This window comes from Dyella silvatica (assembly GCF_026283955.1).
GTDB classification, from domain to species: domain Bacteria; phylum Pseudomonadota; class Gammaproteobacteria; order Xanthomonadales; family Rhodanobacteraceae; genus Dyella_C; species Dyella_C silvatica.
The window spans coordinates 1-43,599 of sequence record NZ_JAPDPE010000029.1; the positions used below are offsets into that span (position 1 = coordinate 1).

Annotated in this window: 39 protein-coding genes, 1 tRNA gene and 1 pseudogene; 18 read left to right on the top strand and 23 right to left on the bottom strand. The window is 59.8% G+C overall.

Annotation, left to right across the window (positions count from 1 at the left end):
* From OUZ52_RS07820 to OUZ52_RS07830, 3 genes are all read left to right on the top strand, one after another.
* On the top strand, nucleotides 1-811 hold an 811-nt coding region (locus OUZ52_RS07820; RefSeq protein ID WP_266157826.1), incomplete at its 5' end, for a CDP-glycerol glycerophosphotransferase family protein.
* A gap of 124 nt (nucleotides 812-935) precedes the next feature.
* Complete coding sequence (locus OUZ52_RS07825; protein ID WP_266157827.1) at nucleotides 936-2,663, top strand: ArnT family glycosyltransferase; 1,728 nt, start codon at nucleotides 936-938, stop codon at nucleotides 2,661-2,663.
* Nucleotides 2,660-2,977 (top strand): tetratricopeptide repeat protein, encoded by a 318-nt coding sequence (locus tag OUZ52_RS07830; protein ID WP_266157828.1) that lies wholly within the window; start codon nucleotides 2,660-2,662, stop codon nucleotides 2,975-2,977. Before OUZ52_RS07825 ends, OUZ52_RS07830 begins: the two co-directional genes overlap by 4 nt.
* Nucleotides 2,978-3,022: 45 nt before the next feature.
* Here OUZ52_RS07830 and OUZ52_RS07835 read toward each other — a convergent pair whose 3' ends face one another.
* Entirely contained in the window at nucleotides 3,023-3,904 is an 882-nt protein-coding gene (locus OUZ52_RS07835) for an LpxL/LpxP family acyltransferase (RefSeq protein WP_266157829.1), read from the bottom strand.
* A 75-nt stretch (nucleotides 3,905-3,979) separates the two neighbouring features.
* On the opposite strand from OUZ52_RS07835, the gene dtd reads away from it, so the two are divergent.
* Nucleotides 3,980-4,420, top strand: coding sequence for a D-aminoacyl-tRNA deacylase (gene dtd / locus OUZ52_RS07840; protein ID WP_266157830.1), 441 nt, complete (start codon nucleotides 3,980-3,982; stop codon nucleotides 4,418-4,420).
* Nucleotides 4,421-4,583: 163 nt separating this feature from the next.
* Nucleotides 4,584-6,455, top strand: coding sequence for an RNA polymerase sigma factor RpoD (gene rpoD / locus OUZ52_RS07845; protein ID WP_266157831.1), 1,872 nt, complete (start codon nucleotides 4,584-4,586; stop codon nucleotides 6,453-6,455).
* Between the two features lie 85 nt (nucleotides 6,456-6,540).
* On the opposite strand, the gene OUZ52_RS07850 is transcribed toward rpoD, so the two are convergent.
* On the bottom strand, nucleotides 6,541-6,912 hold the full coding sequence (locus OUZ52_RS07850; RefSeq protein WP_266157832.1) for a SnoaL-like domain-containing protein: 372 nt from the start codon (nucleotides 6,910-6,912) through the stop codon (nucleotides 6,541-6,543).
* A gap of 149 nt (nucleotides 6,913-7,061) precedes the next feature.
* Between OUZ52_RS07850 and OUZ52_RS07855 the strand changes: the two genes are divergently transcribed.
* Nucleotides 7,062-7,137 (top strand) — tRNA-Ile (locus OUZ52_RS07855).
* Between the two features lie 463 nt (nucleotides 7,138-7,600).
* Nucleotides 7,601-8,698 (top strand): DUF4236 domain-containing protein, encoded by a 1,098-nt coding sequence (locus OUZ52_RS07860; RefSeq protein WP_266157833.1) that lies wholly within the window; start codon nucleotides 7,601-7,603, stop codon nucleotides 8,696-8,698.
* 207 nt (nucleotides 8,699-8,905) lie between these two features.
* Here the strand turns inward: OUZ52_RS07860 and OUZ52_RS22990 are convergent, their stop codons facing one another.
* The 3 genes from OUZ52_RS22990 to OUZ52_RS07870 all read right to left on the bottom strand — a co-directional run bounded on the left by OUZ52_RS22990 (nucleotide 8,906) and on the right by OUZ52_RS07870 (nucleotide 10,691).
* A complete protein-coding gene (locus OUZ52_RS22990; protein WP_425493817.1) occupies nucleotides 8,906-9,040 on the bottom strand; it encodes an integrase core domain-containing protein in 135 nt (44 codons plus the stop codon).
* A 184-nt stretch (nucleotides 9,041-9,224) separates the two neighbouring features.
* Entirely contained in the window at nucleotides 9,225-10,070 is an 846-nt protein-coding gene (locus OUZ52_RS07865; RefSeq protein WP_266157834.1) for a tetratricopeptide repeat protein, read from the bottom strand.
* A 237-nt stretch (nucleotides 10,071-10,307) separates the two neighbouring features.
* Nucleotides 10,308-10,691 (bottom strand): hypothetical protein, encoded by a 384-nt coding sequence (locus tag OUZ52_RS07870; protein WP_266157835.1) that lies wholly within the window; start codon nucleotides 10,689-10,691, stop codon nucleotides 10,308-10,310.
* 506 nt (nucleotides 10,692-11,197) lie between these two features.
* On the opposite strand from OUZ52_RS07870, the gene OUZ52_RS22995 reads away from it, so the two are divergent.
* Nucleotides 11,198-11,656: a tyrosine-type recombinase/integrase gene (locus tag OUZ52_RS22995; protein WP_425493818.1), complete on the top strand. Its 459-nt coding sequence runs from the start codon at nucleotides 11,198-11,200 to the stop codon at nucleotides 11,654-11,656.
* Between the two features lie 708 nt (nucleotides 11,657-12,364).
* Here the strand turns inward: OUZ52_RS22995 and OUZ52_RS07875 are convergent.
* On the bottom strand, nucleotides 12,365-13,417 hold the full coding sequence (locus OUZ52_RS07875; protein WP_266157836.1) for an energy transducer TonB: 1,053 nt from the start codon (nucleotides 13,415-13,417) through the stop codon (nucleotides 12,365-12,367).
* A gap of 269 nt (nucleotides 13,418-13,686) precedes the next feature.
* Between OUZ52_RS07875 and OUZ52_RS07880 the strand changes: the two genes are divergently transcribed.
* Nucleotides 13,687-14,052 carry an energy transducer TonB gene (locus OUZ52_RS07880; protein WP_266157837.1) on the top strand — a complete coding sequence of 122 codons (366 nt, stop codon included), beginning with the start codon at nucleotides 13,687-13,689 and terminating at the stop codon, nucleotides 14,050-14,052.
* A 509-nt stretch (nucleotides 14,053-14,561) separates the two neighbouring features.
* Here the strand turns inward: OUZ52_RS07880 and OUZ52_RS07885 are convergent.
* The gene (locus tag OUZ52_RS07885; RefSeq protein ID WP_266157838.1) at nucleotides 14,562-15,104 is read right to left on the bottom strand and encodes a pyridoxamine 5'-phosphate oxidase family protein; all 543 of its coding nucleotides are present in this window, start codon (nucleotides 15,102-15,104) and stop codon (nucleotides 14,562-14,564) included.
* 258 nt (nucleotides 15,105-15,362) lie between these two features.
* Nucleotides 15,363-15,944, bottom strand: coding sequence for a TetR/AcrR family transcriptional regulator (locus tag OUZ52_RS07890; RefSeq protein WP_266157839.1), 582 nt, complete (start codon nucleotides 15,942-15,944; stop codon nucleotides 15,363-15,365).
* A gap of 148 nt (nucleotides 15,945-16,092) precedes the next feature.
* On the opposite strand from OUZ52_RS07890, the gene OUZ52_RS07895 reads away from it, so the two are divergent.
* The 3 genes from OUZ52_RS07895 (at nucleotide 16,093) to OUZ52_RS07905 (ending at nucleotide 18,235) form a co-directional block, all read left to right on the top strand.
* Complete coding sequence (locus OUZ52_RS07895) at nucleotides 16,093-16,506, top strand: hypothetical protein (protein ID WP_266157840.1); 414 nt, start codon at nucleotides 16,093-16,095, stop codon at nucleotides 16,504-16,506.
* Nucleotides 16,507-16,647: 141 nt separating this feature from the next.
* Nucleotides 16,648-17,331 carry a DUF4336 domain-containing protein gene (locus OUZ52_RS07900; protein ID WP_266157841.1) on the top strand — a complete coding sequence of 228 codons (684 nt, stop codon included), beginning with the start codon at nucleotides 16,648-16,650 and terminating at the stop codon, nucleotides 17,329-17,331.
* Nucleotides 17,332-17,455: 124 nt separating this feature from the next.
* The gene (locus OUZ52_RS07905; protein WP_266157842.1) at nucleotides 17,456-18,235 is read left to right on the top strand and encodes a TorF family putative porin; all 780 of its coding nucleotides are present in this window, start codon (nucleotides 17,456-17,458) and stop codon (nucleotides 18,233-18,235) included.
* A 65-nt stretch (nucleotides 18,236-18,300) separates the two neighbouring features.
* Here the strand turns inward: OUZ52_RS07905 and OUZ52_RS07910 are convergent, their stop codons facing one another.
* From OUZ52_RS07910 to kdpF, 6 genes are all read right to left on the bottom strand, one after another.
* Nucleotides 18,301-19,008, bottom strand: coding sequence for a response regulator (locus OUZ52_RS07910; RefSeq protein WP_266157843.1), 708 nt, complete (start codon nucleotides 19,006-19,008; stop codon nucleotides 18,301-18,303).
* Nucleotides 19,005-21,662, bottom strand: a complete 2,658-nt coding sequence (locus tag OUZ52_RS07915; protein ID WP_266157844.1) for a sensor histidine kinase — start codon at nucleotides 21,660-21,662, stop codon at nucleotides 19,005-19,007. The genes OUZ52_RS07910 and OUZ52_RS07915 overlap by 4 nt, the downstream gene beginning before the upstream one ends.
* A gap of 80 nt (nucleotides 21,663-21,742) precedes the next feature.
* Complete coding sequence (gene kdpB, locus OUZ52_RS07920) at nucleotides 21,743-23,779, bottom strand: potassium-transporting ATPase subunit KdpB (protein WP_266157862.1); 2,037 nt, start codon at nucleotides 23,777-23,779, stop codon at nucleotides 21,743-21,745.
* A gap of 62 nt (nucleotides 23,780-23,841) precedes the next feature.
* Complete coding sequence (gene kdpC, locus OUZ52_RS07925; RefSeq protein ID WP_266157845.1) at nucleotides 23,842-24,513, bottom strand: potassium-transporting ATPase subunit KdpC; 672 nt, start codon at nucleotides 24,511-24,513, stop codon at nucleotides 23,842-23,844.
* Between the two features lie 10 nt (nucleotides 24,514-24,523).
* Nucleotides 24,524-26,227, bottom strand: coding sequence for a potassium-transporting ATPase subunit KdpA (gene kdpA, locus OUZ52_RS07930; protein ID WP_266157846.1), 1,704 nt, complete (start codon nucleotides 26,225-26,227; stop codon nucleotides 24,524-24,526).
* A gap of 130 nt (nucleotides 26,228-26,357) precedes the next feature.
* Nucleotides 26,358-26,438 carry a K(+)-transporting ATPase subunit F gene (gene kdpF / locus OUZ52_RS23000; RefSeq protein WP_425493819.1) on the bottom strand — a complete coding sequence of 27 codons (81 nt, stop codon included), beginning with the start codon at nucleotides 26,436-26,438 and terminating at the stop codon, nucleotides 26,358-26,360.
* 582 nt (nucleotides 26,439-27,020) lie between these two features.
* Between kdpF and OUZ52_RS07935 the strand changes: the two genes are divergently transcribed.
* Complete coding sequence (locus OUZ52_RS07935; protein ID WP_266157847.1) at nucleotides 27,021-28,397, top strand: FUSC family protein; 1,377 nt, start codon at nucleotides 27,021-27,023, stop codon at nucleotides 28,395-28,397.
* Between the two features lie 23 nt (nucleotides 28,398-28,420).
* On the opposite strand, the gene OUZ52_RS07940 is transcribed toward OUZ52_RS07935, so the two are convergent.
* From OUZ52_RS07940 to OUZ52_RS07950, 3 genes are all read right to left on the bottom strand, one after another.
* Nucleotides 28,421-29,029 (bottom strand): TetR/AcrR family transcriptional regulator, encoded by a 609-nt coding sequence (locus OUZ52_RS07940; RefSeq protein WP_266157848.1) that lies wholly within the window; start codon nucleotides 29,027-29,029, stop codon nucleotides 28,421-28,423.
* Nucleotides 29,013-30,482, bottom strand: coding sequence for an amidase (locus OUZ52_RS07945; RefSeq protein ID WP_266157849.1), 1,470 nt, complete (start codon nucleotides 30,480-30,482; stop codon nucleotides 29,013-29,015). Before OUZ52_RS07945 ends, OUZ52_RS07940 begins: the two co-directional genes overlap by 17 nt.
* Before the next feature lie 417 nt (nucleotides 30,483-30,899).
* The gene (locus tag OUZ52_RS07950; protein ID WP_266157850.1) at nucleotides 30,900-31,754 is read right to left on the bottom strand and encodes a hypothetical protein; all 855 of its coding nucleotides are present in this window, start codon (nucleotides 31,752-31,754) and stop codon (nucleotides 30,900-30,902) included.
* 249 nt (nucleotides 31,755-32,003) lie between these two features.
* On the opposite strand from OUZ52_RS07950, the gene OUZ52_RS07955 reads away from it, so the two are divergent.
* Nucleotides 32,004-32,531: a hypothetical protein gene (locus OUZ52_RS07955; RefSeq protein WP_266157851.1), complete on the top strand. Its 528-nt coding sequence runs from the start codon at nucleotides 32,004-32,006 to the stop codon at nucleotides 32,529-32,531.
* 90 nt (nucleotides 32,532-32,621) lie between these two features.
* Here OUZ52_RS07955 and OUZ52_RS23095 read toward each other — a convergent pair.
* The 3 genes and pseudogenes from OUZ52_RS23095 to OUZ52_RS07970 all read right to left on the bottom strand — a co-directional run bounded on the left by OUZ52_RS23095 (nucleotide 32,622) and on the right by OUZ52_RS07970 (nucleotide 35,444).
* Nucleotides 32,622-33,477, bottom strand: a pseudogene (locus OUZ52_RS23095) (bestrophin family protein).
* Nucleotides 33,474-34,172 (bottom strand): carbonic anhydrase, encoded by a 699-nt coding sequence (locus OUZ52_RS07965; RefSeq protein ID WP_266157853.1) that lies wholly within the window; start codon nucleotides 34,170-34,172, stop codon nucleotides 33,474-33,476. The pseudogene OUZ52_RS23095 and the gene OUZ52_RS07965 overlap by 4 nt, the downstream one beginning before the upstream one ends.
* A gap of 162 nt (nucleotides 34,173-34,334) precedes the next feature.
* Nucleotides 34,335-35,444: an alpha/beta fold hydrolase gene (locus tag OUZ52_RS07970; RefSeq protein ID WP_266157854.1), complete on the bottom strand. Its 1,110-nt coding sequence runs from the start codon at nucleotides 35,442-35,444 to the stop codon at nucleotides 34,335-34,337.
* A 385-nt stretch (nucleotides 35,445-35,829) separates the two neighbouring features.
* Here OUZ52_RS07970 and OUZ52_RS07975 point away from each other — a divergent pair, with 385 nt between their 5' ends.
* Together OUZ52_RS07975 and OUZ52_RS07980 are read left to right on the top strand one after the other, a co-directional pair.
* A complete protein-coding gene (locus tag OUZ52_RS07975) occupies nucleotides 35,830-36,366 on the top strand; it encodes a hypothetical protein (RefSeq protein WP_266157855.1) in 537 nt (178 codons plus the stop codon).
* Between the two features lie 132 nt (nucleotides 36,367-36,498).
* Nucleotides 36,499-36,966: a DUF695 domain-containing protein gene (locus OUZ52_RS07980; protein ID WP_266157856.1), complete on the top strand. Its 468-nt coding sequence runs from the start codon at nucleotides 36,499-36,501 to the stop codon at nucleotides 36,964-36,966.
* Nucleotides 36,967-37,167: 201 nt separating this feature from the next.
* Here OUZ52_RS07980 and OUZ52_RS07985 read toward each other — a convergent pair whose 3' ends face one another.
* A complete protein-coding gene (locus tag OUZ52_RS07985; RefSeq protein ID WP_266157857.1) occupies nucleotides 37,168-37,686 on the bottom strand; it encodes a nuclear transport factor 2 family protein in 519 nt (172 codons plus the stop codon).
* A gap of 174 nt (nucleotides 37,687-37,860) precedes the next feature.
* Here OUZ52_RS07985 and OUZ52_RS07990 point away from each other — a divergent pair, with 174 nt between their 5' ends.
* Both OUZ52_RS07990 and OUZ52_RS07995 read left to right on the top strand, forming a co-directional pair.
* A complete protein-coding gene (locus OUZ52_RS07990; protein ID WP_266157858.1) occupies nucleotides 37,861-38,412 on the top strand; it encodes a 3'-5' exonuclease family protein in 552 nt (183 codons plus the stop codon).
* A 79-nt stretch (nucleotides 38,413-38,491) separates the two neighbouring features.
* The gene (locus tag OUZ52_RS07995; protein WP_266157859.1) at nucleotides 38,492-38,728 is read left to right on the top strand and encodes a hypothetical protein; all 237 of its coding nucleotides are present in this window, start codon (nucleotides 38,492-38,494) and stop codon (nucleotides 38,726-38,728) included.
* A 70-nt stretch (nucleotides 38,729-38,798) separates the two neighbouring features.
* Here OUZ52_RS07995 and OUZ52_RS08000 read toward each other — a convergent pair whose 3' ends face one another.
* Entirely contained in the window at nucleotides 38,799-42,566 is a 3,768-nt protein-coding gene (locus OUZ52_RS08000) for a hypothetical protein (RefSeq protein WP_266157860.1), read from the bottom strand.
* Nucleotides 42,563-43,599 (bottom strand): OmpA family protein (locus tag OUZ52_RS08005; RefSeq protein WP_266157861.1); only part of this gene is annotated, 1,037 nt, incomplete at its 5' end. The genes OUZ52_RS08000 and OUZ52_RS08005, both read right to left, overlap by 4 nt.

The window sequence follows — 43,599 nt, forward strand, 5'->3', positions numbered from 1 at the left end:
GCATTTTTTCCCGGGCGTCAAAGTAGAAACCTTCCACGGCTTTGATGCCGGCAAGCCGCGGCATATCTACATCCGCGGGTTCTTCGACCTGTACTGCACCACCGGCCCGCGCGATACCAAGGCCTTCGGCGAGGTCGCCGCCAAGCTGGGGCACTTTACGGTGATGGAAACCGGCTGGCCCAAGCTCGACCCCTTCATGCAGGAGATTGCCGGCCCGCTCCCACCTGTACGCCAGCCGCCGGTCATCCTGTATCACTCCACCTTTTCGCCCTCCTGGAGTGCCGCCGAGACCTTATATGAAGAGGTGAAGAGGCTTTCACGCGATGGCCGCTGGCGCTGGATCATCACCTTTCACCCCAAGATGAACCCTGAGACCGTCGCCCGTTACAAAGCGCTGCAGAACGAATACCTGACCTTTGCCGAGAACGACAATATTCTCGAACTGTTCCCGCAGGTCGACTTGATGTGCTCGGACACCTCCTCGGCGCTCAACGAGTTCCTGCTTACCGGCAAGCCGGTGGTGACCTTCAAAAACCGGCGCCCCGGCCCGCAATTGATCGACATCGACGAACCCGCGCAGTTTGAGCCGGCCATTGAGCGTGCCCTGGCGCGGCCGCCTGAGTTGATGCAGGCCATCCGCGACTATGCCGACGCCATCCACCCTTATCGCGACGGTCATTCCAGCGAGCGCGTGCTCGATGCCGTGGATAGCTTCATTGCCGCCGGTGGCCGCAGCCGGCGACGCAAGCCGCTGAATCTCTGGCGCAAACTGAAGCTGCGCCGCCGCATCGGTTATTGGGGTCCGGCCTAAACCCAGGCTGCTGGCCTATCGGTCACTTGGGACGCGTTGTCCTATAGCTTGTCCACCCCGCCAGGCGGCACTGCGAGTGACCGGCTCCGGCTAGAATTGCCCCAACTTATCAAGAAGTCTGCCTGTGACGTCACGCGCCTACAGCCGAACCGAACACCTGCGCTCCCTTTGGCCGTGGCTTCCGCTATGGCTGCTTGTCGGGTTTTTGGCAGTGTTCTCCCATGGACCGATGCCGCTGTACTCCACCCGCACGTTGGCGGTGGCCTGGGAAATGTGGAGCCATGGCCATTGGCTGGTACCGCATATCAATGGCGCCCCCTATAGCGAAAAAGTACCGCTGCTGTTCTGGATGATCCACGCAGGCTGGTTTGTTTTCGGCGTCAACGACATCTGGCCGCGCGTGCTGGAAGTGCTTTTCGGCGGCATCGAGCTGATGCTGCTCGCCACCCTCGCGCGCCGACTCTTTCCTAATCGCCCGTGGATCGCCAAAGCGGCGCCGTGGATGCTGCTCTCGCTTTGCTATGCCTTTTTGTTCGGCTTGCAAATCATGTACGACGTGCTGCTGGCGGTCTGGGCGCTGGCGGCCCTGCTATGCCTGACCCCGGCGGCACACCGAACCGAGCCGCGCTGGCTGTTATTTGGCCTGTGTCTTGGCGCCGGCCTGCTGACCAAAGGCCCGGTGATGCTGCTGCATGTGCTGTTCCCGTGGCTGCTCGGCCCGCTGTGGAACGACTGGGCCCAACAACATCGCGCACGCTGGTATGGCCGCGGCCTGCTTTCCGTGGTGCTGGGCGCAGCGATCTTGCTGGCCTGGGCACTTCCTGCCGGCTTTAGCGGCGGCGATGCCTATCGGCAACGGCTGTTTTTCACCCAGACCGCTGCGCGGGTTGTCAGCAGCGTCGATTCCGCCGAGCCGCTGCAAAGCCATTCCCGCCATTTCTGGTGGTATCTGCTGTGGCTGCCGGTGCTGATGTTTCCGCTCAGCGCATGGCCTCGCGCCAGCGCCGCACTGGTGATGCTGCGGCGCCCGCTGGAACCAGGCCTGCGCTTCGCCCTGTGCTGGCTGCTGCCGACCTTCATCATCTTTTCGCTGATCAGCGGCAAGCAGCTGTATTACCCCTTGCCCGAGCTTGCCGGCGGCGCCCTGCTGCTGGCCGGCGCCATTGCCTTATTGCGTGAACGCCACCCCACGCTAGCCAACAACGGCTGGCTGGGAACCTGGCCACTAGGCATCGGCGGCATGCTGTTCGGCGTATTTCTGTTCTTGCTGCCGATGCTGGTCGCACACAACGAACTGCACGGCGAATGGGTGGATGCCGCCGCCGACCACAGCCGCTTCTTCAGCATCGTGTTCGTGCTGCTTGGGGCGTTACTGTTGCTGCGCGGCCGCGGCGAGATGCGCCGGCTGGCATTTGCCGGCCTGATCGGCACCCTCGCGCTCAATACCTTGTTTACCCTCACGCTGTGGCACAAATACGATCTGAATCCATCCGCGCACTTGCTCGGCGCCGCGGACGCCGAAGATCGGGTCATCGGTTATCTAGGTAATTACGAGGGCCAGTTCCATTTCGAAGGACGGCTACGCCAACCAATCGTGGAATTGAAAGAGGGCGCCTCGCTACAGAACTTTGCCCAGGCCCACCCCAATGGCTTGGTCGTGGCTCGCCCGGCCAAACTCGATGCCGACGATCTGCGCTACTCGTTGCTGGTGCAGCCGTTCCGCTCGTCGTGGATCGTGATTTGGCCAGCCTCGTCGCTGGCTGATTTGCGCGCCGGACATACGCCGCCGGAGCCGGAGCAGCCCACGCAGATCTACCCCATTGATGAGTGGCGCCACCGCACCATGCCATGAACGCCACGCTAATCAGCAACCTGCGAGCGCAATGCGATGGCCCCCGTGACGGTGCCTTGTTGCGCTTTGCTCTTGGGCAGGCCCTGCTGAGTGCAGGTGACGCCAGCGCCGCCGCCCTGGAGTTACAGCGGGCGGTGGACTACGACCCCAAGTACTCCGCGGCCTGGAAACTGCTCGGCAAGGCTCGCCTGACTAATGATGATCTTGCAGGCGCCAGAATGGCCTGGCAGCAAGGTATCGAAGCGGCCCAGGGGCACGGTGACAAACAGGCTGAGAAGGAAATGGCAGTGTTTCTACGGCGACTGCCGAGCTGAAGCCAGCGCCTGGCTGATCACTGGCCAGCCTCAGCGAGCGAGGGCTTACTCATACGGACTCGGTCGATCGCTGCGCGTATAGCGTTTGTAATGCCACTGATATTGCGTGAATGCCTGCGTCACACAGGCCTCGACGCCTTGATTGAGCGCCGCGCAGGCGGTCTGCAAATCCACCTCGGCCAAACCATCTGGCGCAGGCAACAAATGAACCCGAAAACCTTCGCCACGCGGCAACCGCTCAGCAAAGGCAAACAACACCGTGGCCCCGGTACGCGCGGCCAGCCGGGGCAATAACACCATCGTTTCAGCATCACGCCCGAAAAACGGCGCCAGCTGACCTTCACCCGAGCGTGGCTTCTGGTCCGGCAAAATGCCCACCGTGCCGCCGCTGGCCAGCCGTTTGTACAAGGTACGCACACCGGCCCCCTCCGCCCGCACCTGCTCCGGCGCCAAGGCACCGCGAGCCTTGCGCAGCAACCCCTCCACCGCGGCGATTCGCGGTGGCCGGTACAAAATCGCCATCGGCGTCTTGCGGCACAGCCAATAGTTGAGCAGCTCCCAGCAGCCAAGATGCGGGGCGGCAATAATTACCCCCTTGCCCGCCGCCAGCGCCGTATCGAACAAAGCCTCGCCACGCACATCGCGAATCAGATGCAGCGCCTGCTCGGCGCCGCCGCCCCAGATCTTGGCGATCTCCGTCACTGATTTGCCGCTTTCGATCATCACTTCGCGCAGCAGCGCTTGCTCAGCGGCAGCAGCCAGCCCAGGCCGCGCAATACCGAGGTTTACCCGGGTATGCGCCACCATCCGCGCCCCGCGCCATAGCGAGATTCGGCCCAGCCAGCCGCCGAAGCCATGCAACGCACGCAAAGGCAGCAAGCCCAATAAACGCAGCAGCAGATAAAGCAAATAGATATCGAAACGCATAGGCGCGGCAGTGTAGCGGGCAATCCAGCGAATCGCTGCCGTTAAACTGCCCGCTCCGCCTAACCGTGATGCTCCATGATCGCCTTGATCCAGCGCGCGCTATCCGCCCGCGTCGACGTTGACAATGAAACGGTGGGAGCCATCGGCCCCGGCTTGCTGGCCCTGGTCGCGGTGCAGCCCGATGATGGCGAAGCACAAACGCGGCGCATGCTCGAACGCCTGCTCGGCTATCGGGTATTCAGTGACGAGCAAGGCCGCATGAACCGCTCCCTCACCGATACCGGCGGCGAACTGCTGCTAGTCAGCCAATTTACCCTCGCGGCGGACACCCGCTCAGGCATGCGCCCCAGCTTCACCAGCGCCGCCACACCCGAGCACGGCCGCCGCTGGTTCGAGCGTCTGGTCGAATTAGCCCGTGCTGTTCACCCCAGGGTGGAAATCGGGCGCTTTGGCGCCCATATGCAGATACATCTGGTGAACGACGGCCCGGTCACGTTCTGGCTCGATGCACCGTGAACGTCAGCTCCTGACAGTTCGCTTCAAGCGCAACAAAATCGTCGGCAAGTGCCTGTTTGGCGCGATTTTTGCGTATACGTCTCTGCAAAAAAATCACTTGAAAACTGGTCAAAAAAGCAGCACATCGCTATACTGATCGGTTCCTGCATATGCGGCGGTAGGTATGAACAACAAAGCTCCCGAGCAACAGTCGGAAATTAAAGCACTCATCTCCAAAGGTTTGGAGCAGGGCTATCTGACCTATGCCGAAATCAACGACCACCTGCCTGACGATATCGTCGATCCGGAGCAGATCGAAGACATCATGGCCGTGCTCAAGGGCGTGGGCATCGAAGTACACGATGCCGCCCCCGACGCTGACCCGCTGGCCGACAACGCCCCGGGCAGCGGCACCGACGACGAAGCCGCCGCCGAAGAAGCCGTGGCGTTGCTGTCGGCGGTCGATGCCGAAGTTGGCCGCACTACCGACCCCGTGCGCATGTACATGCGCGAAATGGGTACGGTCGAGCTGCTGACCCGCGAAGGCGAAATCGCCATCGCCAAGCGCATCGAAGAAGGCCTGAACCAGGTGCAGACCGCACTGGCCAGCTTTCCGCAGACCATCGAGCTGTTGCTCGAGGAATACGACCAGCACCTGGACGGCAAGCGCCGCCTGAGTGAAATCCTGGCCGGCTTCGCCGATCTGGAAGAGGCCGCCGACGCCGCTCGCGCCGCCGCCGCCGAGGCTGCGGAAGCCAACGCCGCCAACGGCATCGAAGAAGAAGTCGAAGACGAAGACGAAGAGGCCGCCGGCGAAGACGAAGAAGCCGGCCCCAGCGGTCCTGACCCGGAAGAGGTCAAGCGCCGCATGGAATTGCTGCGCGACTACTACACCAAGTTCCAGAAGGCCGCCCCCAAGGCTGCCGACATCACCGACAAGAAAATCGTCAAGCTGCGCGACCAGATGGCTGAGGAATTCCTCAAGCTCAAGCTGCCCTCCGCACTGATCGACGGCTTTGTGCGCAAGCTGCGCGAAGTGGTCAACGACATCCGTCATCACGAACGCGCGCTGATGGATATCTTCGTGCGCCACGTGAAGATGCCGAAATCCGAGTTCCTCAAGACCTTCCCGAACAACGAGGGCAATCTTGAGTGGGCCGCCGAGCTGAGCCGCAAGCGCCAGAAATGGTCGCCGAACATCAAGAACCACCGCGAGAACATCGATGCCGAGCAAGAAAAGCTCGCCGCCATCGAGCGTCAACTGTTCCTGCCGCTGACCGACATCAAAGAAATCAACCGCACGATGTCGACCGGTGAAGCCAAGGCACGCCGCGCCAAGAAAGAAATGGTCGAGGCTAACCTGCGCCTGGTGATCTCGATCGCCAAGAAGTACACCAACCGCGGCCTGCAGTTCCTCGACCTTATCCAGGAAGGCAACATCGGCCTGATGAAGGCGGTGGACAAGTTCGAATACCGTCGCGGCTACAAGTTCTCGACCTATGCGACCTGGTGGATCCGTCAGGCCATCACCCGCTCCATCGCCGATCAGGCCCGCACCATTCGTATTCCGGTGCACATGATCGAAACCATCAACAAGCTCAATCGCATTTCCCGCCAGATGCTGCAGCAGTTCGGCCGCGAGCCGACGCCAGAAGAGCTGGCTAAAGAAATGGAGATGCCTGAGGACAAGATCCGCAAGGTGCTCAAGATCGCGAAAGAGCCGATCTCGATGGAAACCCCGATCGGCGACGACGAAGATTCGCACCTGGGCGACTTCATCGAAGACACCAACGCCAGCTCGCCGGTCGAGTCAGCCACCGAAACCGGCTTGATGGAAACCGTGCGCGATGTACTCGCCGGCCTCACCCCACGGGAGGCCAAGGTGCTGCGCATGCGCTTCGGCATCGACATGAACACCGATCACACGCTGGAAGAAGTCGGCAAACAGTTCGACGTCACCCGCGAGCGCATCCGTCAGATCGAAGCCAAGGCCCTGCGCAAGCTGCGTCACCCGAGCCGCTCGGAACAGCTGCGTTCGTTCCTCGACATCGACTGATCAGCCGTCCATTCGCAGCAACAAAAAGCCCCGCTCTTGCGGGGCTTTTTGTTTTACGCGAACCGTTTGATGCAGCGCCAAACCATCAACCGACGTCGTAGAAAAATTCTTCCGACACCACCTTGCCTTCATGCGTACGGTACACGCCGATTTCACTCATCTGCATACGGCCGTGCCCTTTCATGGTCACGTCCATGCTCATCGACAAGCTGAACCAGTTACCCGCCACCACCGGATCGCTCACGCTGCCGCCGTGTACCGCCTCGATCGACGCGCTGAACTGACGACCCTTCTCATAAATCGCCTCCAGCCCGCTGACACTGCCCAGCGCCCCCGGCGGCAATCCATCCGGCTCGATGCTTACCGCATGCTCGGCATACAGCTCGCGCTGAGCCTGCTCATACTTACCCTCACGGCACAACTCCACCAGACGCTTGGCAATCGCTTCGGTATTCATACGCAGCACCTCGCTCATCAAGGGACGCCAAGCCTAGCCCCAACCAGCCCAAAGAAGCATGTGAAGAATGGCATCGCGCACCCACTCGACGCTCGCCCCCACCGCCGCTACCATGGCAGACTTTGCTGCAGCGACCACGTCGCCAAAGCGGGCCTATAGCTCAACGGTTAGAGCAGAGGACTCATAATCCTTTGGTTCGAGGTTCGAATCCTCGTGGGCCCACCACTGTCCGTAACGCTTGCTGTTGTTGTTAGCCACGAGCCCATAAGTTGTTCGAATCGACAGCTTATGGTGCACACGGCTTAGGCAATTTATGGTATTTGCGCACAAAGCGGTAGTGTTGAGCTCGGTCCTCTACCGGGGTGGAAAGGCGGCGCTGTGTCAGGCGCTCCAGCCTCAAGCTCACAATATGCCCGCTACCGAGCCGAAGCGGAACTAGCTGATTACGGAGTTGAGGGAGATAGCGACCATGCGGATCGAACCAGTAGGGGCCTTAGCCCAGATAGCGACACTGGTCGATAAACATGTGGGGGCCGAGGCGTCTAAACAGGAGGGAGCAACGAAGTGGGCGAGGCCATAGCTGCCGCAATTAAGGAGAGTGAGTCCCAAGGGGCCTGATCTCAGACAACGATGACTGAATTCGGCACGTGTGTGTGTTCAAAGAAGTGGTTTGGAGCGACGGATCGTTATGAGCTTCTACCTACGAAAAAGTGTCTCGGTTGGCCCTCTCCGTTTCAACCTCTCTCAAGGCGGTGTTGGTGTCTCGGTTGGAATTCCGGGATTCCGCATAGGAACTGGGCCTCGCGGCAATTATGTACATATGGGACGAGCGGGTGTCTATTACCGCGCTACATTGCCGGCCGCAGGAAATTCACGGCGCAACGCGATATCCCGCGGCGCCTCTGTTCAGGAGGCAGAGATTCCCGATGGCACACACGCCCCACTAACTGAGATTGATTCGGCAGACGCCTCGACAATTGTCGACTCATCATCACAAGAGCTACTTGACGAGATCAAGGTCAAGCGGGCTCGGGTGCGGCTTATGCCTGCTACAGCACTCACCGGCGGCTTGGCTTCCTGGCTCGCATGGTCCAATCAAGTGTCGCTGGCTCTTGTTTACACTCTAGTCGCCGCCACAGTCATCTTAGGGGTGCTTGCACATACTCGGGATGTCCTGAAGAAAACCGTTGTACTCTTTTATGTGTTCGACAGTGAAATGGAACGAGCTTATGGCTTCCTCCACCGAGCCGGCCAAAGCCTCTCCAGCGCTGCAGGTGCATGGCATATTGAGGCACAGGGCGCGGTATATGATGGTAGATACCATGCCGGGGCAGGTAGCCTGATTAAGCGCAGATCCACAAAGATTGCACGAGCAATGCCCCCGGGAATAAAAACGAATGTCGAGACGATTTCCATCGACGTCGGACGGCAGACCCTTCACTTCCTTCCGGATCGAGTCCTGGTGTATCAAGGATCATCGGTGGGTGCAGTTGGGTATAGAGAGCTACAGGCGCGGTACAAGAGCACGAACTTTATCGAGGACGGTTCACCTCCGTCTGACGCACGAGTTGTCGGACACACATGGCGGTTCGTCAATAAGAATGGAAGTCCGGATAGGCGCTTCAACAATAATCGTCAGCTTCCAATTTGCGAGTACGACGAGGTTACGTTTACAAGTCCCTCTGGTTTAAATGAAATGATTCAGGTGTCGCATGCAGGAACGGGCGACGCGTTTGTCAACTCAATACATCTCCTAGCGCGCATGCTACCTCGCGGTGCGACCTGACTTCGCGCACCGTATCGACAATGGGGCAAGAGCGGAATTGTGAATAGAACACGCTAAAAGCGCCTTATGAAGTCCCTAACTGGGCACAACCAACGTTTGCTATCGATATTTTCCATGACAGGCAACCACAAGCTGCCTGTCGCGAAGGGAATGCTTCGTGAACGCGCCGTTGCTGAATTCATTATGAAACGTCCTCGTTTTTCCGAGTCATCCGAAAATAGAGGTTAGTGATGATGCCATGGTGTAACAAATGGGTGCGAGACCGCCGAGCGATCGATGCGGACGGTCGTGGTTGTAGCGGTGTTGCCAGTCTTCGGTCATGCACCGCACCTCGGTGAGCATGACCTGCAGACCGCATTCGACCTGCTTTAACGTGGCGACAATCTGGCTCTCAGTGAACTTGCTTTTGCAGATCTTCGGTCTCCTTGGGACTAGTTTTCCCGGAGACCTCTGGTTAATGGTTTCATCATTTGTTCGGGCAAAGCTGCGCCTCCAGCATCCACTAGCTAGGTCAATAATTCACGCTTCAACGAGCAGATGCCTGGGTCGCGCGTAGAACCGCTGACAATGCGGAACCCTCTCCACACATAGATGCTAAAGCTGCAACGGGGTGGCTAGGATCCATGGACTCGCCCTCAGCATAGGTGGTTGCTGCCGCAGCACTTTGACCACTCTCAATCTGGGCAGCCCATTTTCGATACAAAGCGGCTGCGAGCACTGCGCGCGCTTGACCGTAATTCATCAGACTTAATGCTTTTCGGGATTGCAGGATAGATGAGTCGTAATCATCGCGTGTGCAAAGTAGGAATGCCGCGTAGTTGCCGTGAGCCCAGGCTGTACGCGGCTCATGTGCAATAGCCGATCTATAGGCGCGGTCCGCTTGATCGATCTGACCGGTGCTCAGATAGCAGTGAATGACTCCTTCGCGTGCGCTCGCAACAGCTTTGGCATTTCTGTCAGAACCATTTAAGACACGGTTATACCGCTTTGCTGCCTCCTTGAAGTTACCTTCATCAGCCAAAATGGCGGCCCAATTATTTTGCAACCATGGGTCGTTCGTGCCTAAAGCCTCTGCTTTCTTCAGCGCGGCCTTTGCATCAGCTGGTCGACCCATCAGTCGATAAAGATGCCCCCCAAGAACGTATGCCTCTGAGAAATTTGGTTGCAATCTAAGCGCTTTTTGCAGAGAGCTATCGGCATGTGCGAGGTATTCCGGGAGTACGTTTCCACTGTTTGTGGCACCGCTCATAATGAAATATCGGGCGTACTCACGGTAAGCCCATGCGGAATCAGGATGATCTAGTAACTCAGCATCAAGCTTCTCTTTTGCTTGATTGAGAACTGCCGTTTGTCCCCTCCAGCTATCAAGCAATGCAGTGGCCTTCTGGACCGTTATAGTCGGCTGTAGCTGCTGCTTTGTATGAGCTGCTCCATGCGAAGGTTCCGCAGAGACCATCGTTGCAATTAAACTAACTATGGAGATAAGTACGGCTACTCCTGCAATTCGCATCCTCACGACATCCCCTTGTTGCTCACAACTGAACGCACCTGTGGTACGACCATAAACATTGCCCCCATAGCAACGTTGATATAGATACTTAAATTCGGATCAACGTGCAGCCGAAACATCGCTGCTCTTTATCCACACTTCGTGTGGTGCCGATGGCTGATCAGGCAGATTTACAACTAATGCATCGTAACTATCACCTTTCTCAATACGAAGCACATTTGCAGTCTCGTTGTCTTCAAAAAGGCCGCAGTGACCGGCGTGTAAGTAGTCGTAAAGCTGCGAGCCGTTTTGTTGGGCTTTGAGAGAGCTAGCTTGGTTAAGCTCGCCGAGCGAATTGCAACCAAAACTTCCGCGACGGGGATAAACAGCTTGCCCCGTCTTAACCAATTGTCCGTCAGAGGAAGCAGCAGTTAGGTGCCCTTGGCAAGCCGCTATAGCAAACAATGTCAAGATGGCACATGACACCCGGGTAAGAAATTTCATGAAAGTTCCTTATGAATAGAGAAATCAGCTGTTCGAAAACAATATAGCTGAGCATCCGAAAAGCAGTAATCAAGTTATTCCCTCGACGCCCAGTGCCGCTTCGCTTTATCTGCCTGTTCTTCGTACACCTCGCCGAGATCGCTGCAGCTCGCTTAGCTTTAACTGTCTGCTTTCGACCCAAAGCAGACCTCATTGAATAAGGCACACTTGCAGTGCAGGCTTGAGCGGAAAAATGGCGACATCATTTGTTTCGACGAATTTGTGGCACCATTTTGCACTTCTCGCAGCCCATCCGTAACTTGCTACGCTATTGTCACCCGCCCGATAACGTTACACATGGTGCTTCGATGAAGATTTCGCTGAATGCACAGCTGGGATGAGGCTGCTTCGCTTTGGCTGGTTGAAAAGAGGCACAAGGCCACGTTCATCAGGACGAACGAAAGCTTGTCTGGCTAGCCACGCATTTCTCGGGTCGCCTCCTCTCAGATATCACGCGAGACATGATCATGGTTGCTGCCTGGGCTCAGGCAAAGGCAACCTCACCGGCAAATGCAAACCGCTATCTTGCTCTCGTGCGCGCGATTCTTCGCCGAGCTTGTCGCGTATGGGAGTGGGTAGACCGCATACCTTACGTCGAGCTATTCCCCGAGCCCGCTGGGCGGATTCGTTGGATCACTGCCGAGCAAGCACGTGATTTGCTGGATGAGCTACCCGACCATCAGCGAGATATGGTGCTGTTTGCGTTTTCGACAGGTCTCCGTCAGGCCAATGTGTTGCACCTCGAATGGCATCAGATCGACATGACACGCTCGCTAGCGTGGATCTATGCAGATCAGGCAGAAGGTCGCCGCGCCTTCTCGGTCCCTCTCAACGATACCGCGCTATCTGTGCTTCGCCGTTGCAAGGGTCTAAGCGGCCATATTCATACACATGCCTCGCCAGGCGGTGCGCGCTGTGGGCCATGACTGATCACTATCGCTATGGCGGCCTCCGAGCTCAGAAGGAAACTAGGACACATGAGTCGAACAAGAATTGAATTTCGCTGCCTCGAGTGCGGACAATCGAACACACAAACGATTCCCGTTCCTGATGTTGACTGAGCGACAGACCCATGGGATTCCTGGGTACCCGCCTTAACGCGCACACGAAGAGCAACAGAGTTGCGTGTGCTTCCTCTGTCAGTGACCTCTCGGAGCATCAACACATGATCACCCGGCGTAACCTTCGTCGCCACCACCTCTATCTGACTACCCCAATGCCAAACGCCTGCCATCGGCTCGTCATCGATCGACAGGATCCATGTTGAAGGCCTGGTTTCCAGAATCGCGACTTCACTGTTCGTCAATGATTTGGCTGAAGTTGTTGATTGGTATTTCGTAACTATACTTGTTGAGCAACTCGCGATGAGCGAGCAGGCGAACAACAGAGCAACCTTCTTCATACCCCCTCCATTTTAAGAAGCGACTTAATATTTGTTGCCTATTTGGTCAACTTCGTCAGAGGTAGGAAGCACGGCCAGCGCAGCCCTTCCCGATTCGCTAGCATACAAACCCCGGCCAGCCTGCCCAGAGTTCGCAATGCTTCGGTCGCATGTCAAATAGACGCGCATCCATGTTGCCCCGTGAAGCCCAGACATCTCCAGCTAAGTTGCGGTTGCCTCGGGTCGAGGCCGGTCATTGCGATATCGGCCAAAACTCCACTGTATGCAACTCCGTATGCGGAGAGGTTGACGTTGCGAAATGAAGGCCGCGAACTAACAGACCGGCCGCTCGGTCGAACGAATCCTGACCTGAACTTTCGAGCAGCACGCTATTTACGATAGCCCCACGCTCATCGAGAGAAACCTGAATCGTGACCAATGCTGAATAGTGCGTCCCATCGATTTGTGATGGCCAAGGCAAATGCTCAGGCAACTCGTAGGCGTCACCAGCGTAGAAGCGGTGTACGAGGGGAAGTTTCGGCGATACGAGACCATCATCCGCGGGGTAGAGCCCATTCCATGGATAGCGTGGGTTCATCCGAACAGTCAGGATTTCCCAACGCCGCTCATCGCCAGGTGGAAACCGGACCATGGCGAGGTGCTCGTCCAGCCAGGCATCGAAAGTAGCGTAGCGGTCAGGACCAAGCGCTTTTCTATCAACGACGGCACCGCGCTTGTCCACCATGACTCTCATCGGCATATCGAGCGCCACTGACTGGCCGCGGGCATCTTCCGGCCAGTGAATTCTGCTTGATCTGATTCGAAATGTTTTATCTGCGTCCGGATACAGGCTCATGCTCCATCCGATCAGCATTGCTCTTGCCACATTCGGTACATCAGGAAAGAGCAACGGAGTGCATTGGATGGCGTCGTCGGCATCGTTGGCATCAACGGTGACCTGTGCGCCCACAGTGGATGCGAGGTTGATAGACGCGCGAACGTAGCTAATCACAGGAACGCCGTCGAGCTTCTTTACTGGCGGACGCATGCCACGAGCGAGACGCATCGCCTGTGCATCGAGGGATGGACTACCCGCACTTTTGGTCAGGCAGCCGGAAATGACATCACCATGCGGGTCTATCAGCAGCCGTGCCACGGCGCTCACCTTGCCTGGTTGATCCGAGGCTCCCGCCAGTGATTCGCGGCCGTTAACCTCAGCGCTACCAGCCCAAGCCAGCGTCGACAATGCAATGGCACAGGTTAACAGCGGCCAGGCCCGCAAGAGCCTATACACAAGACCATCCATGCTTCCTCCCCCAGGAAACCGTTGCGAATTTTCCGCAGGACGTTCGGCCCGAACCGATGCCCGCGCCCCGTCCCCGTAAAGGTAACCGGCATCCTGGCCCGATCCAAGGCCTTACGAGCATTGAATTGGGTGATATTCCGCGCGATGATGGCGGCCACTGACCGCCTATTTGCGCGGAAGGCAAGGGGGCTTCACGGTTTACAGGTTCACTGCCGAAAGGGCGGTTGCTTACGTGCGCCCGGCACAGGCTCGACATCCCAGGAGATCCAATGATTCGACGCGCTATTGCGTATTCGATGGTCGTAATGTTGACCGCCTGCGCCACCATCCCCGACAGCCCGGCCAGCATCGACACCCAGTATCAGGCCGCAAACCCCGCACGATATCCAGCTCAAGCCATCAGGCAGCGCCATGCAGGAACATCGATGTTATTCATCGAGATCGGCGCCGATGGACTTGTCCATGACGTCAAAATCTTCCAGTCGAGCGGCTATCAGGAACTTGACCAGGCTGCCATCGCGGCCGCCTATATGTGGCGCTATAAGGCGGCAATCATATCTGGACATGCTGTGGCGTCCTATGTGCACATTCCCGTGAATTTTCATTTGAACGACACGGCGCCGGTGTGGAAGTGACGCTTGTAACGCCGGTCGTGCCGCCCAGTATGGCAATGGTTTGACGACGCGAACGCACCCAGGCACTGCCTCTCGCGTAAACCGCAGACCGTGCGCACCAGCCGAGTCTTGCAGAAGTGCCTTGTCCGTTCACTGGGATCCACGCATGAATCTCGCTCGCGCGTGTTGCTTCGCTCGGTCGAAGCGCAGTTGGCATGCGGCGATTGACGTTGATGGATGTCGCTCGCGCATGGCCCGATTAGGCACCTTGCTGCTACCCAGTTGAGGCCGCCGTCGCAAGCTGACCTTCCCGGGACAAAACTTGTAGAGCCTCACAACAGCAGGCGGCCTGTGCTCATAGCAGATTCTTTAGCTGGCAAATATCACCCCTGGATACAATCTGGATATGCGCCTTCGGCACTCGTCTTAATTGACGATCCTGGCAAGAAATATCGGGTCTGCGCCACCCGAGCCATCAGCCATCAGAGCCTATAGTCCGCCCATTGTGGAGATGCTTGCTAAGCGACAGATCACGCAGAGGATATCTCGCTCACACCGGCGGATTCGAGACGATGGACTTCGTCTGCGTCTGGCGGCGACGTTACGGTCGTCTTCCAGCCTGTAGGGCTTTGCACCAAACGGATCGAATTCAGACCTTTCGGTTCGGGAGCGACGCCGCGACTTAGTGACCACAATTCGATCCAACGGGGCCGACAAGTGACGGCGACGACATCGGGGTGATGGGGGCCGTCCGGGAACCAGGGACGTAGCGTCTCTCGCCACAGTGCATTCTTAAGCGCCGGGTCATCGCTCACGCTCGCGTCACCACCCAAGGTCACGTAGCTGCGGCCCGCTTCGTCGAGGAATGTGAGGCTGAGCGAGCCAGCGCGTGTCAACTCGCGGATCTTGCGGGTCTTGCGACTGGTCATGAATTGCACGCTTAAATCGTCGTCGACCTTGAGGTGCTGCACCACACGGGCATTCACCTCGCCGCCGTTGGGCGTGAGCACGAAACACAGCTGACAGCTGGCGACGATGGCGCGGGCCTGCTCGAGATATTGATGAGGAGTCACATTTCGTCCTTTTAATGAGCGTTGATGGTGATGAGCTCAGCGCATTCACCGCCACATGCTGTCAGGCGTGAATGATCACTGGCCGCCAGAATGACGGGTGGCGCATGTTGTCTAGGTCCAGCGAAGCATACGAATCTGCAGTACTTCAGCCGTCTGCGGTGCGCATCGCCAGGCAGCACTTGAGCGCCCGCCCGAATCAGCCGAAAGCCCGCTCTCTGGGCTGGTGCTGGGGTGGCTTTTTCGTTTACGCCTTGCGGACTAATTTAAGTCAACACCATGAGCTCTGGCGGCATCCAGCGCCGCCTCGCAGGCGGCCCGCAACAGCGAATCGACGTCGCTCGGTGGTGTTTCCTTGTGCGCAACGTAGCGGCGCACAGCGGCATACGGCATGTCGACCAGCGCGAAGGTCACCGCGCGCACCCGCGGCGCCGAGCCTCTTCCGAACAGGCGGCGCGTGATGTCTTGCAGCGCCGTGTTTAATTGGCTCGCGAGCTGCTGGGCGCCAGCGGTCATGGCGGCGGGCCAATCGCTGCAAAGAAAATCTTCGCGGCGGTGCGTCAGCAGGATGCTGGCGCCTGCCGGATCTTCTCTGACCCAACGCGGAACCATCAATGCGGCGTCGAGTGCGGCTTGTCTTGGATCCGATGCGTCGAGGGCCTCGACGAAGCGGCTCTGAAATTCGGCAGCGGTGCTGAGCCACACTCGGCCTAGCAGCTCATTGCGTGTTTTGAACCGATGATAGATCGAGCCGCTCGACGCACCCAACGCCTGGCCTACTGCGCCAACCGTAGCGGCGGCGGGACCATCGGCTGCAATGATCCGCGCCGTCGCGGCGATCACGTCGTCCTCACTAAAGATTGCTTGTCTGCCCATTGATAAAATATATTAGCCTCTAATATATAAATCAAGCGACGCAGGCATCCATGGTGCGGTCGCCCCTTGCCAACGTACCGGCTATCCCGAGACCAGGTTTAGATATCGAGCCCCCATGAACAAGCCACTGCTTTTTTCCGCTGTGCTGGCGGCCTTTACCGCAATGGTCCACGTCCTTGCCGGCGGGGTGACGGTTGCCGCTCCCTTGCTGGCTTCTTCGCTTGACCTAACTCCCAAACTTACCCTGTACGCCGTCTGGCACTTAGTCTCGGCCACGCTGGCCCTGACATCGGTTGCACTACTTATTGCGGCGTTCCCTCGCCATGCTTCGTCATCTCGCTACCTAGTCCTCTTTATTTCAGTGCTTTGGCTTGGATTCGGCGGGGTCTTCATTCTTATTGCATCGATACGGCCCGAAGAAGGACTCCTACTTGAACTTCCGCAATGGACGCTGCTGCTACCGGTAGGGCTGCTTGCACTGTGGGGCAGCATCCGTACTGGAAACGACGAGCCGTACAAGAGCCCATGATTGCAGCGGCATCGGAGCTGCAGTCCCCACGTACGGTTTGCGAATGCAATGCTCGGCACCACCCGGCGCGAAGCCGGTTCGTTCGATGATGCGGACCAGTCGCGTCGTCGCCCCTGACTCCCTACAAGTAGCCCTATAGCCATGCTTAAAGCCATCGCGCCCGATATTTGGCATCTTCAACATTATTTCGTAGCGAGTGGCCTGCGCGTGTCGTCGCGCATGACCGTCGTTCGACTTCAGGACTCATCGTTATGGCTGCATTCCCCGGTACCAGTATCGGCCGCCGTACGAACACAACTCGCTGCCCTTGGCAAAGTGCGATACATCGTGGCGCCCAGCAAAACGCATCATCTGTTCGTGCCAGAGTGTGTCGCCGCCTTTCCTGACGCCATCTTGTTCGGTGCCCCAGGGCTTCTTGACAAGCGGCCCGACTTGACGAATATGCGTGAGCTGAGCCGGTCAGTCGAGCCGGAGTGGGCAGAGGATTTTGAGCAGACTTTTTTCGACGGCATTCCGTTTGGCAATGAAACGGTCTGGCTTCACAAACCGTCCCGTTCCCTCATCGTCACCGACCTGTGTCAATACTGGCAAGGCGACTTGCCGTTCGCAACGAAGGCATTTGCGTTGTTTACCGGGGTCCGAAATCGGCTTGCTGTACCGAGGACAGTTCGATGGCTAGTCAGGGATCGCGCGGCCGCGCGCCTAAGTGCGGCGAAGATCCTCGACTATCCTTTCGTCCGCGTCGTCACCGCGCACAATGCCATCGTTGAAGATGACGCCCATGCCGCCGTAAGAAGGGCGTTCACTTGCTTTGGTAGTCATTAAAGTTTGACCCTCTAGCAATGAGCTTGGCCCGGCTGGCCTTACCTGCGCAGCTGTAGCGGTCCAAGGTAAAGCCAGCGTCTTTATTCCATCTTGATAACGCGCATTCAACACGCGGATTAAAATAATGAAAATGGCTCCACTTTTTGTACTGGCTGTTCTGCCGCTTGGCGTTTGCAGCAACGCCTTTGCCCAGAGCACGACCGCGTCCACCGCGGATGCTGCGACAGTCAGTACGACACCGGCGCCGGTGTGGCAGGTCGCCTTTAACGTGGGCGCTCAATCTGACTATGTCTTTCGAGGGATCAGCCAGACCAACGGCCACACCTCGGGATTCGCCGGTGCCGATGTCACTTACCAGAGTCAGTGGTACGTCGGCGCATGGACGTCCAACGTAGACTTCAGCCCCTCAGGCGACACGCGCACCACCCAGGAATACGACTTGTACGGCGGCTGGCGGCCCACCGTCGCAGGCGTCAATCTGGATCTGGGCTACATCTACTACGGCTACAAAAACCAGCCCCGGGATACGCGCGAATCGTATGCGGAAGTCTATCTGCGGGGCACCCACGCCTTCGGTCGATGGACGCTAGGCGGCGGCCTCGCCTACTCGCCAAACTTTCCCGGCATGGCGAAACATGCCTTGTATGGTGAGGCGAATATCGCCTTTGCGATCAGCTCGGCGTGGAACGCCTCGGCCAATCTAGGCCGCCAGACCGAATCGGACGCCGTGCTGTCCGCACGCGGCACGCTCGAAGACTTCAACTACAACACCTGGAATGCGGGCATCACCTATTCGATCAACGATCACACGGCGCTGGATCTTCGCTACTGGGATACCAACAAACACGCGTCCGGCGACATCTATCAGTCGCGCGTGGTCGCATCGATCAAGGCAACGTTCTAGGGCTATCGCCTTAACGCCGCCGCCGAATGAGGCGGCGCGTTTTGCGCAGGAGCGCTGGCGAGAGCTCAGCTCCCCCTGCCCATGCCGGCCAGCCGGTAGCCGACCTGCAGCTCGGTAATCAGGTGTTGCGGGCGGGCCGGATCGTCTTCCAGCTTCTGGCGCAAATTGGTCATGTATACGCGCACATAGTGAGGGCGATCGGCATAGCCGGGGCCCCATACCTCAAGCAGCAATTGACGATACGTGATCACTTTGCCATGACCACGGATCAACGCCGCCAGCAGCCTGAACTCGATCGGAGTGAGATGCACCGACTGCTCGGCTCGACTGACTTCATAGGTCGCCAGATCTACCCGCACCTGGCCAAATTGGATCACCGACGGCGCCGCGCCATCACCCGCCACGATGCTGGCGCGGCGCAGCTGCGCGCGAACACGCGCAATAAGTTCTGGCACGCCGAACGGCTTTACCAGGTAATCGTCGGCACCGGCGTCGAGGGCGTCGACCTTCTCCTGCTCATGCTCGCGCGCCGACAAGACGAGTACCGGTGCGCTGGACCAGCCGCGCAATTCGCGGATAAACGTTTTTCCATCGCCATCGGGCAGGCCAAGATCCACGATGACCAACTGCGGCTGGCGACTGGCCGCATCAATGCGTGCCTGCATGGCATTGCCGGCCTCGAATACCGCCATGCCCTCTCGCTCGAGCGACAAGCGGATGAAATGGCGGATATCGGCTTCGTCTTCGACGACCAGGATTCTTGGTTTACTCACGACAACATCTCGCATTCGACTTCAGGTTGCTTGCCCATCGGCAAACGGATTTCAAAGCGCGCGCCCCGCGGCGCAAGCTGCACTGCCTCGATCATTCCGCCATGCGCGGACACAATGCTTCGGCACAGCGCCAGGCCAAGCCCTACGCCGGTGATCGAAGACTCCTTTACGCCGCGGGTAAAGGGCTCGAACAGCGCCTCTGGCGGGCTATCGGACGGCAAGCCAGGGCCATCGTCGTCAATGCACAGATGCATTGTTTCACCGAACGCCATGGCACGAATCCAGATCGTCGCCTGCGCCGGGGTGTATTTCGCCGCGTTGTCCAGCAGGTTGACCAGCACGCGCTCGAACAAGTTGGCATCGAGTTCGACCAGCGGCAGATCAGCCGGCAGATCGGTGTGCACGCACCGCTCGCCCAAGGTGGCGTCCACGTTGGCCAAGGCGCTGCCGACGATTTCGCTGATCGCCTGCCACTCCTTGTTCAACCGCACGCCATTGCTCTGCATCCGCGCCAGGTCCAGCAGATTGACCACCAGCCGATGTAAGCCATCCGCCTGGTTATGAATCGCCCGCGTCAACACATCGCGCTCCTTGCGTGACAGATCTTCAGACGTTTCCAGGGTTTCGGCGAGGCCTCGAATGGCGGTAAGCGGGGTTTTCAAGTCATGCGAGATGGCGGCCAGTAGCGCATGCCGCAAGCGCTCGCCCTCCATCCGCACTAGCGTGTCCCGTGCGATATCGACAAAGTGGATACGTTCCAGCGCCATGGCGATCAGGGCGCAGCAGGCGTCGAGCAAGCGGCGATCGTCGGGTTCAGCCGCCAACGCTACACCGTCTGGACGCAGCGCCAGCACGCCGCGTGTTCGCAGTGGTGCCCTGAGCGGAAGGTATTGTGCATCCGCCCCCGCCAAGGTCGATGTATCGCGACCGGCCGGCTGCACATGCTCGTACACCCATTGCGCCACACCGGCATCGAAGCCGCCATCGCCCGCTATCTGTTCGCTGAGATTCGGCAGCATCAGGGCGCCGCGTGATGCGAATATCGGTGCGATGGTATCCGTGCAGACAGCCACGATCTGTTCGATCGTCATCGCCGCCGACAGGTCGCGCGCTACCCGTGCCAGCGCGGTGGCGCGACGTTCGCCCGCCGTGGCAGACGTCGCCTCGGAGCGTAGCCGTGCCGCCAGCTGCCCGGTGACCAAGGCCACCACCAGCATCAGGAAAAAGGTAAACAGGTACTGCGTATCGGAAACGTGGAAAGACCAGATCGGCGGTACGAAGAAAAAATCGAAGCTCGCCACACTGACCAGTGCCGCCAGCGCTCCAGCCGCCTTGCCCCAGCGCAGCGCCACCAGCACCACGGTCATCAAGAACAACATGACGACATTGGACAGGTCGAACACCCGCAGCAGCCATGACGCCACCACCGTCGTCACCCCGCAGGCAAGCAGCGCGAGGGCCAGCGCACGAGCCTTCACCGCCGGCTTCGATCGCGGCTTTCTTGCCGCAGCCGTGGCAGGGCTGGGCTGCAACAAGATCAACCCCACCTCGGGGCTGGCGTCGGCGATGGCACGCGCCAGTGACTTTCGCCACGGCACATGCCAGCGGCGCCGACGATGACCGAGCACCAGCCGGGTGGCATGACGGGTGCGTATGCAGTCGAGCAAAGCATGGGCAACCTGCTCCCCCGGCATGCTGACGAATTCGGCGCCCAGACTCTCGGCCAGTTTGGCCAGCCGCAACAGCGCCTCGCGTTCGGATGCATGACGGCTGCGTCGCGATTCGTCCACATGCACGACGACCCAGTCTGCCTGCAAGCGCTGCGCCAGCCTCGCACCTTCGCGTATGAGTTTTTCGTGGGTCGCGTCCGCGCGCACGCAGACCAGTAGCCGTTCATGGGTCGGCCACACACCGTCGATGGCGTGATGGTCCCGGTATGCGCGCACGTCCACGCTGACCCGATCGGCAAGCCGCCGCAGCGACAGCTCGCGCAACGAGACGAGATTGCCTTTGCGAAAAAAATGATTGCCGGCGTGCTGTGCTGCTTCCGCCATATAAATGTCGCCGGCCTCGAGCCGACTCAGCAGCTCCTCCGGCGACAGGTCGACCAAGACCACGTCATGCGCCGCATCGAAGCAATGATCCGGCACGGTTTCGCGCACGCGAATGCCGGTGATGCTGCCGACGACATCATTGAGGCTTTCCAGCTGCTGCACATTCAGCGTGGTGTACACACTGATGCCGGCACGCAACAGCTCTTCGACGTCCTGCCAACGCTTGCTGTGACGGCTACCTGGCGCATTGCTATGCGCTAGCTCATCGATCAGTACCAGCTCGGGTTGGGCCGCAAGGGCGGCGTCCAGATCGAACTCCCACAGCGATTGCACCTGATAAGACACCCGGCGCAAAGGCAGTTGCGCCAGGCCCTCGAGCAGCTGGCGAATCGGCGCGCGATCGTGGGTTTCCACCTCGCCGACGCACACGCGCACGCCGCTGGCTTGCTGTCGATGCGCGGCCTGTAACATCGCGTAGGTCTTGCCGACGCCCGCACAGGCGCCAAAGAAGATCTTCAAGCGCCCGTACGTTTGCCGCTGGGTTTCGACCGTGATGGCTTCGAGAAGCTGGTCCGGATCGGGCCGTCTATCGCTTGTCATGTGATACCGCTGACCCCGCACAGGGGGCGCCCATGATACCCGAACCGTTTGCGGCACGATCGAAGCGCCTGCCGCACCGCTCACATGAAAGGGGTGAGCAAGAGGTCGATAAGCTTGATGCCGACGAACGGCGCGATAAGGCCGCCCACGCCGTAAATCAGCAGGTTGCGCCACAGCAGCTGCTCCGCCGACGCGGCCCGATATCGAACGCCACGCAATGCCAACGGCACCAACACCACGATGATTAAGGCGTTGAAGATCACCGCGGACAGGATCGCCGACCCCGGGCTGTGCAACGCCATCACATTGAGCTTGGCCAGCGGTGGATACGTCGCCACAAAGGCTGCTGGAATAATCGCGAAATACTTGGCCAGGTCGTTCGCGACGCTGAACGTGGTCAGGGCGCCGCGGGTCATGATCATCTGCTTGCCCACCTCGATCACCTGCAACAGCTTGGCCGGGTTGCTGTCGAGGTCGACCATGTTGCCCGCCTCCTTCGCCGCCTGCGTACCGCTATTCATCGCCACCGCGACGTCGGCCTGGGCCAGTGCCGGCGCATCGTTGGTGCCGTCGCCGGTCATCGCCACCAAACGCCCTTCGGCCTGGTAGTGGCGGATCAGCTTGAGCTTGTCCTCCGGGGTCGCCTCGGCAAGAAAATCGTTCACCCCCGCTTCGGCGGCAATGGCCGCAGCGGTCAGGTGGTTGTCGCCGGTAATCATGACCGTCTTGATCCCCATCCGATGCAGCTTGGCGAACTGCTCGCGGATGCCCCCTTTGATGATGTCTTTCAGCTCCACCACACCGAGAATGCGCGAGCCATCGGCGACCACCAACGGCGTACTGCCGCGACGCGACACTTCGTCGACCACCCGCTCGACACCGGCAGGAAAAACCCCGCCCAGCGATCGCACATGCTCGCGCATGGCCGACGCCGCCCCTTTGCGTATGGGACGATCGCCGATATCGACACCACTCATCCGCGTACGTGCGCTGAACGGCACCGGCTCACAGGCTGGCAACGAGCGCGAGCGCAGGCCGAAACGTTGCCTGGCCAGCACCATGATCGAGCGCCCCTCCGGGGTTTCATCGGCCATCGACGCCAGCTCGGCGGCCTCGGCCAAAACAGCCTCATCGACGCCCACCGCCGGCAGAAAGGCCGAGGCCTCGCGGTTACCCAGCGTAATCGTGCCGGTCTTGTCGAGCAGAAGCACGTCCACGTCACCGGCCGCCTCGATAGCCCGCCCAGAAATCGCCACCACATTGGCCTTGAGCATGTGGCTCATGCCGGCAATACCGATGGCGGACAACAACGCACCGATCGTCGTCGGGATCAGACAGACCAGCAACGCGATCAGCACCGTGAGGCTGACCAGCTGACCCGAGCCATTCAGCGCCACGCTCAGGCTGGAGAACGGCAGCAACGTCGCGCAGACCATGACAAAGATAAGCGTCAGCGCCACCAGCAAAATCGTCAGCGCAAGCTCATTCGGCGTCTTACTGCGCTGGGCACCTTCGACCATCGCAATCATGCGATCGAGAAAGGTCTCGCCTGGATTCGCGGTAATCCGCACGATGATCCAGTCGGACAACACGCGCGTGCCGCCGGTGACCGAACAGAAATCGCCGCCCGACTCGCGTACCACCGGCGCCGACTCGCCGGTGATCGCCGACTCATCGACCGAGGCCACGCCCAGCACCACCTCGCCATCGGCGGGAATGGTCTCACCCGCCTCGACCAGTACCCACACACCCGCGACAATCTCTTCACTGCTCGCCATATACCAGCTGGAGTCATAGCGCGGCTCACGCAGCACCTTGGCGTGAACCCGTTGCCGGGATGCGCGCAATGCCGCCGCCTGCGCCTTGCCACGGCCCTCGGCCAGCGCCTCGGCGGCATTGGCAAAAATAACCGTAAACCAAAGCCACACCGCAATCGCAAAGATGAACCCGCTGGATGCATCGCCGTGGCCCATCAGCGCACGTATCCACAGTAGCGTGGTGACGATGCTGCCGAGGTAGACGACGAACATCACCGGGTTCTTCCACTGCGCCCGCGGCGACAGTTTCCTGCATGCTTCGCCGATAACCGCAAGCCAGCTCGGCGAGCTGCCGTACATCCCTACGGCGGGGTTGCTAGCAAGCAATGTTTCGTTCTGCGACATCAGGGCAAGCCTCTTGATTACTTCACTGCGGCGCTGGGCGCCGCCAGGGCGTCGAGCGCAAGGTTGAGCTTGAGCACATTCACGCGCGGCTCGCCGAGTACACCGAGCTGCCTCGGCGTGGCCTGCTCATCGACCCGCGCCTGCAGGCTTTGCGCGGGCCATCCGCGCGCGCGCGCAACGCGCTCGACCTGCAGCTGCGCATTGGCAAGCGAGATATCGGGATCCAGCCCCGATGCCGACGCCGTGACCGCATCTACCGGCACCATGGCGGTGGCAGCCAGACCGTTCTCCTGGCGGTAGGCGATCGCTCGCGCACTGACCTGGTCGAACAGCTTTTTGCTGGTCGGGCCAAGATTGCTTGCCCCGCTAAGCGCCGCGTTGTAAGGCTGATCCACACTCTGGCTGGGGTTAGCCGGGTCGGGGCCGGTCGTCGCACTGGGACGCGCATGAAAATACTGCGGCTGCTTGAAGTCCTGGCCGATCACGGCAGAACCGCTCCATGCGCCATCGTGTCCGATCAGGCTGCCGCCCGCCTGCGCGGGGAAAAGCAACCTCGCCAGAGCGGTTGTCGCCAGTGGATAGGCAAGCCCGGTAAGCAGCATGAACAGCGCCGCCGAAACCAACACCGGGCGAATCAGCTGCCGCGTGTTTTCAACCGGGGTGAGTGCGTTCGAATGGTTATCGATCATGGCCATGCCCTCAAAACCATTGGCCGGCCGACATCAGCAAATGCTCGATGATCGGTCCGAGTGCGAGTGCCGGCAGAAAGGTGAGCCCACCCACCACCAGAATCACGAAGATCAGCAAGCCGGTGAACAGCGGCGTTGCCGTAGGCAGCGTGCCCGGGCCTTCGGGTACCGACTTTTTCATCGCCAGCGAGCCGGCCACCGCCAACATCGGCAGCAAGGTGAAATAGCGGCCGAACAACATGGCCAGGCCAATGGTGATGTTGAAGAACGGCGTATTCGCATTAAGCCCCGCAAACGCCGAACCGTTGTTCGCCGTACCCGACGTATAGGCGTAGAGCAATTCGCTGAAGCCGTGCGGCCCGCTGTTGTTCAAGCTGGCGACGGTGGCCGGCCATACTGCCGCCAGCGCAGTGAAACCGAGGATGCAAAATGGATGTGCGAGTACGGCAAGCATCACCAATTTCATCTCGCGCGCATCGATCTTCTTGCCCAGGAACTCCGGCGTGCGCCCGATCATCATGCCAATCAGGAACACGGTCAGGATGGCGTAACCGACCAGGTTGATGAAACCCACGCCGACGCCGCCGAAAACATCGTTCATCATCATCAGCGCCAGCGGCACCAGGCCACCCATGGGCGTGAGCGAATCGTGCATCGCGTTGACCGACCCGGTGGTGGCGGCGGTCGTCACCGCCACAAACATGCTGGTCTGCGCCATGCCAAAGCGCATTTCCTTGCCTTCCAGGTTGCCGCCCGATTGCAGCGCGCTCCACTGCTGATCGGCGCCGGCCTGCGCCAGTAACGGGTTGCCCTGCTGTTCCGCGTGATAAACCACCGCCAAGAAACCGACAAACATCACCAGGAATGCGGCCAGAAAAGCCCAGCCCTGACGGCGCCGCATCAGCATGCTGCCAAACGTAAAGGTCAGCGCCGAAGGAATCAGAAACATCGCCAACATATGCAGCATATTGGTCAGTGGCGTGGGGTTCTCGAACGGGTGCGCCGCATTCATGCCGAAGAAGCCGCCGCCATTGGTGCCGATGTGCTTAATCGCCTCCAGGCTGGCGACCGGCCCAATCAAAATCTGCTGCTTCGCCCCTTCCAGCGTTGTCGCGGTGACCGAGCTAGTCAACGTCTGCGGCATGCCCTGCCATACATAGACCAGCGCCAGCACCAGGCATGCTGGCAGCAGCACGCGATAAATCGTGCGCGTGAAATCGACCCAATAATTGCCCAGATCATTCGTGCACTTGCGGCTCAGCCCACGAATAAAGGCCGCACAGCCAGCGATACCCGCCGCCGCGCTCGCCGTCATCAGAAAAGTGATGACCGCCATCTGCGAGAAGTTCGAAAGACTCGACTCGCCCGAGTACGACTGCCAGTTGGTATTGGTGACGAATGAGGCCGCCGTGTTGAACGCCAGGTCGGCGCTCTGCGCGGGACGCTGCAACGAGTCAAACGGCAGCAGATCCTGGATCCGCAACAACAGATAGCCAAGCAGCATCATTGCGGCATTGCTAAGCAGCAAGGCTAGGCCATAACGTTTCCACGTCATCCCTTCATCCGGCGCTATGCCTAGCAGGCGGTAGGTAAGCCGCTCTGGCCCGCCGTGGTGCGAACTGCTCAGCACGCGTGTCAGCCACGTGCCGGCAACGCCTACCATCAACAACATCGCCGTCACGACGATGGCGAATTGTGCGTAATCAAATGACATGCAATGGCTTCCTTACATCCTGTCCATGACAACGATGAACAGCGCCGTGGTCGCGAAGAAGCACAGCGTCGTCGCAATAAATACGAGGTCGTACATGGGGATTCCCTGATCTGGATGGCATCGGCACGGACTAGAAGCGCTCTGGCTTAATCAAGGCGTAGAGCAAGTAGCCAAGCAGGGCCGCCAAGCAAAGCACCCCCAGCCAGCTCATGCCATGGTCCAGATGCAAAGCGGGAGTCGCTCAGCCACATTTGCGGACAGCGATGCCGCGGTGCAAGCCGCCAGCGGAAACGATGAATCGGTAGCGCGCATGATCTGGCCTACGAGTTAAGAAGGCCTGCCATGCTAGGGTCGCGCCCTTCAAGATGGCGCTGAAATTACGGCGGGCGGTATCAAGATCGCATCAAGATGGCGTGGTTCGCGCCACTTGCGACGGGTTAAGTGCCTGCGGCTCCCGGAGCCGGCGCAAACAATCTTCAACTAGCCGGCGGCCCCCTTGCCGCCGCTATGGCTGCCGATCTTTCAGCATCAGTGATGCCCACGGTAGGTGATCATCGCTGGGGGACCGCTGGGTCGATGCGTACGACTGCCATCTCGATGCCATGGAATTGCGGCAGTATCTGGCGACAACATCTGGCAAACGATATCGTCTGCCGAATGGCACCCGACGATCCGGAATCATGAACCTCAACAGCGACTATCCATGCGCTTGATCGCCTGGGCACGACATACATCGAATACCACAGCCGAAACCGGCCTCCTGCTTCGTGCATTGCAGGAGGCCGTAGTCACCATGCTTGCAGCCATTGCCACCATGCTATGTGCGCTGGCGATTGATCCGGAGCCGGGTCCGGCGGTGTTGGCGGTGGTGCTGTGCATTTCGCTTTCGCGCAGTCAATTGGATCGTAGTCGCCGCGGCAGGATCGAGGCGGCGCTGGTGCTTCCCGCGGTCGGTCTTATTGCCGTGGGTGTCGGCCTGCTATTGCGATTCACCCCATGGATCGGCGCCGCGGTTTTTACCGCAGGCATGTTCGTTTCGATCTGGTTGCGTCGGTTCGGCCCCATGGCCGGTCGTGCTGGTTCGCTTATCGCGCTGCCATTCGTCGCGTTACTCAGCACGCCGTATATCCCAACCACCCGAGTCACGCCGATTCCGGCGTTCTTGATGCCTGTGCTGGTCGCGTTACTGGCCCTGTTATGGGTGGGCGTATTGCACGCACTGGGTCGCCGCATGTGCTTGCTGCCCCCGGCAAAGACGATGGAGCGGCCATTGCCTGTACCTGCACCTGCCAGTTCGCTACGACCGGTTGCTTCTACCCGCATGGCCATCCAGATGGCGATGGCGCTCGCGCTGTCGTTTGTGATCGGCTATGTGTTTTTCCCCGAGCGCTGGTCGTGGGTCGTACTCACGGCTTTTATCGTCAACAGCGGCAATCGCGGCCGATTGGACGTCGTCTACAAAAGCTTGCTGCGCGTATTGGGTGCGGCGGCCGGAACGCTTGTCGCCTTGTCCATCGGCATGCATCTGGGATCTCACCGGGAAGGTACTGCCGCTCTGATTCTCGTGGTGCTTTTTCTCGGTCTATGGCTGCGTCCGCTGAGCTACGCGTGGTGGGCATTGTTCGTCACCATCGCACTTGCACTGTTGCAAGGCCTTGCTGGCTCGCCAAACCTGAACTTGCTGTGGCCACGCCTGGAAGAAATCGTCATTGGCGCGCTCATCGGCATTGTCTGCGCCTGGTTCGTACTCCCTGTACGTTCCAGCGCCGTACTGCGACGGCGTTTGGCAGATGCATTGGCAACCCTCTCTGAAGCGCTCGACCCCGCCAATCCCGGGCGGTCCTCCCAGCATTTTGTGGCCGCCCTCGACGATGTAGAGCAACTGCGCCCGGCATTTCATGCAAGCCGTTTCGTCACGCGCCGCTTTCGGGTCAGTCACCCTGCGGACTGGGTGGATACACTGATCGCCTGCAAGCATTCTGCTACGGCTTTGATCGATAGAGGTGAGACGCCTGGCGGTATACGCCGCGCGGTCGGGGCCGCTCGCCAATCGATACGCGAGCCCGAGGAAATCTTGCCCGCACTGCAAGGTCTACATCGTGTGCTGCATGGACAACCATACGACAAGCAACCCATTCGCTCTTCGAGCGAAGCGGTTCATACGGGATAAGCAAACAGGCTGCCGCCGACTATTCAGACGTGCAGCAGCGCCTGCAACCCCGCCAGCTGATACCGCCAGTAGGCCGCGAACGCCTGGCGTACCGAGTCGCCATCGTTGGCTTCTTGCAGGATGGAAACGATCATGTCGGCGGTGCCGACGAAGATCTGCACCAGCACGGTATGCGGAACCACCTCGTCCGGCTGGGCGTGATGCTTGTGCAGATACGCACTGGCCAGCCGGGTCAGTTCGCGCACCACCAGCGGACGCACATGCGCCAGCGGCGATGCTTCAGCACCGGACAGAAGAATCAGTGTGGGAATACGGTGCTCGATGAAGAAATCCAGCAGCGCATCCGCCGTGCCAGAGCGGCCGGCCGTCATCGTGCCCCAGTCACTGACCGCACCCAGTTCACGCACGCGTGCGCGTAGCCGGCATAGCAGCTGCGCCGCCAGCGAGCGCGAAACAATCGCGTTGAACAGCGCATCTTTGTCGGCGTAATAACGATACAGATTGCCGGTGGCGATATCCGCAGCACCAGCGACATCTTGCAGGCGCGTGCCGCGATAGCCGTTGCGCGCGAAGGCCTCCGCCGCCGCAAGCAGAATGCTTTGACGAACGCTCTCTTTAAGCCGCTGTGCCATCGGTGCCCTTTAGCCGCCCTGGTGTACGTTGTCGCCATGGTGCCGCTTCTTCCAGCTGATAGGCCAAGCCAAGCAAGATGGCTTCGTGCCCGGGCTTCGCTGCGAAGTGCATGCCGATGGGCAAACCAGCGAATGATTCGTGCAGCGGCACCGACATGGCACACCAGCCGGCGATCGAGGCGATGGCGGTGTAGCCGGCTAGCCGCTCAGTGAAGGCAATGACCTCGGCGGCCGGCTTGGTCGGCCCAATGTGCCCCAGCGGAAACGCAGTAAACGGCACCGTCGGGCACAGCAAAACGTCATAGGCCTGCATGCCCTGGTTTGCCGCCATCTGCGCCGCAGATAGCTCGGCCATGGCCACCCCCATCCCGGCTATCGGATCGGCCCCGGCTCGCTGCACAAGCTCACGCGTAAAGGGTTCGAACCGCTGCTGATCGAACCCAGCACCGAAAGCTTGCTGCAACTGGCCGAACAGGCCTGCCGTCATAGTGCCGGCAAGATCGAAGAATGCTGCACTCGTCGCCGCCGCTTGATAGGGCGGGCCACCGCACTCGATCAGCTCATGGCCCAATGACGCACACAGCTGCACCGTGCGCTCCAGCGCAGCGGCAACATCGGGTTCGGGCTCGTGGCCGAATCCGTTGGCGCGATACCAGCCAATGCGCAGGCGCCGGCGTAGTGGCTCGGCGACATAACCCACCGGCCTGGCTTCGCCGTCGCGCAGCTCGGTCACCGCCAGCCAGGCTGCGCTATCGCGCACCGTACGAGAAACGCAGTGATCGCTGACTAGGCGACCGAAAGGACTATCCGCCATGGGCCCGGTCGAGCGGTGTCGGCCGCGACCGGGTTTGAATCCGAACAAGCCACACAAAGAAGCCGGGCCGCGAATCGAGCCACCGCCATCGGATGCATGTGCCACCGCGACCAGACCTGAGGCGACTGCCGCCACCGCGCCACCGGATGAGCCACCCGCCGAGCGGGTCAGATCCCAGGGATTACGCGTCGCTCCACAGGCCAGGGTTTCGGTCGTACCCAGCAGGCCAAGCTCGGACGAGGTGCTTTTGCCCAGCACGATCAGGCCGGCCTCATCCAGCGCATCGGTGTAGTCACTGCCTGCCTGGGCGCGCTGGCCGACGAATGCCCGCGAGCCGCATTCGAACGGCAAGCCCGGATACGCCAGCAGGTCTTTCAACAGCGTCGGCACGCCAGCAAGCAGACCCGTCGACGCCACACGACATGCCCGCTCGCGCGCCCGTTCGAAATCAACCGAGGCCAGCGCATTGACCAACGGACCGACTCGCTCGATCCGCTTGATGGCCGCGTCCACCAGCTCAGTTGACGAGACACGACCGGCGCGTGCCCATTCGGCCTGCGCCACGGCATCCAGGCCGCTGAACTCATCCTCGATCCATGCCGACCTATCATAAGCATCTGTTTCAGAAGTCTTTTTCATCTTAGGATCAAATAATGAATTTAATATTCACTATATTAGACAAAAAAGACAGGCGCTGCAAACCCCCATGGCGAAGCCATGCATGCGCTTGATCAGCCTCACTGACAATCGCAGGCAAACGCAGGTACTGCAGCCTGTTCAAGCGCCGAATCCTGGACTCAGGCATTCGCCCGCACGTCATTCGCGAACAAGACGCTCGCTCTCGTTGCGGTAGGTGAGATGGAGAATGCGTATCGGATGGAGAATCCCATGACCTGGCACGACACCACGAGCTTCAAGTCGATTAGACGGCCATTGGCCTTTCGATACGAAGTCCTGATATCGATGGACGCTATCGATCCGGCGAGACGCACAAACATCATCAGCTTGGGCGCGCGCTGATCTCTGCAGCAGCTGACTCTTGCGGAGAATAATCTCCTACGATGATGAAGACTCTGCTGGCGCTGCTTTAAGTTGCAACGCACGGCCTGGTCGCAATTCGATACTTGGCACCGGCGCCGACTTGAACTCGAAGTTCGTCGTAAACCACTGCGTCGCCTCGTCTGAGATGTCAATCCCGTTAATATAGGGACTCTCGTACCGGATGATATCGATGTGGTAGTCCGCTAGTTTCTTTCCAGTAGAAATATCGATAGCGCTGATGACCATCGCTTTATCGTCTCGATCGAACACTATCGCGACATCATTTTTAATCAGCAAAAGATAGACGGCATGGCCGATATTATGTACTTCATAAGGCTTCTTGCGTACCAGCAGCATGTCGCCCTTATCGTTGTACAGCCTGACCCAATCTTCTGTCCCAGCATCATAAAAGCCTAAATCACCGCCATTCTTGCCGACGTCCATCGGCTCAAGCTGAAGCTTGCCATTCTTCTGATAGAAACGGGTTATCCGGCAATCGCTCTCCATGGCTGTGTCGTAGCACGTTCGCAGCAGGAACATTTTTTCGTCCAGCACGACAACGCCCCTGACCGTGTACTGGGAATAGGCCGATGATTCATTGGCGGCCCTGCCATAAATCATTTCGCTGTAGTCGTTTTCCTGCAGTTTTCTGCCATGAACATAAACATCGACAACCTCATAAGTGCTTACCGAGCCATTCGGATCAAACAGACTTATTCTTTCGTGCTCGCTCTTGATCACCTTGAGCCCAGGGCTATCGATAAGAACAACCTGATTCATTTTTTGATAGGCAAGCCATAACACGATCATCAAAACAATAATCAGCAGACACCAAAGCCTCTTTGATAATTTTCTGGTTTTTATATTCATCGCTTGACGAGCTTATGAGTTGCAGCCACAAGAATTCATCCCCAAGGAAAATGCAGGCTCGAACAATGGCAGCCTTTCATGTTGCGCGCCACTCGCATGCGCCTGGCCCTGACAATCCAATATGCAGTCTCATGAATGCCTCATCACAAAAACGCTCATGTAACATGAAATAGATGGGCTCATCCTTCCCCACCACCTGCCTCGCATCTACACTCCGTCAAGCAAGACCCAAGGACCATGGAGAGGGCAATGAGCAAGGCAAGCGTAGGAAAGATGGTATGGATCGCTTTTTTATTGATGGCAGCCACGGACGAATGCCTGAGTCAGACGACAGCTCCTGTTGCTGGGTCGAATCTTTTCGTTGCGTGGTTCACCAAGTACTGGTATCTGATTGTCCCCTTGGCTGTCATCCTGCTGGTGACGTACGTGATGATCGCGCTGGGCATGCGCTTTGCCGCCCGCGTGATGCATATGCAGAGTGTGGTCAACCACCGCGTGATGGGTACGGATCTCGCCGAGCGAGTGCTTCGTACGGGCCAGCCGGCCGTAGCGACGGTGCTCGAGAGCTATGACACAGGCATGCGGGTCGCGCGCATCTATATCCTCGTACGGCTCAAGTTCCAGGTACAGCCTGAGGACGGATTAGCTACCTACGAGGCTGAACTGGTCGCCCCGATCAGCCCGGTAAAGCTCGCCGACTTCGCACCGGGGCGCTCCGTGAAGCTGCGCTTCGACCCGCTCTCGCACGAGATCGCCATCGACCAGCCGATGCGCTGAAGCGGATGCGCGGCCCCGATGAAGACCATCAAGCCTTTTCGCCTGAGCATCCTCACGCGGCCCTGCCGACGGCAGCGGCAAGACCCCTTTCTACCAAAGCACCCCATCTTCCACCGGTGCGGGCTTCAGGCCATGGGCCTCGCCCAGGCCGTCGCGCAAATCGATTTCGATGTTGCGGGTGATCGTGGTCAACGGCACATCGTTTTCTGTGTTCTCGAAAGGGTTTTGCATGTCGTTGCCGATCTGCAGTAGGGCGAGAAACAGAAAGCCGACTGCGGTGGAGCCCAGGGGGGTGTAGAGCTGCAACGACTCCACCATGCCCAGGGGCAGCAAAATGCAGAAGGCGTGAGTGAACAGGGTAGGGTAGGTTGCGTACTGCTGCGGCAGCGGCGTGTTCTTGATGCGCTCCATGCCACCCTGCGCATTCGAAAGCTCGCATGCTGTCCAGACCGGCTTGCTCCGCAAGTATCTGGCCGGTGCGGTCGAGGATGGCGTTGGGCACATTGGCCACGTGATGAACGCGCTCCCACTCGTCCGCAGGCAATCGGGGCTGCAACTCATCCCATGGCGCCTGACGGCGCAGGTGCAGGCGCAAGGCGTGAACGTAGGCGACGTGACGCAGTATCAGCTCGGTGCGCAAAGCCTCGCTACCGAGCGGCAGCAGCGTCTTTACTTCGCGGGCAAAACTACGCGAGTAATTGACCGTCGCGCCCCACAAGGTACGTGCCTCCCACCAACGCGCATACGCGGTGGTATTGCGAAACGAGAGGTAGACCGCCACGGCGGAGCCGAGCAAGGTCAGCGGCAACGCAGGAAGCTCGACCCAGTAATGAGCAAAGATCAAATAGGCGGCGGTTATCGCCACATCCCAGGCGAATAGCCAGGCCAACGGTTTGCCCACGTAGTGCAAGATGTGGCCAAGATGCGCTCGCCCCGGCAGGATCATGGCACCGCCTCACCCTGCAGGCGGGCGATCGCCTCGGGCAGCGATTGCAAGCTGCCGCTGCCTTCATCGAACACCGACACCTGGCCGTGCTCGATGTCATAGATCCAGCCCTGCAAGGCCACCCGCCCCTCGGCGATACCAGCGGCCACGGCGGGGTGGGTACGCAGATGCATCAGCTGCAAGCGTACGTTCTCTTCGATCAAGGCTTGCAGCGCCTGCGGCCCCTCCAGCTTGCGCGCAAACACCGTGCTGCGGGCAGCTTCCGCGTTGCGCAGCCAGGCCTCCACCGTGGGCATGCCACTGGTGCTGAGCGGGTTCAGCAGGCCCTTCATGGCACCGCAATCGCTATGCCCGCAGATGACGATTTGCCGCACACCCAGCACCATCACCGCGTACTCGATCACCGCCGATACGCCACCGAGCATCTCACCATAGGCAGGCACGATATTGCCGATGTTGCGGCAGACGAACAGCTCTCCCGGCTGAGTCTGGGTGATCATTTCCGGCACGACGCGCGAGTCGGCGCAGGCAATGAACAACGTATGCGGCGACTGACTCTGCGCCAGCCCCTTGAACAGCGCCGCGCTTTCGGGGAACACCTTGTGGCTGAATTCATCGACGCCTTGCAATAGCTGCAATAAGCCGATGGCTGCGTTCACAGCGTCATGATTATTCGAGGGCGCATCGTTCGACATGGCCAGATCCAGCAAGAGGGAGGATTGCCGCATGGATGATATCGCGTTGCCGCGAACACCGGTTGGACAGGCTATGAGATGTCATAGCCCCGACGATGACATGGCAATGTGAATGCACCGGCCCGTCGGCCGCCCCTTGCAGACACTAGCTTATGGCCGCCCTCATGGCTTGTGCGCACGGGTCTCCTGCGGCGGGTGTGTCAGCGGAAGCACATCCTCGACCAGGTGCACGAATACCTTGCCGGACTCTTCTTCGAACAGCATATGTGCCGAATCATCAAACCAGACCAGTTGTTTGCTCGGGGCATCCAAGGTCTTGAACCACTCGCCAAGCAGGCTCGCCGAGGTGTTCAAATCATGCCGCCCCTGCATCAAGACCACCGGGCAATCGAAATGCGTCGAATGCGCAAAGCTCACCTTGCTGAGCGGCTCCCATAGCGCCCCCAGGCTGAAGTCCATGCCTTGCAGACGTGCCTTCAAATCGGCGGCTGAATAGTCCGGACTCAACTGCGCAACGTCACCATCATGGCCTTCCTGCGCATGCCAGGTATAGCCGTTGTAATAAGTCAGCCAGTGTCGCTCTTTTTCCAGGTTCGCCAGCGTACGCTTGGGGCTGGCGGGGTCAGGAAAGGGTGCGATGGATTCCAGCTCGGCGACGGCTTGTTGATTGCCATCGTCGCGCGCCGCCTGCAGCGTGGCCGCATAACCCATGGCTTCGCTGCGCGGCATGTCCACGACCTGGCCCATGCCTACATAGGCGTAGAACCAGTCAGGGTGGCGCTGCGCCAGCTTTACTCCAAGCACGGTTCCCCAGGAGTGACCGACCAGCACGATTTTCTGCCGGCCATAGGTTTTGCGCAGATAACTCACCAGCTCTTCCGCATCGTCGACCATGCGCTCAATCGTCATGCCGGGGCGGATACGCTCGGCGTCGTTCAGCGCATAGGTCTTGCCCGCCCCACGCTGATCCCATTGCACGACATTGAAATACTCCTCCCACTGGACCTGGTAGTAGTACCGCGTAGGCAGTGAGGTAAAACCCGGGCCACCATGCAGAAACAACAAGATCGGCGCATCACGGTGACGTCCACGAACGGTTACCCACTGATCGATGCCGCCGATACGCAGTTTTTGTTGCTGATCCAGGCCATCCGTGGTCACGATGCGCTGCGCGGTACGAAACACAGCGGCAGCATCAGGGGTGGGCGTGTCGGCATGCGCCATCGCTACACACAGCAGGCAAAGCACCAGCCATAGGCTTGAACGTCTCACGGATAAACCCCTGTTCGAATGGATCGTCAAGGCTGGATAGGCCGGCCTCGCCGATGGAGCCGGGCCGTCACCGCCCTGTGTCTAATTCAGCCGCGATACTGGCCCGGCGAATGCTGCGCACAAGCATGAATATCCACTCCCAGAAGAACCACAGCCAGAAGTCACCCACACCACCACGCTGCCATCATCAGCGTCCGGCCATGGCAGGGCTCATGCATTCGAAACATGAACTTTAGCTACGGGCTACCCGGCTTGAATCGAAAGCGACATCCTCCGTGTAGTCACCGGGCGCGTCACCCCGGCACTGAACTTGAAGGCTGTGGCACAGTCCCTCCACTCAGCACAAACTGCTCACCTCAACCCTGCGGCATATAAGGATGGCTATATGAAGCTGATCGGTTTCTTGCTACTCAGCTTGACCATGGGCGTCGCCCAGGCGCAACAGGCGCCCTCTGCCGATGCGCCTCCAGCCAGCAACGGTATGGCCGCGGTCACCGACAACGGACCCGCGGATGCCGTCAGGGAGATCCGGAAAGTCGCGGCGGACTACAACGCCGCCATGGCACGCAAAGACAGCAGCGCACTGCTCGACTTCTATTTTGACGGTAATGTACCGGTCATTGGCTCGGTCGCACCGGCGTCCTATGCATTGATGTTCTCTGCCAGCAAGGGCAAGGCGCCCAAGGTCTTTTCGTCACCGGCCAAGCAGGCCGTGCAAGGCGACACCAACCCCAAGGCAACCGTCGAAAAGGTGTCGAACCTAAGCGTGCAGACCGACGGCGCCATTGCCACCGTCCAATACGACTACGCCATTCCGCAAGGGCACGGCCATACCTTTTGGACCCTGGTGCATACCACCGATGCGTGGAAGATCACCTCGATCGTCTATTCGATCAATCTGGCCTCATTGGACAAAAAGTAAGCAGCAGCGAATGGCGGCGACAACGCGGCGCACATGCACGCGTAGGAAATTACGAACTCTTGCCTCACACTACCGCCTCGTCATAAGACGACTTATCCGATAACTCTTCAGGAACGAAGGAACAGGGGCGATATGTTTGGCATATTAAAAGACGACAACTGGCTCATGGCCGAAACGCGTATCGATAATTTACCTATTCTGATCCGTGTGAGGCAGGCCTTGCCGGCGGAGCAAGACCGCCGGCCGTTTACCGACTTGATGATCATCACCTGGCCTTACGAGATCACCGACTCCGGCATGCCATCGGCGCAGACCTACGAGCAAATGCTTCGCTTTGAGAAAGCCATTGAACAAGGCATCGAAGCCAACGGCATTGGCGTGCAGGCGGCCTCACTGACCGGCAATGGCCATAAGGAATGGCGCTACTTCAGCAAGAATGGCGAGGAGTTTTTATCCCAACTCAATATAAGCCTGGATGGCCATCCTGTTTATCCGATCGCGATCGAGTCTTTCCTGGATGAGGAATGGACCGCGCATTCGGAGTTATTGCCCCAAGCCCATGGAACACCGCCGGATCAAGTACCAGATTCCATCGCCTGATCCGACCAGCCTGGCCGAGAGAGCACCTTCGGCCAAGCTCCAAGTAGCGACTGGATGCTGTGCGACTCCCGCCCATCCGCAGGCGCAGCCGGATCTTCCATCGTCATACTGGCGGGCAAAGGTATCCATGCCTGCAACAACGCGATGCCAACGACAAAGCCCGGCTTCAACACGGCTAACTCCCTGGCAAATCGAACAGGCTCAAGGCTTGGCTTGCTGAAATACCGATGGATCCAGCTTGATGGAATAAAGCATCGCGTTGATTTTCCAGGCATCGCCGGTATTCACCAGTTGCCAGGTTTCGCTGCCTTGATTGGTCTGCTTGCCATCGAGAAGAAAGCGGTAATCGAAGTACACGGTTGCCACGGTGCCATCGGTCTCGATGCGCACATCCGAGAATTTTTCTTCGATGGGCTTGGGGCTTTTGCTGACGAAATCGGCGAATTTCTTGTAGTCGTCAGGCATCAGCCTGGGGGCCTCGGGACGCTTGGTTTTTATATGGCGATACGTTTCATCGTCATAGACCGATATCCATGCGCCACCCGGCAAGAACATCGCGCTCAGCGTGGCGCCATCCTTGGCGATAATCGCCGCCTTGAAGGCATCGACCAATTGCTCGATCTGCACCTTGGCGGCAGCGGGGTTGGCGGGTGGGCTCCCGGCATGCGCAAGCCCCATCGTTGCAGCCATTACCAAAGAAGCGAGCAAGATCTGTTTCATGGGTCACTCCATCGTGTCTACGTGGCGCGATTAAGCATCCATGTCGGCCGCGACAGCCAACGCTTTGCGGCGAGCCGTGCCTAGTTCGCGCCGGAGCGTTCACGCCGGTCTAGACAACAGTGGGTCGCAGACTCAGTACGATGCAGCGCATTTACAACCACATCCCCGGACCCTATGCACGAGATCTACATCAGTACCGATGTCGAGACAGATGGCCCGATTCCCGGGCCGCACTCCATGCTCAGCTTCGGCTCGGCGGCTTACACGGCCGACAAGCAGCTGGTCTCCACCTTCTCGGCCAACCTGGACACCCTGCCAGGGGCTTCGCCGCATCCGAAAACCGCCCAGTGGTGGGCCACCCAGCCAGCGGCCTGGGCCGCTTGCCGAAAGGATCTTGAACTACCCGAAGCGGCGATGCAGCGCTATGTCACCTGGATCGCCTCGCTACAGGGCAAGCCGGTTTTTGTCGCCTATCCGGCGGGCTTCGATTTCTTGTTTGTTTACTGGTATCTCATTCGTTTCGTCGGCGAAAGCCCGTTCAGCCACTCGGCGCTGGATATGAAATCGTTCGCCATGGCCGTGATGAAGACGGACTACCGGGAAAGCACCAAGCGCAACATGCCAAAACATTGGTTCGACAAATTGCCCCATTCGCACGTTGCGCTCGACGATGCCATCGAGCAAGGCGCACTTTTTTGCAACATGCTCAAGGTAAATCGCTCGTAGCGAAGAAACACGCAAGAAGAAGCACGCAGCACGCATAAACAACCAGCCGTCCGCATCTCCACCCACATAAGGAAGCCCCGTGAATACCTACCAAAAGACGGCCACTTTCATCTTTCGTCTGGTCGGCGGTTGCTGGGTCGCCTTCTTCGCCTTGATGTGGTCGCTGTATGCGATAGAAGCCGCCATGGGCCTGTCGGTGCAGCACTATCCCCTGCACATCATCCTGGGCAACCTCGGTTACATCGCGCTGGGTGTGTTCGCGGTGCTGGCTGCCAGGCCGCTGGGCCGCCTGATCGGCAGCGGGCTTGATACGTAACCAAGCCCGCCCTGTCCGCGATGATGTCTCCATGGGCCGCGGTATCGGCCCATGAATGCATCGACGCTGGTCAGTAATAGCCCACGGCGTTGAGAAACCAGCCGTGATAGCGATAGCCGAGCTTGGTCATGTCGTCGCTGAAATCGGTCATGTTGTAGCCGATGCCCATGCGAAAGTGCTTGCCGATGTCGTAATCGACACTGGTCAGCCAACCGTGCCGGGTGCCGCTGTCGTTCGAGCTCAGCACGCGGTACTCGCCCATCACACTGAGTCCGCCGAACACGTAGCGCCGCGCCTGCACGCCGGCCAGCGTGGCCCGGTTGTCGAACCATGCGCCGGTGCCGCGCCCCAGACGTGCCTCGCCCAGCCGGGTGGCCAGCTTGGCCGAGAACTCCCATGCGGTATCCAGCCGGTAAACCCCTTCCAGCGAATACACGGTGGAGCGCTGGTCGTAGAGTGAGTCCGACTCCACCTGCCCTGGCGACGACAAGTCGTAGAGGTAGGTGTATTTGCCGAGCAAGGTCCAGCGCGTGCTGTCCCACGGCCGCCAGGCAAAGCCCATATTCGACTCGACGAAGCGCGCATTGTTGGCCGGATCGACATCGTCCTTGGTCGTCGACCAGTTGATTCTCGCCGCCACCCGCAACGACTCGCTGAACTTGTAACTGAAGTTGTGCGTGGTGACCCATTGCTCGCGCTGCTGGGCACCTTCGTCGCGGCGGTATTCCAGCTTGCTCGACCAACTGGTGTCAGGCGTGGTCAAGCCGCCGTTGATGCTGCCCGCATGCCGATTGACACGACCGCCGCCGACTGCATCGAGCTTGCCGTCCTGCAGGGTGAAGCCGGTGGTCCAGCCGATGGCGGGATAGAAATCCATGCCGAAGGTATGCCCGACACCGGTGTCGGGGCCGGTCTTCAGCCACTGGCTTTCGTTGTACAGATTGGCCTGGCTGGACAAGCGCCAGCGCTGGCCCAGGGTCAATCCGTCCGGCTGCTGCGAGAGCAGGGTGGAGTTGTTGTACAGCGCGGTGGAGTCCACGGAATAGGTATAGGCGCCATACAGCGAATGATCCTGGCTCAAGCGATATTCGCCATTGACCTGGGCGGCGTTGCCACGGTCGCCGCCCGTCACCTCGGCGCCCACCGTGGAGAGATCGCCGAACAGATACTTGGCGCCCACGGTGGCCGAGTTGTTGCTCGGATACGCGCCGCCATCGTCGGCCAGGGTTACCTGCCCGTTGCCATACACATCCAGCGAACTGCCGATGCGCCGCGTGTAGCCCAGCGCGGCGAGCGTGCCGGTGCCACTATGCGTCTGGTAAGTCTCGGTCACCCGGCGCAACTCGGCGATCAGGTCCGAATGATCGGCCAGCCGCCAGTCGAGTTGCAGTTGCCCCTGCTCCAGCGCGTCGCTGCCTTGCTCGGCCTTGCTGTAACGGCCAGACAGTTTCAGGTCCGGACTCAACTGGCCGGAGAATTCGGCGCCGTATTCGTGAATCGCCTGGCCGAGTTCCGCGCGAGCCACCGAGTAACCCGAGGTCACATCGCGCCACCAGCCGCCCGCGGTCCACTCCTGCGCCGTCCAGCCAAGCTCCTTGAAGTTGGCTCGCGCATCGACCGCCGTGGCATTGCCGCTGCTTGCCGCCTGTGTGTTGTTATTGGTGCGGAAGAAACTCAGGCCGCCGTTATCCGAATAAAAGATCGGCGCGACCGCCTGATTGCTGTGCGAGCGCTCGACTTTCAGATACGTGCCGCGCCCTTGCTGCAAGGTGACGTCGGCGCCTTTCAGCGTGTAGTCGTCACCGGAACGGCCCTCGTCCACATAGGTACCGCCCACCGCGACGTGTTCGCCAAACCAGTGTTTCGCGCGCAGGCCGGCAGCGACATCGTTGCTGTCGAAGCCGCTGGGCACGTACTCGTAGTCGGCCAGCAGATGATTCTCGTAGCCGCTGAGCGGGCGATCGCGGATCAAAGTGTTGACGTTCTCGCTGGATATCTGCGCCAACGGTCGCGTCAACAGCACGCGTCCCTGCATCTCGTTGATCTGATAGTCGGCGCCGCGCACCAGGTTGATCCGGGTCACCACGCCACCCGTCGTCGGATCGCGCACTTCCAGCACCAGCTGATCCGAGCCCGGCAGCAGATCGGTATGCCGCAGGTAGTAAAGGCTGCCGCCGGTACCGAGGAATTCGGTATGCCCCAGCACCGTCTGCGCCTGCGAGGCGAACGCCTTTACCAGTGTGTTCGGATCGCCCAGTGGCGTACTGGCACGGCTGCGCCAGTCGATGGCGGCGCCGTACAGGCTGCGGATGTATTGCGCATAGCGGGTGCCGGTGAAACCGGTCTGGTAGTTGCCCCACAAGGCCTGGCTCTTGTCCCAGTCGAGCCGCGCATACAGCTTGCCCTGCGTATCGATGTCGCGATAGGTGGTCGAATCGTCACCGTACACCGGGTAATACATGTTCGGGTCCAGGCGACGGAACACGTCGCGCGGATCGGCCTTGAAGAAACCGTCGAACAGGCTGCCGGTGTTGCGCTCGGTGGTATCGGCCTGCGCGGTGAGCAGATAGCGGCCATCCAGCTTGCCCTTCATATAGAAGGCCAGACGCCCTTGATCGAGAAAACCGTCCTTGTATTGCGCATCGGCCGTCAACGCCGATGCGCCCGCGCCACTGACCGATCCCTTGGATACGGTCACATCGGCAATCGCGACGGCGAACAGATAGTTGTCGCGCACATTCACCGCCAGCGGGTAATCCATCCTGGCCCCGGCCGGCCCTTGCAGACTGACATCGAGCGTATGCGGCCCGCTGGGCATCAGATACTCGGCGACGAACTTGCGTTGCTGGTCGATCGGCACCGTCTGGCCGCCGATGTTCACGGCGTAACCTTCGGGCACGTTCTGGCCGAAGACGCGCACGCGCGAACCGCGAATGGTGATGTTCTGCTGACTCAGCGCGTTGCTGCCGAAGGTGCTGTCGAGCAATTGCCGCTGTTCCAGCTGGCTGCTGCTCAGGTCGCGCAACACCGTGCTTGCGCTCTGATGCATTTGATCGAGACCGCGCTGCCGATCCACCGGCCGCACCAGTTGCAAGGTACGCGAATAGGTTTCGTCCAGGCTGCCGTCTTCGCCCCAGGCGCGCAGCACGTAGCGCAACTCATCGCCCTGCTGCAGGCGTGCATCGGCAGGCAGCCTGCCATCCCATACCGCGCTGGCGACCGCGCCCGGCGTCACCTCGATCTCGGCCAGCGGCGTGACCAGATCGGTATCGCCGGATTTGTAGATGCTTACCTTCATGCGCCGAATGAAGGCGTCGTAGTTGCTGTAGATCTGGAAGCGCACCGGTTCGACGATGCGCCCTTCGGTGAAAGCAGCAGTGGAACTGCTTTGAATATTAAGCACCGGCGTGGTCAGCGTAGGATCTTCGGTCGCCCAGATCAGCCCGCCATTGGGCAGATCCACGTTGAAGCGCGCACGCGCCTGGGCCTTGCCGGGCTCGTCGACCGGTGCGGTCACGGTCACGCGACGATCCGGCGCCAGCGCGGCATCGCTATTGGCGCCGCCACCGGTGACCGGCCTGCTGTCACCGAGGCTGCGGATGCGCATCACCACCTGCCCATCCTGCGTGCATTGCTGCGCATCGCATATCGGCGCGGCGGCGGCTGTCGTTGCCGCTGAAGATGCAGCCGCCGGCGATGCGGTCGAGGTGGAGGTGGACTGTGCGAGCGCGGGCGTCCAAGTGCTCATCATCAGTACCGCGGCGATGGCGGCGTCCAGGCGGCGGATGCGCATAGGCTTGCTGGCCTTTAGATAGTGAGAAGAGTGCAGGGCGCTCATGGCGTGCCCTCCTGTCCGGCGGAAACCCCTGCGGCGGGATCTCCTCGATCGACCGGCTCCACTTCCACCCGTACATGCGCACGCTGCGTGGCATCCATATGCGAGACCAAGGCCTCGTACACCGCGCGTGCACGGCGCAGGCCCAGCGCTTCGTTATGTGCCGCGCTGGCGCGGCGGTCGGCATACCCGGTCAGATAAATACGGGCATGCTCGGGATGCGTCGCGATCAGCTTCGCCAGCCGATCCAGCAAGCCGGCGTATTGCGGTTTCACCACCGCGCTGTCGGTATCGAACAACACGGTACCCAGCGTCACGCTGCCATCGGCCAGCGAGGCAAGTGGCGCCTGCTGCTCGCGCAACACCACCTGCACCTGCGCACGCACTGCGGCAGGCAGCGCCTCCAGCAAGGCATCGCGCAAAGCGGCCGCACGCATCAACGCAAGGTCTTTATCGCTGGCGACGCCAAGCAAGGTGACCTCGCCACCGCCGTGTTCGGCCAGGGTCTTGGCCATGCTGGCGATGACAGGTTGATAAGCCGCCGCGATATGCGCGCTGCCCGGCTCGAAGATCACTTCGCCCAGTTCCATATCGGTTTGCCGGGACTGGCTCTTGATCACTTGCTCGGGCAGCTTCACGCCGAAATCGAAACGGCCGGGCATGCCCTGGGTAATGCGCTTCACCAACGGGTTCGGCGTGGTGAACACGGTGCCCGGCGGCAAGGTGGCCGGATCGACTTTCATGATGAAATTCCGTCCGCGCGCCATGTTCGGCACATCGATGCCTTCAAGATGGAAGCGGCCGTAGGCATCGCTTTCCATCACCAGTCCTTCGACCGTGCCGATGCGTACGCCGGGAATGCCGCGCTCGTCGATACCGCGATTGACGATGATGTAATCCACGCGAACATGGCCGTTGTCGGCAGGCGAAACATGTCGCTCAATGCTTAAGGCCTGCGCCGACATGCCTTTGGCCGCGTCGCCGCTGAGCGTGGCGGTTGTGCTGCCATCGGCGTGCATGCGCATGGCGGTGCCTT

What these genes read in the sequence shown, in the direction of transcription:
- OUZ52_RS07830 (WP_266157828.1), top strand. Translation starts at nt 2,660, where the DNA reads ATGAACGCCACGCTAATCAGCAACCTGCGAGCGCAATGCGATGGCCCC.
- OUZ52_RS07835 (WP_266157829.1), bottom strand. Translation starts at nt 3,904, where the DNA reads ATGCGTTTCGATATCTATTTGCTTTATCTGCTGCTGCGTTTATTGGGC.
- dtd (WP_266157830.1), top strand. Translation starts at nt 3,980, where the DNA reads ATGATCGCCTTGATCCAGCGCGCGCTATCCGCCCGCGTCGACGTTGAC.
- rpoD (WP_266157831.1), top strand. Translation starts at nt 4,584, where the DNA reads ATGAACAACAAAGCTCCCGAGCAACAGTCGGAAATTAAAGCACTCATC.
- OUZ52_RS07850 (WP_266157832.1), bottom strand. Translation starts at nt 6,912, where the DNA reads ATGAATACCGAAGCGATTGCCAAGCGTCTGGTGGAGTTGTGCCGTGAG.
- OUZ52_RS07860 (WP_266157833.1), top strand. Translation starts at nt 7,601, where the DNA reads ATGAGCTTCTACCTACGAAAAAGTGTCTCGGTTGGCCCTCTCCGTTTC.
- OUZ52_RS22990 (WP_425493817.1), bottom strand. Translation starts at nt 9,040, where the DNA reads ATGCTCACCGAGGTGCGGTGCATGACCGAAGACTGGCAACACCGCTAC.
- OUZ52_RS07870 (WP_266157835.1), bottom strand. Translation starts at nt 10,691, where the DNA reads ATGAAATTTCTTACCCGGGTGTCATGTGCCATCTTGACATTGTTTGCT.
- OUZ52_RS22995 (WP_425493818.1), top strand. Translation starts at nt 11,198, where the DNA reads ATGGTTGCTGCCTGGGCTCAGGCAAAGGCAACCTCACCGGCAAATGCA.
- OUZ52_RS07875 (WP_266157836.1), bottom strand. Translation starts at nt 13,417, where the DNA reads ATGGATGGTCTTGTGTATAGGCTCTTGCGGGCCTGGCCGCTGTTAACC.
- OUZ52_RS07880 (WP_266157837.1), top strand. Translation starts at nt 13,687, where the DNA reads ATGATTCGACGCGCTATTGCGTATTCGATGGTCGTAATGTTGACCGCC.
- OUZ52_RS07895 (WP_266157840.1), top strand. Translation starts at nt 16,093, where the DNA reads ATGAACAAGCCACTGCTTTTTTCCGCTGTGCTGGCGGCCTTTACCGCA.
- OUZ52_RS07900 (WP_266157841.1), top strand. Translation starts at nt 16,648, where the DNA reads ATGCTTAAAGCCATCGCGCCCGATATTTGGCATCTTCAACATTATTTC.
- OUZ52_RS07905 (WP_266157842.1), top strand. Translation starts at nt 17,456, where the DNA reads ATGAAAATGGCTCCACTTTTTGTACTGGCTGTTCTGCCGCTTGGCGTT.
- OUZ52_RS07915 (WP_266157844.1), bottom strand. Translation starts at nt 21,662, where the DNA reads ATGACAAGCGATAGACGGCCCGATCCGGACCAGCTTCTCGAAGCCATC.
- kdpB (WP_266157862.1), bottom strand. Translation starts at nt 23,779, where the DNA reads ATGTACGGCAGCTCGCCGAGCTGGCTTGCGGTTATCGGCGAAGCATGC.
- kdpC (WP_266157845.1), bottom strand. Translation starts at nt 24,513, where the DNA reads ATGATCGATAACCATTCGAACGCACTCACCCCGGTTGAAAACACGCGG.
- kdpA (WP_266157846.1), bottom strand. Translation starts at nt 26,227, where the DNA reads ATGTCATTTGATTACGCACAATTCGCCATCGTCGTGACGGCGATGTTG.
- kdpF (WP_425493819.1), bottom strand. Translation starts at nt 26,438, where the DNA reads ATGAGCTGGCTGGGGGTGCTTTGCTTGGCGGCCCTGCTTGGCTACTTG.
- OUZ52_RS07935 (WP_266157847.1), top strand. Translation starts at nt 27,021, where the DNA reads ATGCTTGCAGCCATTGCCACCATGCTATGTGCGCTGGCGATTGATCCG.
- OUZ52_RS07940 (WP_266157848.1), bottom strand. Translation starts at nt 29,029, where the DNA reads ATGGCACAGCGGCTTAAAGAGAGCGTTCGTCAAAGCATTCTGCTTGCG.
- OUZ52_RS07945 (WP_266157849.1), bottom strand. Translation starts at nt 30,482, where the DNA reads ATGAAAAAGACTTCTGAAACAGATGCTTATGATAGGTCGGCATGGATC.
- OUZ52_RS07950 (WP_266157850.1), bottom strand. Translation starts at nt 31,754, where the DNA reads ATGAATATAAAAACCAGAAAATTATCAAAGAGGCTTTGGTGTCTGCTG.
- OUZ52_RS07955 (WP_266157851.1), top strand. Translation starts at nt 32,004, where the DNA reads ATGAGCAAGGCAAGCGTAGGAAAGATGGTATGGATCGCTTTTTTATTG.
- OUZ52_RS07965 (WP_266157853.1), bottom strand. Translation starts at nt 34,172, where the DNA reads ATGTCGAACGATGCGCCCTCGAATAATCATGACGCTGTGAACGCAGCC.
- OUZ52_RS07975 (WP_266157855.1), top strand. Translation starts at nt 35,830, where the DNA reads ATGAAGCTGATCGGTTTCTTGCTACTCAGCTTGACCATGGGCGTCGCC.
- OUZ52_RS07980 (WP_266157856.1), top strand. Translation starts at nt 36,499, where the DNA reads ATGTTTGGCATATTAAAAGACGACAACTGGCTCATGGCCGAAACGCGT.
- OUZ52_RS07985 (WP_266157857.1), bottom strand. Translation starts at nt 37,686, where the DNA reads ATGAAACAGATCTTGCTCGCTTCTTTGGTAATGGCTGCAACGATGGGG.
- OUZ52_RS07990 (WP_266157858.1), top strand. Translation starts at nt 37,861, where the DNA reads ATGCACGAGATCTACATCAGTACCGATGTCGAGACAGATGGCCCGATT.
- OUZ52_RS08000 (WP_266157860.1), bottom strand. Translation starts at nt 42,566, where the DNA reads ATGAGCGCCCTGCACTCTTCTCACTATCTAAAGGCCAGCAAGCCTATG.